Below are 55,731 nucleotides of genomic sequence, written 5' to 3' on the forward strand. Positions count from 1 at the left end.
GACAACATCGCCGTCGCGAACATCCCGACCGTGAGCACCGCGGGAATCGTGTCGGGCGCGAAGATCTCGACGATCACCAAGCGTGGCATCGCGGATCTGAAGATCAAGGCGCGGGGGCCGCGCCAGCACGTCGGCGAGCTGTCGGGCGGGAACCAGCAGAAGGTGGTCCTCGCGAAGATGCTCGCCCGCAAGCCGAAGGTTCTGCTCATGGACGAGCCGACCCGAGGCATCGATGTCGGCACCAAGGCAGAGATCTACCGGCTCATCCGGCAGCTCGCTGCCGAGGGCACCGCGATCATCGTGGTCAGCTCGGAGCTTCCCGAGCTGATCGGGATGAGCGATCGGATCATCATCCTCCACGAAGGCCAGATCAGCGGAACCGTGCCCGCCGAGAACGCCGACGACGAACTCCTCCTCTCTTACTGCTACGGGAAGCCACAGTCATGACCTCGACAGACAACCAGAAGTCACCGACGACCACATCGATCGTGGTCGGGCACGCCAGCAATGCGGGGCGATGGATGCTCCAGGGCGGCACCATCGTCGCTCTCGTGCTGCTCGTGCTCTTCTTCTTCCTCATGCGCCCCGACGTGTTCCTCACGTTCGTGAACGTGAAGAACATCCTCTATCAGGTCTCGATCCTCGCGATCATCGCGGGAGCCCAGACCGTGGTCATGGTCGTCGGTGACTTCGACCTGTCCGTGGGCGCGACGTCGGCGCTCGCCGGCGCAACGGCAGGCGCGGCAATGCTCGGCGGATGGCCCGTGCCCGCGGCCATCGCGCTCGCGCTGATCGTGGGCCTGCTGATCGGGCTCCTCAACGGGGTACTCGTCGCGTATCTGAACCTGTCCGCCTTCATCGCGACCCTGGCCATGATGACGTCGGTCGTCGGGTTGGCGTTCCTGGTGACCCAGGGGACGACACTGTTCAACTTCCCCGCGGAGTTCAACGAGCTCGGCCAGGGCAAGCTGCTCGAGATCCCGCTTCCGGTCTACTTCGCGATCGTCATCTCGGTGATCCTGTGGTTCGTGCTCCGCTACACGACTCTTGGTCGGCGGTGGCACGCGATCGGCGGCAGCGTCGAGGTGTCGCGGCTGTCGGGTGTCAACGTGCGCCGGGCGCGCTTGCTCGCCTTCACGATCGCCGGTTTCGTGTCGGCCATCGGAGGCATCCTGTTGGCGGCCCGACTCGGCAGCGCAAGCGCCGTCCAGGGCGAGGACAACATGATGTTCTCGGTCGCCGCGGTGTTCCTCGGCATGACGATCCTCCGCTCCGGCGCCGCGAACCTCGTCGGCACGATGGTGGGCGTCGCGATCATCGGCGTCATGAGCAACGGGCTCAACATCCTCGGCGTGAACGCCTACGTCCAGCAGGTCGTCACCGGCATCATCATCATCGCCGCCGTGACGCTGTCCTCCCTCAAGCATCGGGAGCGGTGACCCCGCCGCTCCCGTGACCCCGAGTCCCGACTCGGATCCCCATCCGGGGAAGCACACAGAGAAAACGCAATACACAACGCAATACACAAAGGAGTAGATAGTGCGTACTTCCATCAAGGCCTTTGCGGCCGCGACCGCGGTCGCTGCTCTCGCCCTCGCCGGGTGCTCGTCAGGTGGCGGCGACAACGGCGGCGGCGACAACACGGAGCCCACGAAGGTCGTGGCGTTCACCTCCGGAAACCAGACGCCGATCGGCGCATGGTGGGTCAAGGACATCGAGGCGAAGGCTGCCGAGTTCGGCTGGGACCTCACGATGATCCAGGGTGACTTCGACTTCCAGAAGATGAACCCCGCGGTCGAGAGCGCCATCGGACAGGGCGCCGACCTCGTCTACAACGGCTACACCGACGTCGCCTCCATCGGGTCGATCGTCACCGCCGCCAAGGACGCCGGCATCCCGATGTTCGCCATCGACTCTGGTGTCGAGCCGACCGATGCCTACGCCCTGAACATCACCACCGACCAGCAGGGCATCGTCGACCAGACGATGGGCGCCATCGCCGACGCTCTCGGCGGCAGCATCGAGGGCAAGAACATCATGGTGATCGGGCACGACCCGCACGCCGGCATCCGCACCCGTGCGGCGCTTGCCGCCGAGGCCGTCGAGGCCGGTGGAGCGACCCTCGCCGGTGGCGAGATCCAGCAGGTGGTCTCGCCCGCGACCGGCCGCACCGAGGCGCTCGCGCTGGTGGCCGACTACCTTTCGGCCAACCCCGGTGGCCTGGACGCTGTCTGGGTCGGATGGGATGACGCTGCTCTGGGTGCGGTCCAGGCCGTGACCGAAGCGGGCGCGACCGTTGCCGTCACCGGAGTCGACGCCACCAGCGAGGCGATCGCCGCCGTCAAGGCCGGCACCATGCTGGCGACGGTCGAGCAGCCGTGGCCGCTCATCAACGACGCGGTGCTCGAGGCGATCCAGGCCTGGATCGAGACCGGCACCATGCCGGCGAGCAACTTCGAGGAGGAAGCGACGACGCTCGTCACGAAGGCGAACGCCGACGACATCACTCCGTCCGACAAGCTCGGCTGATCCACTGAAACCCCGGTGGGGGCGGGAACGCTGCGGCCCCGCCCCCACCGGCACCACCCCCGTCTCCTGTGCGGCTCGCGCCGCTGAGATCGACTGACAGAAAGACATCACTATGCGTTTGGCAGGCAAGGTCGCCCTCATCACCGGCGGCGCGAGCGGAATCGGACTCGCCACCGTCAAGAAGTTCATCGCGGAGGGCGCGCGCGTCGCCGTCGCCGACATCAACGCGCAGCGCGCCCAGGAGGTCGTGGACACGCTGCCCGAGGGCTCGGCCATCGCTGTCGGTGTGGACGTCTCGGTCTACGACGAGGTCGAAGCGGCGGTCAACAGTGCCGTCGATGCATTCGGCAAGCTCGACGTCATCTTCAACAACGCCGGTATCGCCGGCGGCAAGCCGCTCCTCGACCACGATCCCGCTGTCGACTACCACCCCATGATCCGGATCGATCAGGACGGCGTGTACTACGGCATCCTCGCGGCAGGCCGCCAGTTCAAGAAGCAGGGCACCGGCGGCGTCATCATCTCCACCTCCTCGATCTACGGTGAGCAGGCTGCTGAGCTCGCGTTCAGCTACAGCGCGGCAAAGGCCGCCGTGATCTCGTTCACCCGGTCGGCCGCGTACGAACTCGCCGAGTACGGCGTGCGCGCCGTCGCGATCACCCCCGGCCGTGTCGGCACGCCGATGATCAACCAGTTCTCGGACGAGCTGAAGGCGCTCTTCGCATCCGAGCAGATGCGCAACAAGATGACGGAGCCGGAGGAGATCGCGAACGTCGTCGCATTCCTCGCCTCGGACGAGGCCAACGTCATCAACGGCACCGTTGTGCACGTCGACGACGGGTACTCGGCGTTCAAGCAGCGTTTCGACCTCCCGACGTTCTGAGCGATGGTCATGGATCTCGACGTCGCCTGCCACATCAACGTCTTGGTCGACGGACCGGACTCCTCGGCCACGCCCGACGCTCTTCGTCGCGTGGCCGAGGCGGGGTACCGGCGAATCGTGCTGGCTCCGTTCGACCCTGCCGCAACCGACCTTGCGAGCCTGCGTCGGGTCTTCGAGGATGCGGGCCTGACGCCGATCCCGATCGCCGGGCAGATGCCCGGAGCGGATGTGTCGTCGGCGGATGAGGACGAGCGCCGGGCAGGCGAGGCGGCGCTGTACGCCATGGTCGACGCGACAGCCGCCCTCGGCGGCGACCAGCTCAACGGCGTGCCCTACGGCGTCTTCGGACACCCGATGGCTCCGGTGGATCACGCTGCGCGGGAGCGCTCGGCGACCGCTGTGGGCCGTGTCGCGGACTACGCCCACGAGCACGGCATCACGATGACCTTCGAGGTCGTCAACCGGTATGAGACCGCGATGGTCAATACCGCGGCCCAGGCGATGGAGTACGCCGAGCTCAGTGGCTCGGAGCACCTTCGCATCCATCTCGACTCTTTCCACATGGGCGTCGAAGAGGCGGACGCGGCGCAGGCCATCCGTCTGGCGATGCCGCGGCTCGCGTACCTCGAGCTCGGTCAGTCCGGACGGGGGATGCTCTCTACCGGCGCAGTCGACATACCCAAGCTCGTTCAGGGCGCGCTCGACGACGGCTACCAAGGCCGGTGGGGCGTCGAGGCATTCTCGCGGTCGGTCATCCCCGAGTTCGTTGCCGACATGCTCGCGATATGGCGCGAGCCCTACACGGACGGCATCGCACTCGCCGAAGACGCCATGCGGGTCATCCGCGCGGGATGGTCGTCGAGCAGTGTCGGCCGACGGGCACAGCGTCTTGCGCGCGGTGCCGCAGACACGGGTACTATCGTCCGTCCCGCCTGATCCGGGAGCCCGGATCCGAGCGGTCACGACGTCAACGGAATCAAGGAGGAACCATGACGATCGCACAAGCCACCGATCTACTCATCGACCCCGCGACATTCGCAGGAAAGATCTACATCGACGGCGAATGGACCGCCGGTGAAGGAGGACAGATCGACTCGGTCGCTCCCGCGACCGGAGAGGTGCTGACCGCCGTCGGTATGGCCGGGCCCGGGGACGTGGCCCGCGCGGCGAAGTCGGCCGCCGCAGCGCAGAAGGAGTGGGCCGCGATGCCGCATCCAGCCCGCGCGGCTGTGCTTCGCAAGGCCGGGATGCTGTGGGAGCAGTACGCCGACGAGATCGGGAGCTGGAACGTGCGGGAAGTGGGCGCGATCCCGCCGTTGGCCGGCTTCGCCCTCCATGTCACCGCCGCCGAATGCTACGAGGCGTCGGCCTTGCCGTCGGCGCCCAAGGGTGCGGTCCTCTCGTCCGAGGAGCCGCGACTGTCGATGACCGAGCAGGTGCCGGTCGGTGTCGTGGGCGTCATCTCGCCGTTCAATGTTCCGCTGATCCTCGGCATCCGTGCCGTCGCACCGGCATTGGCGCTCGGAAACGCCGTGATCCTCAAGCCGGACCCCCGCACCGTTGTGACGGGCGGCGTGTCGTTCGTGCGCATCTTCGAGGAGGCGGGGCTTCCCAAGGGTCTGCTGCAGTTGCTGCCCGGCGGTGCCGATGTCGGTCAGGCGATGATCGAGGACCCGCACGTCCGGGTGATCGCGTTCACCGGGTCGACTCGGGCCGGGCGTGTCGTCGGGGAACAGGCCGGCCGCCACCTCAAGCGCGCTCACCTCGAGCTCGGGGGCAACTCGGCGTTCATCATCCGTGAGGATGCCGATGTCGACCAGGCCGTCAACCTCGCGACGTGGGGATCGTTCCTGCACCAGGGCCAGATCTGCATGACCGTGGGGCGGCACATCGTGCACGAGGCAGTCTTCGACGAGTACGTGGAAAAGCTCGCCGCCAAGGCCGAGTCGATGCACGTCGGTGACCCGGCCGCCGGACCCGTGCATCTGGGTCCCCTCATCGACGAGGTGCAGCGCGACCGCGTGCACGCCCTGGTGATGGACGCCGTCGCAGCGGGCGCCGAGCTGCGCGCGGGCGGCACGTACGAGGGGCTGTTCTATCGCCCGACCGTTCTCGCGAACACGCCAGCAGAGGCTCCCGCCTACTGCGAGGAGGTCTTCGGGCCCGTCGCGTCAGTCGTGAAGTTCTCGACCGACGAGGAGGCCGTCGCGCTTGCCTCGGCGACGGAGTACGGCCTCTCCCTGGGGATCGTCACCAAGGACGCCCTGGCGGGGTGGGACCTCGCGCAGCAGATCCCCACGGGGATCGTGCACATCAACGATCAGACCGTCAACGACGAGGCCAACACCCCCTTCGGCGGCACCGGATCCTCCGGCACGGGGTCCCGTCACGGTGGTGCTCAGGCCAACATCGATGCGTTCACCGAGACCCGGTGGATCACGATGCGGCGCGAGCCCGGTCAGTACCCGCTCTGACGCGACCGGTACGTCCTCGAGCCCCGGTCAGCGCGGCTCGAGGACGTACCGGTCTCTGCCCGCGAACAGACCCGACACGCTCTGACCGATGAGGATGGCTGCCACCAACAGCAGCGGCAGGGCCCAGGCATCTGTGGCATCATGCAGGGCGCCGAAGAGCACGGGCCCGGATGCTGCCATGAGATAGCCGACCGACTGCGCCATGCCCGACAGGGCAGCTGAAGCGTGGTGGTCGCGTGCGCGCTCGGCCATGAGTGTCAGGGATGTGCCGAGCGACGCGCCGGAGGCCGGCCCCAGTAACGCGATCCACAGGAGGATTGCCGACGGCGCGAGCATGAGCCCCACCGCACCGACCAGGGCCACGAGAGGAAGTGCGCCCGGAACCCAGCGCGCGGCGGGTCCACGGAACAGGAACGGGACGACGAGTGCGCCGACGACCGCTCCCACTTGGTAGAGCATGACGTCGATCCCCGCAGTCACCGGGGACAGTCCCGTCGAGACGGCGATCGTCGCGAGCCAGGTCACGAGGATGTAGAACACCGCCGATTGGAAGCCCATGTACGCGGCCACGAGCCACGCCATGGAGTCGCCCCAGATGCCGGTCGAGTGACGGATGCCGCCCGCGGCCCTGCGGGGTTCTCGCCGTCCCCGGTACGCGACGATCCACGCCACGATCGCGATCGGGAGCAGGATGCCGCCCGTGATCAGCAGTGACAGCCGCCAGCCCTCGGTGCCGGTCACCGCTGCGGCCCATTGCGAGGTCGGCACCGCGACCCCGGATGCGACGGCGCCCGCGCCGCCCAGAAGTGCGGTGTAGACGGCCATCATGGCGGGGACGCGGCCGGGGAAGTCGCGCTTGACTACGGCGGGCATCAGGACGTTCGCCACGGCCAGCGCGACGCCGATCAGCGCCGTGCCGATCCACACGCTCGCGAGTGGACCGGGGAGGGAGCGCACGAGCGTGCCGATCGTGAGGAGCAGCAGCGAACCGAGCACGACCCGGCTCATCCCGAACCGGTTGCTCAACTCGTGGGCGAACGGCGAAACGATCGCCCACGCCGCCAGTGGCACCGCCGCGAGGAGGCCGAGGATGCTGGTCGCCAGTCCGGTATCGCCAGCGATCTGCTCCAGCAACGGGCCGATCGAGGTGATCGTTGGGCGCATGTTGACGGCGACGAGACACACCGCGACGACGAGGGCGACGCGGGCGTGTGGCATCGTTGCGCGCTCATCGCCCATAGAGTTCGGACTATACCTCAGTCCATAGGTATCTGAGGCGGCATTGCCGCTGAGTCGAATCCGAGGCTCCGGCGACTGTACGCGGTGTCGCCGACGACAGTCGCCATGCTCCCTCGCCTCGCCGGAACGACAACGCCCGCGCACCGATGGTGGCGCGGGCGTTGTCTCGAGCAGAGTAGCGGTCAGCCGTTGCCGAACCGGGCGCGCAAATCGGCCTTTCGCACCTTCCCCGACGCGGTGCGGGGGAGTTCATCGACGATGACGACGTTCTTGGGCAGCTTGTAGCGCGCGAGCTTGCCATCGAGGTGCGCTCGCACGCTGGCGGTGTCGAGATCGACGCCTTCCTTGACGGTGATGATCGCCCACGGGACTTCGCCCCACTGATCATCGGGGATGCCGATCACCCCCACTCCGGTGACGCCCTCGATGCTCGAGATGTGGTTCTCCACTTCGGCAGGGTAGATGTTCTCCCCACCCGAGATGATCATGTCCTTCAGCCGGTCAGAGATGTAGAGGTACCCGTCGCGATCGAGGTAGCCGAGGTCGCCCGACCGAAACCAGCCGTCCGCGGTGAACGCGTTCGCCGTCGCCTCGGGCAGGTTCAGATACCCCGCGAAAACGTTCGGGCCGGATATCTCGATCTCGCCCACCGTGCCGCGGGGGACCATTGCGCCGTTCTCGTCCGCGATCCGCACCTCGGTGAAGAAGTGCGCAAGCCCGACGCTTCCCTGCTTAGCCCGGGTCATCGCCGGGGAGAGTGACGTCGCGCCCGGCGAGGTCTCGGTCATCCCGTAGCCCTGAGAGAACGACAGGCCCCGGGACTCGTAGGCGTCGAGGATGCGGGTCGGTACCGCCGAGCCGCCGCAGGTGAGCTTGGCCAGACTTGACAGGTCGGTGCTCGCCCAGTTCGGGTGGTCGGCCATCATCTGGTAGGTGGTCGGGACGCCGCTGAGCATGGTGACCCGGTACTCCTGAATCAGCTCGAGTGCGCGACCGGCCTCGAAGCCCTTCTCCAGCACCATCGTGCCGCCCTTGAGCAGGATGGGCAGTGCGCCCATCCCGAGTGAGGCGACGTGGAACAACGGCGAGATCATCAAGGCGATGTCGGTCGAGACCACGTCGTAGTCCACCACGCAGTTGATGGCGGTCCAGATGAGGTTGCCGTGCGTGAGGACCGCGCCCTTGGGCTTGCCTGTCGTCCCAGAGGTGTAGATGATGGCCGCCGGATCGTTGTGCCCGACCGCGGCGTCGGCGTGGCCGAACGGCGTGCCGCGCAGCAGCGGTGACAGGCCGGGGTGCTCGGGTGTGCCCTCGCCTGTCTGAATCACATGGCTGATGCGGGCCGCTGCCACCCCCTCCGCCGCGCGCTCGAGCAGGGCCGGGTCGACGATGAGCGCGCGCGCTCCAGAGTCGGTGAGCACGTGCGCGACCTCGGGTGGCGCTAGCCGCGTGTTGACCGGGACGAAGACGGCGCCCAGCTGCGCGCACGCGAACATCACCGAGAGGAACTCCGGACTGTTCTCCCCCAGGAACGCGACCGGGTCTCCGATACGTATCCCGCGATGCCACAGGACGGCCGAGATGCGATCAGTGTCGTCGGCCAGTGCGCGGTAGGTCATGGTCTGGCCGCCCTGGAAGATCAGCGCGGTCTTGTCGGGTGTCTTCTGGCGCCGGGTGGTCATCCAGGCGCCCAGTCCGTGGTTGTGCATCGGAGATCTCTTCTTCGAGGAGGTGGATTCGTCGGTGAATCACGCGATGCGGGTGAGGGAAGCGAGGTTCCCCCACCACGTCACGCGTACAGGCGCTGAAGGCTTCGCAGGACGACCGCGGGCTTCGTGCCGCCCTCGATCTCGATCGTTCCGTCGACGACGAGCTGGACTCCCCCGCCGACCTCGTTCGCTTCGGCGATCGTCGCCGTCAGCCGGACCCGGGATCCGGCGGCCACCGGAGAGACGAAGCGCACCTTGTCGAGGCCGTAGTTCACCTTCGTGCCTGCGCCCTGAACATCCAGCAGATCGACCCACATCGGAATGAACAGGGAGAGCGTGAGGAACCCGTGCGCGATCGGTGCTCCGAACGGTCCATCCTTCGCCCGCTCGGGGTCGACGTGGATCCACTGGTGGTCGTCGGTCGCGTCGGCAAACGTGTTAATACGGTCCTGCGTCACGTCGAACCACTCGGAATAACCGAGATCGGTGCCGACGAGGGTATGCAGGTCGGTGAACGCAACGGTTGTGGTCATGATGTCTCCTTGCGGGTGGTACCGGGCGGGGGGTCAGGCGGGCGTGGACAGTCCGAGCAGCCGAGCGGCGTTGTTCTTCAGGATGCCGGGCATGACCTCGGGCTTCAGAGCGGTCTTCTCGGCATCCGCGAGCCAGCGCTCCGGCGTCAGGAGCGGGAAATCGCTTCCGAACAGGACGCGGTTCTTCAGGTACGAGTTCGCGGCGCGCACCAGGGACTCGGGGAAGTACTTCGGACTCCAGCCGGACAGATCGATCCACGTGTTGTGCTTGTGGGTGGCCACCGAGAGCGCCTCGTCCTGCCACGGTACGGACGGGTGGGCCATGATGATCTGCAGCCGCGGGAAATCTGCGGCGACGCCATCCAGCAGCATCGGGTTGGACAGCGCGAGCCGGAAGCCGCGCCCTCCCGGCATCCCTGCCCCGATTCCCGTCTGGCCGGTATGGAACAGAGCGACGACCCCCGACTCCTCAAGGACGGAGTACAGCGGCGCGTAGGCGGGATCGCTCGGGTCGAAGCCCTGCACCGTCGGGTGGAACTTGAACCCGCGGACTCCGTGATCGTCGATCAGTCGCCGGGCCGTGTCGACGGCTGCCGTTCCCTTGCGGGGATCGACCGAGCCGAACGGGATCAGCACGTCGTTGTTGCGGGCCGCGCCCTCGGCGATCTCGACGCTGGAGATCGGAGCGTGCCCCAGCGCGGTCTCAGAATCCACGGTGAACACGACCGCCGCCATCGACCGCTCGCGGTAGTACTGCGCGATCGAGTCGAGGTCGGGACGGGGCCCGTCGGTGCGGAAGTACTTCGAGGCCGCCTCGGCGAGGTCGCTCGGAAGGGAGGAGTGGCCGTGCGCGTCGATCTCGATGTGCACATGCACATCGATTGCGGTGAGGGCGTCGAGGTCGATCGCCGGCTCGTAGCGGGTGCTCACCGCTGCAGCTCCTCCGGAAGCGGAGGGAAGGTCTCGCCGACGGACTGCAGCTTCGCATCGAACAGCTCGTGCGCTTCAGCCTGCAGGGTCTCGCTGCTCCAGCCGCCCTCGTGGTAGGCGGTGACGACGGGCTCGGGGTGCGACCACAACTGGATGCGGTCACCACCCACCCCGATCGCCTGACCGGTGATGTGCGCTGCCTCGTCGGAGGCGAGGTAGGCGATCACGCCGGCGACGTCTTCCGACGTTCCGAAGCCCAAGTCGTGCCGGAAGAACGCAGGCATCGATTCGCCGCGCTCGGTCGCCTCCACGGCGGCGGCGAAGTAGGGGATCGTCGCCGTCATGGCCGTGGCTGCCACGGGGATCACCGCGTTCGCCGTGATCCCTGCCTTCTTCAGTTCGAGGGCCCACGTGCGCACCATCCCGACGATGCCCGCCTTGGCTGCCGCGTAATTGGTCTGACCGAAGTTCCCTCGCTGACCGGTCGGGGAGCCGATGCAGATGATGCGCCCGGGCGTGCCGGTCTCGCGCAGATGGGTCGCCACCTCCCGAACACAGGTGAAGGTGCCGCGAAGGTGCACATTGATGACGGTGTCGAAGTCGTCGTCGGTCATCTTCCAGAGCGTCTTATCGCGCAGGACTCCGGCGTTGGTGACGAGGATGTCGACGCGCCCGAACGCATCGAGCGCGGCGGCGAGGAGCTTCTGCGCTGTCTCTGTGGGGCCCACGGGGGCGACGACGGCGGTCGCGCGTCCGCCTTCGGTCTCGATCGCCGTGACCGCGTCCTTGGCAGTCTGCTCATCGACGTCGTTGATCACGACGGCCGCTCCCTGCCTTGCCAACTCCTGCGCATAGGCGAGGCCGAGACCGCGGCCGGATCCGGTGACGATGGCGACTTTGCCCTGCAGCGACATGGGGGCTCCCTTACTCCTCGAGGCACACTCTCGGCCCTGGCCGAGTACACCTAGTCAAGCCGGTTCAATTGCAAATGTCAACGATTGACGTTTGCCAGGGTGGTGGAGGGAGGGTCAGTCCTCGCGCGTCAGCCGGCGCCCGATGATCTCCTTCATGATCTCCGTCGTGCCGCCGTAGATCGTCGCCACCCGGGAGTCCATGTAGTCGTGGGCGACCGGGTATTCGCGGGTGTACCCGTAGCCGCCGTGCAACTGGAGTGCGCGGTCGATGACCTTCTGATGCAACTCGGTGACCCACCACTTGGCCATGGCGGCGGTGACGGCGTCGAGCCGGCCCGTCGCGGCGTCCAGGATGCAGCGATCGACGAAGACCTGCGCCACCTCGATCTGCGTGGCCAGCTCGGCGAGATAGAAACGATTCGCCTGGAAGTCTGCGATTCGCTGCCCGAAGGCCGTGCGCTCCATCGAGTAGGACAGGGCTTGGTCGAAGGTCGCACGCATCCGCGCCATTGACGTTGTCGCGATGTGGAGACGTTCGATCGGCAGGTTCCGGCGGAGCTGTGTCCAGCCGTCGCCGGGGCTTCCGAGAACATTCGCACGCGGGACGCGCACATCGGCAAACGACAGCTCGGCGGTGTCCTGAGCGCCGAGGCCGATCTTCTTGACCGGGCCGCTGCGAGTGAACCCGGGCATCCCGTCCTCAACCACGAGAAGGCTGAAGCCGCCGCGGCCGGCGGCAGCATCCGTGCGTGCCACGACGATGACGACGTCGGCCAGCAGGCCGTTGGAGATGAAGGTCTTCGAGCCGTTGAGCACGAAGTCGTCGCCGTCCGGCCGAGCGGTCGTCGCGATCGCCGCAAGGTCAGACCCGGTCCCCGGTTCCGTCATAGCGATCGCGCCGATCCGCTCCCCGGCGACCATGGGAGCCAGCCATCGTCGATTCTGTTCGTCCGAACCGAAGTCGATGAAGTACGGCGCGATGAGGTCGTTGAATCCGCACAGCGACATCGAGACGGCCGTGGCGCCGGCGCGCGCGAGCTCCTCGATCACGATGGCGTTGTATCGAAAGTCGTCGACGTCGCCGCCGCCGTAGCGAGCCGGCGCCGATATCCCCAGGAGACCGGTCGCTCCCGCTCTCTCGAACAGCGACCGGTCGACCCGGCCCGCTTCCGTCCAGGCGTCGAGATGGGGCGTGACCTCGCGCTCGACGAATCGGCGCACGATGTCGCGGAAGTCGTTGTGGGACTCGTCGAAGATCGTGCGGGGGAGGGCGACACTGCTCATAGTGAGGATTGTGTCCATCTCGACGATAGTTGTCAAGTTCAACGATTGTGTTCCGCAGTGAATGACTACAATGGCCGGGTGTCCACCGCAAACGATCAGGCCCGGGCGACGGAAACCCCCGTTCGCGCCGAGCGACTCTGGCGCACGACGGTCGCAGACGACCTCGCGTTCCTGCTCGCACAGGCCAACGCGGTCTCAGTTGCCCGTGCTCACTCCGCTCTGCAGTCGGTGGGGCTGCGCGTTCGTCCCTACGCCGTGCTCGCCATCGCGGCCAGTGACGCGCGGCCGTCTCAGCGGGAGCTGTCGGAGTTCCTGCGCCTCGATCCGAGCCAGATCGTCGCGCTCATCGACGACCTGCAGTCACGCGGACTTGTCGAAAGAGAACCCGACCCGAACGACCGACGGGCTAACGTCGTGGTCGCGACGCCTGCGGGTCGTGAACTCTTTGCCCGCGCACTCGAACTGGCGAGGCAGGCGGAGGACGAGATGTTCGCCGCACTCGCTCCCTCGGAGCGCGAAGCTCTCGCGCACGCCCTGCGGGTGATGGCGGGCGCCGTCACTGGTCCCGACAAACGCTGAACCGCGTCTCACGCGATCCCGCGAGGGAAAGCCGCGCGGCGGCGAAGGCGACAGCTCAGGCGAAGGGCCACCCGGTGTACGCCTCGGCGAGGTAGGTCTGGCCTGCCTCGGACTCGACGACCGAGCGCAGCTCCCCGATCTGGCGGCGACGGTCGAATTCGGATGCCTCGGGAGTGAGGTGGAGCATGCTCGTCATCCACCAGGAGAAGTGCTGCGCCTTCCAGATGCGCTTCAGCGCCGTCTCGGCGTAGGCATCCAGCAGCCGCTCGTCGCCGTCGTTCAACAGCGCGCCCAGTGCCCGGTCCAGCAGCACGACATCCGCGACCGCGAGGTTCATTCCCTTCGCGCCGGTCGGGGGAACGGTGTGGGCGGCGTCCCCGACGAGGGCGGCGCGTCCGCGTCGCAGTTCGTAGGCCACGAAGCTGCGGAAGCGCAGGACGTCGCGCTGGAAGATCGGCCCCTCCTGCAGCGTGGTCCCGGGAACGCAGGACTGCAGCTTCTCCCAGATCTCCGCCTCGCTCAAGGCTTGGGGGTCGGTCTCGGGGTCGCACTGGAAGTACATGCGCTGCACGGTGGCGCTGCGCTGACTGATCAGGGCGAATCCGTGTGGCGAGTTGCTGTAGATGAGCTCATCGGAGCTGGGCGGCGCTTCGCACAGGATGCCGAACCAGGCGAACGGGTACTCGCGGAAATCGCCGCCTGTCGAGGAACCGGTGACGGCTGCGCGCACGAGACTGCGCGATCCGTCACCGCCGACGACGAAATCCGCCTCGATCTCGAGGGGGGAGCCATCGGGGTTGGTTGCGATGACCCGCGGCCGGTCCGTCTCGATGTCTTCGACACGGTCGACCGTGACGCCGAAGCGCAGGTCCTGGCCGGCCGCCAATCGCACCCCGATGAGGTCGATGAGGACCTCGTGCTGGGGGAAGAGCCACACACTCCGGCCGGTGAGAGCGGGGAAGTCGATGCGGTGTCCTTCGCCCTCGAAGCGCAGCTCGATTCCGTCGTGGCGCTGCCCGACGGTCTTCACGCGTGGCGAGGCCCCCGTCTGGTCGAGGAGCTCGACGGTGGGATGCTCGAGGATGCCGGCGCGGATCGTCTTCTCGATCTCCTCGCGGCTGCGCTGATCGAGCACGATCGACTCGATCCCCCGGGCGGCGAGCAGGTGGGACAGGAGCAGGCCGGCGGGGCCGGCTCCGACGATGGCTACCTGGGTGCGGACGGCGGACATGGCGTCTCCTTCGACGGATGCGGGTCTTCGCCGAGTCTGCAGCATCTCGACCATCCTCCCGTCAAGATTCCCATTGAATGGGCAGCGGCGAGGAGTGCGCCCGTTCGAGGCGGGCGTCAGTTCGGGTGGCTAGAGACGCTGTCGCCGCAGATCGCGCTCGGTCGCCGTGGCCGCGTCGCGCAGTGCGGCGACGGCCGCCGCCGGGTCGGTGTCCCGGGGCAGGACGACCGAGAGGGCGGCCACGACCTCACCCTCGTGGCGGAGGGGAACGGCGACGCCGGTCGAGACGGACTGAATCGACCCGGGGGCGATCGCGACCCCGTCGCGTCTGATCGTCGCGATCATGCGCTCGAGCGTCCGCGGGTCGGTCACCGTCTCGGCGGACACAGCGCGCAACGGCCGGCTGAGAATCCCGGCGCGGAGATTGGCGGGCGCGTAGGCGAGGAGGATGAGCCCCGACGAGGATGCGTGCAGGGGGAGCCGCCCGGCGATGCGCGTGATGTTGGCGCCGGCATCCGGGTGCGACAGGCGTTCGATGAACAGCGCCTCGTCCTTCTCTCGAACGGCAAGCTGCGTGTGCTCACGGATGACGGACTGCACGGTTTCCATGTGCGGCAGCGCCGCCGTGCGCAGGCGCAGCGCCGACGAACCCCGCAGCGCGAGCTCCCACAGTCGCATGCCGAGCCTGACCTGCGCGTCCTCGTCGCGATCGAGCAGCCCCGCCGAGACGAGATCGTCAACGATGCGGTGAGCGCTCGATGACGGCAGTGCGGCGCGTCGACCGATCTCGGATGCCGATTGCACGGTCCGCTCCGAGGTGAACGTCTCGAGAACGCGGACGATCCGCTCGGTCATCGAGTCACCCGTGGGCGAGTTCGCCATGCTGACAGCTTGGCATGCACGCACGACGGACGCTGTGCGCGGGTCGTGTCGGCGAGCACCGGCCGCGGCCCTCGGCCGGAAGGGCGTCGCTACGCTCGAGGTATGAGCCGCGCAGCGATGTACAACGAGACCGGGGGCCCCGATGTCCTGTTCGTGACGGAGGTCCAGGAGGCGTCACCGGGTGCCGGCAAGGTACTCGTCGCCGTCGAGGCGGCGGGACTGAACCCGTACGACGCCAAAGCCAGGAGCGGGTTCATCCCTTCCAGCGCTCCTTTCCCGCGTCGGATCGGTGGGGACTTCGCAGGGTCGGTCATCGCCGTCGGCGAGGGCGCCGCGTACACCGACGGCACCCCCGTGTCAGTCGGCGATGCCGTCATGGGCCGCGCGTCCGGCGCGGTGGCCGAGCAGGTCATCGCGAACGCCGCGGAGATCGCACTCCGCCCGGAGGCGCTCGCGGTCGAGGTCGCGGGTGGTCTCCACGTCGCCGGACTCACGGCGGTCTCGTGTCTTGCGACCGTCCCGGTAGGCGCGGATGACGTCGTGCTCGTCGGGGGCGCCAGTGGCGCGGTCGGGCTCGTCGCCGCTCAGCTGGCGATCGCGCGCGGGGCGCGGGTCATCGGTTCGGCATCCGTGACCAACCACGAGTTCCTCCGGTCCCTCGGTGTCGAGCCCGTCGCATACGGCGAGGGGCTTGCCGACCGCGTGCGCGAACACGGGGTCCCCACGGCTGTCATGGACTGCCACGGGCGCGAAGCGCTGGATGCGGGTATCGACCTCGGTGTGCCCGCCGACCGGATGGTCGCGATCGCCGCCTACGCGGCGCTGGACGAGCTTGGCGTGCACAACGTCGAGCGCGAGGCCCGCACTCCCGAGAACCTGCGCGCGCTCGCCGACGACATCGCCGCCGGACGGATCGTCTTCCCCATCGTGGCGACCTATCCGCTCGACGACGTCGTCGCGGCGTTCGAGGCCCTCGAGTCCACGCACGCGCCCGGCAAGATCGTGATCATGCCCTGACGCGCAGGCCGGGCGGCGGCTGTTCGGTTGCCGCAAACCGGGGCGCCAGCATCCGCGGCGCGGCGTGTTGCGGCAAACGAACGAGGACGCTCAGCCCCGCCAGACCGTCTTCAGGTTCATGAACTCCCGGATGCCGGCCGCTGCCAGTTCGCGACCGACGCCGGAGTTCTTGATGCCGCCGAACGGCAGCTCAGGGTGCGACACGGTCATGCCGTTGACGAACACGGCGCCGGCCTCGAGGCGGTCGATGAACCACTCGATCTCGTCGTCGTCGGTGCTCCACAGGGACGATGAGAGGCCGAAGGTCGTCGCGTTGGCGATCTCCACCGCCTCCTCGCGCGTCTCGACTCGGAACACCGTGGCCACGGGGCCGAACGCCTCCTCCTGGAACAGGCGCATGTCCCGCGTGATCCCGGCCAGCACCGTGGGCGGGTAGAACCACCCCGCGCCCTCGGGGACCGCTCCGCCCGCCAGCACCTCGGCGCCGCGCTCGATCGCGTCGTCGACCAGCTCGGCCAGTTCGTCGCGGCCGCTCTGGGTAGCCACGGGGCCCACGTCGGTCCCTTCCTCGAGCGGGTCGCCGACACGCAGCGCCTTGGTCTTGGCGACGAAACGCGACACGAAGTCGTCGTAGACGTCGGCGTGCACGATGAACCGCTTGGCCGCGATGCACGACTGGCCGTTGTTCTGATTGCGCGCGGTCACGGCCACGGATGCGGCGGCCTCGAGATCCGCCGTGGGCATCACGAGGAAGGGATCCGAGCCCCCCAGTTCCAGCACGACGTGCTTGACTTCGCTCCCGGCGATGGAGGCCAACGACCGTCCCGCGGGCTCGGAACCGGTCAGCGTCGCCGCGACGACCCGGGGGTCCCGCAGAACGCGCTCGACGCCGGAGGCCGGGATGAGCAGTGTGTGGAAGGAGCCGACCGGGAAGCCTGCCCGCTCGAAGAGTGTGTCGAGGTACAGCGCCGACCGGGGGACGTTGGATGCGTGCTTGAGCAGCCCGGTGTTGCCGGCCATGAGTGCGGGGGCAGCAAAGCGCATGACCTGCCACAGCGGGTAGTTCCACGGCATCACCGCGAGCACGATCCCCAGCGGCGCGTACCGGGTACCCGCCGCGGACGCCTTCACCGACGAGGGGTCGGCGAGGGTCTCATCGGCCAGGAAGTCGGCCGCGTGGTCGGCGTAGAACCGGCAGCCGCGGGCGCACTTGAGCACCTCTGCGCGCGACTGTGCGAGGGGACGACCCATCTCGATCGTGATCGTGCGGGCGAGTTCCTCGACGTCTGCTTCCAGCAGCTCGGCGGCTCGTCGCATCCACTCGGCTCGCTGAGCGAACGTCGTCTCGCGAAGCGCGGCGAACGCTGACTGAGCTGCCGCGATGCGGCGCTCGACTTCGGCCTCGTCGTGCGGCTCGAACGTCTCCACGACCTCGCCGGTCGCGGGGTTCGTCACTGCAATGGCCATGGCCTGCCTCTTCCTCGAGATGTCGGACTCCGCGAGCCTATCCGGCGCCGGCATGCGACGACAATCCAGCCGCTGTGACGGGACGGATCAGAAGACGATCGTGTGATTGCCGTGCCGAATGATGCGGTCCTGCGCATGCCACAGCACGGCGCGGGAGAGCACAGCGCGCTCGACATCGGCGCCGCGTCTTTCGAGGTCGAGTGCCGAGTCGGCATGGGTCGCTCGCACGATGTCCTGCTCGATGATCGGGCCCTCGTCGAGGTCCGTCGTCACGTAGTGCGAGGTCGCCCCGATGAGTTTCACGCCGCGGGCTTTCGCCTGACGATACGGCTGCGCGCCGATGAAGGCGGGCAGGAAGGAATGATGGATGTTGATCACCGGCACTGACACGCGTTCGAGGAAATCGGCACTGAGGATCTGCATGTAGCGGGCGAGCACGACGAAATCGACATCCGCCTCGGCGAGGATCTCCAGGATCCGCGCCTCGCTGACGCTCTTGTCAGGACCCACGATCGACGGCACGTGCACGAACGGGATGCCGAACCCCGCGACATCCGCTTCGGCATCCGTGTGATTCGACACGACGACCGGGATGTCGACCGGAAGCTCGCCCCGGCGGTGGCGCCACAGCAGGTCGAGCAGGCAGTGGTCCTGCCGCGACGCGAGGATCGCCATCCGCTTGGGTACTGACTGGTCCGTGATCGACCACTCGAGGTCGAAGCCGTCGCCGAGCGTCTGGGCAAGGTCTGCCTCGATCGCGGGGAGTGCGTCGCGCAGGCCCGGGCGGTGGAGCACGACGCGCTGGAAGTAGGCGCCTCCCTCCGGGTTGTCCGAGTACTGGTCGAACTGCACGATGTTCGCGCCCTGCCGCGTGATCAGAGCCGAGACGGCGGCCACGATGCCCGGTGAGTCCGTGCCGTGGACGATGAGACAGGCGTGATCCACGGGAAGGTGCGCGGCGGGCATGCATCGATTCTGCCGTGTCCGGCGGGCTCGCCAGGAATCCGAGACCGGCTAGCGAACACCCCTCATGAGGTTCAGGACGGGACGCGCAACCAGGAGGAGGAGGACGCCGAGTGCCATCGCAGCGATACCGAGGCTCGAGAAGTAGGGAACCTCGTTCTGCGGGTCGTAGAACTGGGCGAGCCAGCCCGCGATCGCGGTGCCCAGCGCAATGGAGAGAAAGAAGAGCGCGACCATCTGCGTGTGGAACGCCCGCGGCGCGAGCTTGGTCGTGATCGACAGGCCAATCCCCGGGACGTGGAGTAGGGGAGGGAGATCAGCAGGATCCCCTGCATCCCGTAGAAGCTGAAACGCTCCCACATCTCCACAGCGAAGATGTTGGCCAAGGCGGCCGGCTGACCGAAGAAGCGGGAGTCTCTCGGGCAGTCGGCCGCGACCGACCGCACCGCGCGCATCACCGGTGCGGCCGGGCCGAGGCGATCAGGCGTCGATCGTGTCGCGCAGGCCGGAGTGCACGGCATCCAGCCACGCGCCCACGTTGCGCCTCGCTTCGGGGGTGTCGGGGTACCGGCAGCGCAGGTGCAGCCCGGACTCGTTCGCGATGAACCAGATCATCACGCCGTCGGTCCGCACCACCGCCGAGACGTACTGGATGTCGCGCAACCGGTCAGGTTTGACCGGGAGTCTGCCGGTGTCCAGCCACGAAAAGGCGAACATGCCCGGCGTTGCCGGCATGCCGCCGTACGGAGCGAGGATCGGGCCCAACGGGTGCGATCCGAGGCCGATCGCCTCCTTCACGGCGCGTGCGCACGCGTGGGGCGAGGGGTCGGATGCCTCGATGACGGCGTTCGTGATGAACCACCCCACCGAGTCGTGCCACTGCGGGTCGTGCCGGCTGTGCACGGGGAACACCGCGCGAAGCGGTTGATCTCCCATCGCGAGGCTCACCCGCGTCATGACAGACACCGCCAGCGCGATGGCGCGCACGCCCATGGACGCCGCGCGTTCGCCGAACTCCTCGAACTCCGGTCCGTTCAAGACGTCTCGCACGTCGACGATCTCGGCCTGCGCGGCAGCGACGCTGCCCAGCGTCAGGGGAAACAGCGGCATCTGGCCGCCCTCGGCATCCAGGATCTCAGCCCATCGGGTCGTGATCGCCTCCGGTGCCGGGGGGCGGGCGGCAAGGTCCGCCGAGTGCTCGGCGAACGCTCTGGCTCGGGGCAGGGCCGCACCGGGGGCACGGGCCTCGCGCTCGTCGTCGATGATCTCGGCGAGGTCGCGCCCCAGCACCAGGAGAGACCACATGTCGACATGGGCGTGATCGGAGGCGATCACCACGGTCGGGTCAGCGCCGCCCTCCGGCTCGATCAGGCACAGCCGATGCGAGGGTGTGGCGAAGGGGCGGCATCCGTCGTCGAGCACGTCGCGCAGGACCTCGCGCGTGAGCCGTTCCGGCGCAGCAGGATGCGTCACCCATCGACCCACGCCCAGCCGTGCCGGCCGTACGCGCACCAGTCCCTCCTCGTCCCGATCGAACACGGTGCTGAGGGTGCCGTGCCTGTCGATGACGGTGGCCCAGGCGTCGGCGATCTCGTCGGGAGCCGCGGGGGTGCGCAGCCGGAACGACAGCGCCATCCACGAGCCGGGGCGATCCCCCGCCGAGACGTGGCGAGCCTGATCGAACGACAGCGTCAACGGCTCCGCGTCGGGCACGACCTCGGCGGGAAACACGAGGCTGCGGACCCGGCCCTGGGGCAGCGTCATTCGGGCGACGTTCGTCAAGCGCATCGCGCGTAGTCTAGGCGGCAACCGTTTCGCACAGAGGACGCCCGGGAGGGCACGTGAGCACGCTGCGGATTCGAGGCGCGACCCTCGACTTCGATGTGACCGGTGACGACGGCCCGCTGGTGGTCCAGTTGCACGGACTCATGTCCAGTCGCCGTCGCGACAGCCACCTCGGCCTCGACCTCGGTCGGGCGCTGCGGGATCATCGGATCCTGCGGATCGATGCGCGAGGTCACGGCGGCTCGACGGGCACGGATGATCCTGTCGACTACCGATGGGACAACCTCGCCGAGGACCTGCTGGCTGTCTTGGATGCCCTTGCCCCGGGCGAAGCGGTCCATGGAGTGGGCCCGTCGATGGGGACGGGCACGATGCTTCACGCGGCTCTGAAGGATCCGGCGCGTTTCGCGAGCCTCACGCTCATGGTTCCGCCGACGGCGTGGGGCACGAGGCGGGCCCAGGCCGAGGTGTACCGCACCAACGCCGACCTCATTGAGCGCCAGGGCGTGGAGGCGTTCGTGCAGCTCGGCTCCACGACCCCGGTTCCGCCCGCGCTCGCCGACGCTCCCGAGACCCTGCCCGCCGTTGACGAGGCGCTTCTGCCGATCGTGTTGCGCGGTGCTGCGACCGCCGATCTGCCCCCGAAGGAGGAGCTGTCCCGCATCGACGTGCCGACGCTCATCCTGGCGTGGACAGGTGACCCCACGCATCCGCTTCGCACCGCGACCCGCCTCAACGAGTTGATGCCCCACAGCCGCCTCGTCGTCGCGCGCACGCCCTACGGGGTCATGGCGTGGCCGGGTCTGTTCGCCGAGCACGTCATCACGGCCGGCATCGAGCTCACTCCGACCGGATCGATCCCGGTCGTTCCCGAATCGAGGGCGTCGTGAGCGAAACCGAGCCCGTCGGGCTCAGCATCCGTGAGCTCGACACCGTCGCCGATGTGTTCGCCGCCTCCGCGGTCCTCTCCGAGGTCTGGGGCGGGGATCGCACGGGCATGCCTCCGAACCTCCTGCGGGCACTCGCGCACTCGGGCAACTACGCCGTCGGGCTGTTCGAGGACGACCGCCTGGTCGGAGCATCCGTCGCCTTCTTCGCCGAGCCCGCTGCCCGGTCGATGCACTCGCACATCACCGGCGTGCTCCCCAGCGCCCAAGGCCGGGGGTTCGGCCGGCTGCTGAAGCAGCATCAGCGGGAGTGGGGACTGCGCCGGGGGATCGGGCACGTCACGTGGACGTTCGATCCGCTCGTGGCGCGCAACGCGCACTTCAATCTCGCCGTTCTCGGGGCGCGGGTGACCGAGTATCTCGTGGACCACTACGGGGCGATGGACGACGGGGTCAATCGCGGCGATGAGTCCGACCGGCTGATGGTGTCGTGGGCGCTCGCCGCTCCGCCGGTACCCACGCCGACGGATGACGAGGTGCGCGCATCCGTCTCGATCCCCCGCGACATCGAGTCGCTGCGTCGGCGGGAGCCCGAGGCCGCTGCCGTGGAGCGGCGCCGCGTCCGCGATGCTCTGCTGACGCACCTTTCGGCGGGCCGGCGCATCGGCGGGTTCGATCAGCGCCGCGGCTATCTGATCGTCGACGCCTGAGCCGCCAGTACTCGCTCCGGTCGCGGCTTCCCGCCGGTGGTGTGTCAGGTGACCCACGACACGGCGCGACTGAACGATCGGGCGTGCCGGCTGCGCCGACGGGGATTAGCCTGGCCGCATGCCGATCGCACAGCCCGCTGCCCCGGTGACTCTCGAGGGGATCGAGCTCCGGGTGCTCCACCTGCCGCTCGTGTCGCCGTTCACGACGTCGTTCGGGACGGAGACCGTCCGTGAGGTCATCGTCGTGCGCGCGCTGACCGCCGACGGCGACGGCTGGGGCGAGATCGTCACCCAGGATGCTCCGCTGTATTCGAGCGAGTACACGCAGGGCGCGTGGGATGTTGCCCTCCGATTCCTCATCCCTGCGCTGCTGGACCGCCACACGGTGGCTCCCGGGCACGTGGCCGAGACCCTCGCGCCGTTCGTCGGCCACCGGATGGCGAAAGCGGGTCTTGAACTCGCGGTTCTGGATGCCGCGCTCCGGTCCGTCGGGGTCCCGCTCGGCGCCCACCTCGGCGCCGTGCGCGACCGCGTCCCCTCGGGGGTATCGGTCGGCATCCAGACCGACCCGGCGGCCCTTGTCGAGGCGGTCGGCGGCTACCTGGATGACGGGTATGTGCGCATCAAGATCAAGATCAAGCCCGGCCGGGACATAGCCGACACCGCCGCGGTCCGGGATGCGTTCGGTGCGATCCCCCTGCAGGTCGACGCGAACTCCGCGTACACGCTCGCGGATGCCGACACTCTTGCCGAGCTCGACCGTTTCGACCTGCTGCTGATCGAGCAGCCGCTGCAAGAGGACGATCTGGTCGATCACGCGGCGCTGGCGGCACGGCTGCGCACCCCGGTGTGTCTGGATGAGTCCATCGTGTCGGCCAAGGCGGCCGCCGACGCCCTCGCACTGGCATCGGCATCCATCATCAACATCAAGGCGGGCCGGGTCGGCGGCTACCTGGAGGCGGTCCGTATCCATGACCTCTGTCGCGCCGCGGGTGTGCCCGTCTGGTGCGGCGGCATGCTCGAGACCGGGATCGGTCGCGCGGCCAATGCCGCACTGGCGGCCCTGCCCGGTTTCGCTCTGCCCGGCGATGTGTCGGCATCCTCCCGGTTCTATGAGCGCGACATCGTCACCGAACCCGCCGTACTCGAGGACGGTCACGTTCGGGTTCCGACCGGTCCGGGACTGGGTGTCGAGATTGATCCGGTCGCGCTGGAGGACATGACTGTTGCCCGCGAGGTGCTGCGGCGGTGACTGCGCTCCGCGATCGTGGCGGTCGCGCGCTCCGGTGCGTGGCGACCCTCGCGCTCGCGGGAGCGGCGTCAGCGATCCTCGCGGCCTGCACGCCGCCTCCTGGCCCGTCCGGCGCCGGGCTGCCCGAGGGGGTGAGTGTGCGCTTCATTCAGCAGCGCTCCGATGTCGCGCTGCGCCAGGCCCAGGTCGAGGTCACGAACGCGACCGACGAGGTTCTGGTCGTCGACGACCTCCTCGTGTCCGACGAACGCTTCGCCGCGGATGCAGAGCGGGTGCTGGACCGGCCCAGTCGGATCGCCCCGGGAGTCACTGTCGGCATCCGCATCCAGCTGCCGGACCCCGACTGCGGCGCGCCCGATGACGGCGAGTCACGCGTGAGCTTCGCCTACGAGACGGGCGATGGCCGCGGTGAGGCGGTCGCCCCGCTCCCCGACGTGCTCGATGTGGTCCCCGGTCTGCACGCCCGAGAGTGCCTCGAGGAGGCTCTCGGCGCCGTGGCGGCCGTCACGATCGCCGGTTTCGGCGCCGATGCCGAGACCGGCCCCGGGATGCTGCGGCTTCGGGTCGAGCCGACGGGCGCGGGTGGGGCAGCTCTTCGCGCGATCCGGCCGACGAATCTGCTCGGCTTCGGCAACGCAGACCCAGACGGTACCGCGGCGCTCGGGGTCGCCCTGACCCCGGGCGACCGGGCTGTCCGGGAGATTGCGATCCCGATCGAGCCGTTCCGCTGCGATGCCCATGCCGTGCAGGAGGACAAACGCGGGACGATCTTCACGCTCGACGTCGTCGTCGGTGAGCGATCGGGCCAGATCCAGCTCGCGGCCGACCCGGACCTGCGTGCCACGATGCTGAGCTGGGTCGCCCAACGGTGTGGGTTCGCCTGATCTCGCACTCTTGCGGCGCGCTCCCCGGGTCGCCAGACTCGAAGCGGGAGCCGATCACCGCCGATCACCGCGCCGTGGTGCTCCCGGGGAGAGGAAGAACAATGAAGACCCGAATCGCTGGCGCCGCGCTCATGCTCGGCGTCGGAGCCTTCGCTCTCACCGGGTGTGTGAACCCGGTCGAGCAGCTGATCAACAACACTGTCGAGGATGTCGTCGAAGGCGCCACCGGCGTCGACATCGATGCGGGCGGCGGGGCGAGTGTGCCCGAGGGCTTCCCCTCCGACATTCCCCTTCCGTCCGGTTCCCCCCTCGTTGCGCTCGCGGTGGACGGTGGCTACACGGTCACCTACACCGTGCCGAGCGTCGCCGACGGCGAGAGCATCATCGAGCAGTTGAAGTCCCAATACACAACAGACTCCGAGTCCGACTTCGGCGGGATGAAGATCTGGTCGTTCACGGGCCCGGACTACACCGTCGGAGTGACGCTGCTCGAGCAGGAGGATGGCACGGCGCAGCTGCTGTACGTGGTCGCACCGGTCGCTCAGTAGGCCGGCCGAGGGTCACCTTCCCGAGCGGGCGTCCACGCGGCGGCGGAGCGCGGCCGATAGAATGGCCGGATGTCGCGGCATCCGCGATATCCTCGCGCGCAGCGCATCCCCGACCCAGGAGTCTCTCTGTGGCCGAGCAGTCCCGTCTCGACAAAGTGATCGCCCTCGCCCGTCATCGCGGGTTCGTCTTCCAAGCGGGCGAGATCTACGGCGGATCCCGGTCGGCCTGGGACTACGGTCCGTTGGGCACCGAGCTCAAGGAGAACATCCGCCGGCAGTGGTGGCAGACCTTTGTGCGCGGCCGCGGCGACATGGTGGGGCTCGATTCGTCGATCATCCTGCCCAAGCGCGTGTGGGAGGCATCCGGTCACGTCGCGACCTTCACCGACCCACTCGTCGAGTGCCTGCAGTGCCACAAGCGCTTCCGCGCCGACAACCTCATCGAGGACTTCGAGGCACGCAAGGGTCGCGCAGCCGAGAACGGTCTCGCCGATATTCCGTGCCCGAACTGTGGCACGAAGGGGCAGTACACCGAGCCCAAGGCGTTCTCGGGTCTGGTGAAGACCTACCTCGGTGTCGTGGACGACGAGTCCGGCCTGCACTACTTACGTCCCGAGACCGCGCAGGGAATCTTCGTGAACTTCACGAACGTGCTCACCGCGAGCCGTAAGAAGCCCCCGTTCGGGATCGGTCAGGTCGGCAAGGCCTTCCGCAACGAGATCACGCCCGGCAACTTCATCTTCCGCACGCGCGAGTTCGAACAGATGGAGATCGAGTACTTCACCGCGCCCGCCGAGGCGCAGGAGTGGTTCGAGCACTGGGTCGAGGCGTGCTGGAACTGGTTCACCGACCTCGGGATCGATCCGGCGAACATGCGCCGCTACGACGTGCCCGAAGAGGATCGTGCTCACTACTCGGCGGGCACGATCGACGTCGAGTACCGGTTCGGGTTCCCGGGCAAGGAGTGGGGCGAGCTCATGGGCGTCGCCAACCGCACCGACTACGACCTGAAGAGCCACAGCGAGGCATCCGGCCAGAGCCTGACGTACTTCGACCAGGCTTCGGGTGAGAAGTACATCCCCTATGTCATCGAGCCTTCGTTCGGCTTGACCCGTTCGATGATGGCTTTCCTGGTCGATGCCTACCGCGAAGAAGAGGTGCCCAACGCCAAGGGCGGCACCGACACGCGCACGGTGCTGCGGCTCGATCCGCGCCTGGCCCCCGTCAAGGTCGCCGTGCTGCCGCTCTCACGCAACGAGGCCCTGTCGCCACTTGCCCGCGGGCTCGCCGACCGCCTGCGCGGGCACTGGGCCGTCGACTTCGACGACGCCGGCGCGATCGGGCGCCGTTACCGCCGTCAGGACGAGATCGGCACGCCCCTGTGCGTCACGGTCGACTTCGACTCCCTCGACGATGACGCCGTGACGGTGCGCGACCGCGACACGATGGCACAGGAGCGCGTGCCGCTGGAGAACCTCGACGCCTACCTCGGCGAGCGCCTGCGCGGCGCGTGACGACACCGCGGTGCGAGGGGATCACGCTCATCCCGTGACGGTGATCCGCACGTTCTCGTCGCCGCCGCCCATCGCGAACGCGTAGGTCTTCTCGAGGATGCCGCGCAGCACCGTTTCGTCCACCGTCGTGAGGTCAGAGATGTACAGGCATCCGACGCCCGTCTTGTGAGGACCCAGCCTTGCGAGCGCATCGGCGTGGGCCTGGGTCGAGGTCAGGTAGATCGTCGACGCGCTCCTGCGGGGTGCGAAAGCGAGGAGGGCCATATCGCCCTCGTTCCCGGTCGGGTAGCGATAGTGGCAGCTGCCGAACCCGATGATCGTTCCCCACAACTGAGGATCGTGCCCCGTGATCGCGCTCATGATGCCGATCAGAGTGTCGGCGTCGCGCTGGCGCCGCGCCGGCGTGACACCCGCGATGAACCCGGCGACGCTTCCTGCTGTCGGCTTCACGGTCAGCTCTTCTTCGCGGCGGCTTTCATCGCCTTCTTGTATTCGCGGACCTTCGCGAGGGACTCCGGACTGGTGATGTCGGCCACGCTCCGGAAGGAGCCCTCCTCCCCGTAGGGGGCCGAGGCCTCGCGCCATCCGTCGCCGGTGAAGCCGTACTGCTTGCCCAGCAGTGCGAGGAAGATCTTCGCTTTCTGCTCCCCGAACCCGGGCAGCTTCTTCAGGCGGGCCAGGACCTCGGCCCCGTCGGGGTCACCCTTGGTCCAGATCGCGGCGGCATCGTCATCCCAGTCGGTCGCGACGGTCTCGCACAGCGTCTGCACCCGCCCCGCCATCGACCCCGGGAAACGGTGGACCGCAGGAGTCTCGCGGAACACGTCGACGAGCGCCTCCGGATCGTACGCGGCGAGGGCGGATGCCGACAGCGACCCCGTGCGCTCCTGGATCTTCTTTGGACCGGTGAACGCGGTTTCCATCGCGATCTGCTGATCCAGCAGCATCCCGATCAACAGAGCCAGCGGATCGTCGCTGAGCAGACGATCGGCGGCGTCATCACGCGTGATGTGCAGCTCCATGTCCACAGTCTTCCATGCCACGCCCGCGGGCCCGAGACACGGGGATTCGCTCGAGCCGAGGATGCGTCGTCCCCGGATGCCCTCGCGCGGGCCGCGGCTCCTCGCCTCGGTGCGCGAGGAGCTGGTGCGCGGGAGGCTGGTGCGCGGGAGGCCGCTGCGCCGGCGTGGGATACCCACGGATGCGGGAGGATGGGGGAATGGCCGAATCCGCGTTCGAGAAGCTCGTTGCCCGCGCGAGATCGGAGCAGGTGGTCGTGGTCGGCGGCGGCGTCGCGGGCCTGGTCGCGGCGCTCGAGTGCGCGAAGGTCGGGTTGCGGGTCACGCTGTTGGAGGCATCCGGCCGAATCGGGGGCGCCGTCGCCGAGGGGGAGGTCGCGGGCCGGCGCGTCGCTCTCGGAGCGACCGGGTGGGCAACGCGCGGCGGCGCCGTAGACGCTCTCGTCACCGAGCTGGGCCTCGGCGGTGAGATCGTCGAACCGGCCAACGCGGATGTCTGGGTCGCGACACCCGCGGGAGTGCTGCCCTTCCCGTCGGACACCGTCGCCGGCATCCCTGCCAACCCGTGGCACCCTGCGGTGCGCCGCATCATCGGGTGGGCAGGCACATGGCGTGCCTACCTCGACAGGCTGCGGCCCCCACTGACCATCGGACAGGAGCACGACCTCGGGGCGCTGGTGCGCCGTCGCATGGGCGCTCTTGTGCACGATCGGCTTGTTGCCCCGTTGACGCGGGGCCGGTACGGGCTTGCGCCGAGCGCGGTGGATGTCAGCGCGATCGCCCCCGGTCTGAGCGCTGCCCTCACGCGCACCGGTTCGCTCGCCGGGGCGGCGGGGGAGCTGACCTCGGTGGCCGCCGAACGTGATGACCCACCCATCCGGGGACTTGCCGGAGGTGTCCCGCGCCTCGTGGATGGGCTTGCCGCTCGTCTGCACGATTACGAGGTCACGGTGAGCACCGGCTCCCGTGTCTCGGACGTCGCGCACGCCGGCCACACCTGGACGGTGACGGTGGAGACGGACGGTGGCGTGCAGCGGATGCCCGCGGATGCCGTCATCCTCGCGACCGGAGCCGCTGAGGCTGCGCGCCTCGCGCCGTTCGAGATCCCGGAGGTGCTGCGGACAGAACTCGTGCAGGATGTCGTCACCCTCGTGGCGGCAGTCCCGCCATCCGTGCCGCCTCGTACGACCGTGTTCGCACTGGACCCCGAGACCGCGCCGGTCGCCGTATCCGACGAGACGGCGCGCTGGGAGCCGGCAGGGACCGCGCCGCGCACAGTTCGCCTCACCTACGGAGCCCTGGATGTCGCGGGTCCCGTTGCTGCGCTGTCGGACGATGCGGCCCTCGCGCGGGCAGCCGAGGATGCCCAGACACTGCTCGGCATTCCTGCCAGCGCAGTGGTCGGCGCCCGACGCGACCGGTGGACGCAGCCGCCGAGCGCCCTCCTGCGGGGGCGCAGCGACGCCGTGGAGACGCTGCGCCGTCGGGGTGAGAGCGCCCGCGGGCTTGCGTTGGTCGGGGCGTGGGTCGCTGGACCCGGCCTCGCGCGCGTCGTCGCGCACGCGCGCGAGGAGGCCGAACGGCTTCGTGTCAACCTCCTGTGGGAGACGCATGCCGATGGCGTTACGCTGGGAACGGACCACCCGCTCGACAAGCGTGAGGAGACCCCATGAGGGGCAAAGCAGGACTCGTCGTCGGACTCGCCGTGGGCTACGTGCTCGGATCGCGTGCCGGTCGCGAGAGGTACGAGCAGATCAAGGCGCAAGCGCTGAAGGTGTGGAACCTCGACCCGGTACAGAAGCAGGTCGGCAAGGCGAAGGAGTTCGCCAAGACCAGTGCGATGGCGCTGCCGAGCACGCTGTGGGATTCGGCGGTCAAGGTCACGAAGGCCGCCACCTCGAAGGGAACACCCGGCGAGCGCCTGGATGCTGCCGTGAAGGCGGGCAAGGATTCTGTCGACGCTGTCAGCAGTGCGGCCGATACGTCGGCCGAGGCGGTCAAGCAGGCCGCCGACGAGGCGATCGATGACATCGCCAAGGCTGCCGGCAAGGAGTGACATGACGGCCCCTCGAGAGTTCCGTGACCGGGCGAACGACTCGCTGCTCACACTTCTCGGAGAGCTTCCCGAGCTCATCCGGAACCTGATCGTCGCCGAGGTCGATGCGGCCAAGGCGTGGGCGCGCCAAGCGGGAAAGGATGCCGGCGTCGGCGTCGCGCTGTTCCTTGTCGCCCTGTTCCTGCTGTTCTGGTCGCTTCCCGTATTCGGCACGTTCCTCATCGCAGGACTCTCGTCCTGGTGGCCTGTGTGGCTGTCAGCGCTCGTGGTGTTCGGCGTCCTGCTGGTGGTCACGATGCTGTTCGCGCTGCTCGGGGTGCTCCGGTTCCGCAAGCTCACCCGTCGACGCAACCCCGCCCAAGCCGTCGCCCACGACATCAAGGAGATCCGCGATGAGCTCTGAGATCGGTGTCCCCCGCACCGCGGTTGACCTCTCGCTGACCGACCCGGTCGAGAAGGCGCGCGCCGAGTTGAAGGCCGCGCTGGCCGCGATCGAAGATAAGACGAACGTGCCGCGGCAGCTGTCGAAGGCCACCGACACCGCGATCCTGAGACTGCGTCGATTCTCGCGGGAGCACCCGGTCGCAACGGTCGGTCTCGCCGTTGTCAAAGCGGCCGCGGTGGGCGCACTGGTGTGGTGGGGCGTCAACTCCTACGTCAACAAGTAGCGCCGCGGTCACCACGAGGTGACCATCTCGTGACCTTCTGCCCGCGACATTGCGTGAGCCAGGGGGCTATGCTCGGACAACAGGCAGCGCGATGATGCGGAGGCTGCCGACGACGTGGATGTACCCGCACCGTGACCCGAGGTGCCACGTCGATCGGCTGCCCGAACGTCGGGCGGTCGATTCCGCATCGACGAGTCGATCATGAACCGAGCAGCGACAGATACCGCCACGAAGCCACTCTCCGGGTGGCGCGTTCTGGTCCCCCGCGGGGGACCCTGGGGGGACTCCGTGGCCGCCACGCTGCGCCGTCAGGGCGCCGTGCCGGTTATCGCGCCACTGATCAACTTCGCACCGACGACCGACCACACGGAACTGGAGTCTGCCCTCGCGGCGCTCGCCGACGGTGCGTTCGACTGGGTCACGCTCACGAGCGCGACGACGGTCGATGTGCTCTACGCGTACCGTGCCGTCATCCCCCCGCGCACCAAAGTCGCCGCTGTCGGCGAGACGACTGCCGCAGCGCTGCAGGCTGTCGGATATCGGGTCGATCTGGTACCCGACCTCGACAACTCCGCTGCCGGGCTCGCCGAACAGATGATTGCGCTCGAACCCGAGCCGCGCGACATCCTGACCCTGCGCAGCGAGACCGCCAAGCCCGTGCTGACCGGGAGGCTTACCGAGGCCGGTCATCGGGTGCGCAGCGTCGTGGCCTATCGCACCGTGGGCGTCCCGGTCACCGATCGCATCGCCAACGACGTGCGCAGCGGACGCATCAACGCCATCCTCATCACGAGTGGTTCGGTCGCCGAGCAAGTGCGAGAGCAGTTCCCGGAGATCCCCCCGTCAACCGTGATGGCCGCTATCGGCCCGCGGACGGCCACCGACGCTCAGGCCGCCGGACTCACGGTCGACGGTGTTGCAGACCGGCAGACCGTCGACGCTCTCATCGAGGTCGTCGCCCGGTTCCCGCTCCTCTACGCGACCGACGAAGCGGCTCCCTGACCCGCTGTCGCGACCTGCCAGAGGGCAGCGGTGCGGATGCCGAGCCCGAGCCGAGCGGCCGCACGCAACTGCTCGATCGTGTCCACGTCGCGGCGGGCGGTCCACGCTCCGGGGCGCCCGTCGTCGGTGACCAGTGCGGGGGCGAGATCCGAGAACCCGGCGGCCAGATGCCGCGCGAAAGAGCCGGCGCCGAACGCGGGCGACAGCGTCCCGGCAGCGGTCCGCGTGATCAGCGTCGTGCCCGTGCCCTCCGCGTCTGCCAGGGCACCGGCATCCTCACCGCGCGCCGCGTCCAGCACCATCGAGAGGTGATCGGAGCGAAGCGCAGGAAGGTCCCCGAGCATCGCCGCTCTCGGCCTTGCCGGGTCCGTCGCGGCAAGGCCCGCTGTCACGGCGCCGTTCAGTCCGGTCCCCGGGTCGGTGACGACCTCGCAGTGCTCAGGAAGAGCCTCGGCGATCAGGGTGTCCGACGTCACGACAATGACGCGCGCGACAGCGCGGCACTCTCGCGCTGCGACGATCGTGTCGATCCCGATCGATCGTGCGAGCTCTGCACGATCGACGCCGGGCACCACGAGTCGGCTCTTGCCGGCACCGCCCCGGACCGGGACGACGATGCTCCAGTCGTTCATGTCCCTAGACGCTCGCGCAGGCGGGGGAGGATGTCGCGCCGGTAGCGCTCGATGAACTCTGCCTGATCGTGCCCCGGATCGTGGAACACGAGGTGGCGGAAGCCGCGCTGGGCGACCTCGACGATGCGCTCGACGTGCTCGTCGGGGTCGGACGAGACGATGAACCGCTTCGCGACCCGCTCGATGGGCAGCTCCGCTGCCCGGCGCTGCATCTCGATCGGGTCGTGGATGCCGACCTTCTCGTCCGGGCTCAGTGCGAGCGGTGCCCAGAACCTGGTGCGCTCCAGCGCCTCGTCGGGATCGGGGTGGTACGAGACCTTCACCTCGATGAGCGTGTCGATGTCCTCGCGCGTGCGTCCCGACTTCTCCAGTCCCTCATCCAGGGCCGGGAGGAGGGTGTCGGTGTACAGTGCCGGGTCCTTGCCGCTGGTGGTGATGAATCCGTCGGCGACACGGCCTGCCAGGCGGGTGGCAGCGGGGCCGGCGGCACCGATGTACACCGGCACCGGGGTATCGGGACGGTCGTAGATGGTTGCATCGCGCACCTGCCAGAACTCACCCTCATAGCTGACACGCTCGCCGGTCCACAGCTTCTCGAGGAGCGCCAGGGACTCCTTGAGGCGCCGGAAGCGCTCCGGCGGCTCGGGCCAGGGGATGCCGAGGGTCACCTCGTTCAGGGACTCTCCCGTGCCCACCCCCAGGATGATGCGCCCCGGGTACATCACCCCGAGCGTCGCGAACGCTTGCGCGATCACACCCGGGTGATAGCGGAACGTCGGCGTCAGCACCGAGGTTCCGAGGAGGACGCGGGAGGTGCGGGCGCCGACCGCTCCCAGCCACGGGATCGCTGCCGGGGCGTGCCCGCCCTCGTGCATCCAGGGCTGCAGGTGATCGGACACGAACACCGAGTCGAAGCCTGCGTTCTCGGCATCCACCGCGAAGTCGGCGAGCTCGTTCGGACCGAACTGCTCCGCGGATGCCTTGTATCCCAGGCGCAGGGGGATCGTCATGGCGTGGTGCTCCTCTCGGTGGCGGGTTCGCGCAGGAATTCCGTTCCGTCGGCGGCGCGTAGCTGGGCGCGGAACTCGGTGACGGTACCGGGCCACAGCAATGTGAGGCGGCCGGATCTCTCATCGACGTACCAGCTGCGGCATCCGCCGGTGACCCAGGCCGTCGTTCTGGATCGCCGCACGATCATGTCGGTGTACGCCTGCTCGGCGACCGGATCGGGCCGAAGAATCGCGCCGGTCGGCCGCGCGGCGATGGTGCGCGCGGCATAGGCGGCCTGTTCCTCCAGCATGAGGAGCGAGGAGTTGTGGCCGAGGGAGGCGTTGGGTCCGTTGAGGATGAACAGGTTGGGGAAGCCGCTGACGATGGTCGACAGCGCGGAAGACATGCCGGTCGCCCAGTGCTCGTCGAGGGAGATTCCGTCTTCTCCCGTGATGAGGTCGGCATACGGTTGGCGGGTCGCGCGGAACCCCGTGGCAAGGACGACGGCGTCGACCGTGTGCCGTCGACCGCTCGCCGCGACCAGCGTGTCGGCGTCGGCGCGCGCCAGTGCCGACGGTTCGAGGGTCACGGCATCCGAGGCCACGGCCGGGTAGAAGTCGTCGGAGAGCAGCACCCGCTTGCAGCCGAACGCGTAGTTCGGAGTCAGCGACGCGCGCAACGCCGGGTCCGTCACGTGCGCGCGCAGGTGTGCGAGCGCCTGGTCGGATGCCGCGGCCGCCGCTGCGGCATCCCCTGCTCGCGACGCGTGCCGTGCTTCGCCCTCCTGAAAGAGGTCCTCGCGCAGCGCGGCAAGCACATCGGGGCGTGATGCGAACCGGCGACGCTCCGCATCCGTGTAGGTTCTGCCGCCGCGGGGAAGCACCCAGGGGGCCGAGCGTTGGAACAGTGTCACCGCCGCGCCACGGCGCACGAGCTCGGGCACCATCTGCACTCCGCTTGCGCCGGTGCCGACGACGGCGATCCGCGTGCCGGCGACCGCCAGCGTCGGATCCCAGCGGGCTGAGTGCACGACGGGCCCGGGAAAGGCCGCGAGCCCGTGCACCTGCGGAATCGACGGCTCCGTGAGCCTGCCGCACGCGAGGATCAGCATCCGTGCTCGACGCGCACCTCTCGTGGTCTGCAAAGCCCACGCGTCGCCGTCCCAGTGGGCTTCCACGAGCGCGGTGTCGAAACGGATGCGACCGTCGATGCCGGTCGAGGCGGCGACGCGGCGCAGATAGGCCTGGATCTCGGCTCCGGGCGCGAACTCACGCGACCAGTGCGGCCACGGGTGGCGCGCGAGCGTATAGAGGTGCGCCGGCACGTCACACGCCACACCCGGGTAGGTATTGTCGCGCCACGTGCCGCCCAGGTCTCCCGCGCGCTCCAGGATGACCACGTCGGCGATCCCCGCCGCCTCCAGCTCCAGCGCCGCGGCGATTCCGGCAAAGCCGGCTCCGACGACGACGACCTCGTGCTCGGCGGTCACTGCGGCACCCCGTTGCGCGCGGGGCCGCTGCGCGACTCGGCATCCCGGTAGTCCGTCGTCCGGCGCCGCAGCGGGCGCATGAGGCGCTGGGCGATGCGCTGAGCCTGCGCGACGGGCAGCTCCCGCCCATACTCGACGCCGGCACGCGGAAGCACGCGGCCGTCCAGAAGCGTTCCGCCGAGGTCGTCGGCGCCCGAACGCAGGAGGACCGGGAGGGTCTCGGGATCCAGGCGAGGCCATGGCGCCTGGATGTGGGAGATCACCCCCGACAGCAGCAGGCGCGAGACCGCGACCATCGCGCGATGCTCGTCGACCGGGGACCTACCCTCCGCGAGGGGAACGCCGTACCCGGGCAGCGGAATCGGCACGAACTCCGTGAACCCGCCCGTTTCGTGCTGGAGACGGCGAAGGGCCTGAAGGTGCGCTATGCGGTCCGCCGCCGATTCCACATGGCCGTAGAACAGCACGGATGTCGACCGCAGCCCCGCGCCGTGCGCGGCGCGGATCGCGGCGATCCATCGCTCGATGGGGATGTCGGTCGGAGCGACGCGGGCGCGGATGTCGTCGTCGAGGACCTTCACGCCGGTGCCGGGAACCGTGTCGACGCCCGCGGCCTTGAGCGCGCGGTACGCCTCGTCGATCGACAGTCCGCTGCGATCGGCGAGATCCCACACATCCTGCGGACGGAACGCGTGCAGGTGCAGTGTCGGCGCCGCATCCGCGAGAGTCCGGATGAGCTCGGTGTACGACTCCGGGTCGCCCGGGATCATGCCCTGGACGCACAGTTCGGTCACGCCGAGATCCGCGGCATCTCGTGCGATCGTCGCGGTGTCCGCGAGCGTGAACGTCTCGCGGTCCGGGTCGTCGCTGTCGAGAACGCTTCGCAGTCCCGTCGTGGTGAGGTTGCGGTTGACGACGACGCTGATCGCCTCCCCCACCGTGTACCGCCGCACATCGTCCGCCGCGCGAACGACGGCGTCGAGATCTGCGCCGGTTGCGGTGAGCAACCGCTCCCACTCCGCCGGGGCGAGGGACGCGGGATCGGTGGCGGCCTCCGTGATGAGCCCGTCGAGCGACGCGCGCCGAGGATGGCCCGCCGTTCGTGCCGTGGCGGGCCTGACCTCGCCGGATCGTGCGAGGCCTGTCACCGGGTCGGCGAGTGCGGCGACCTCGGCATGAAGCTCGGGGGCGATCCAGGTCTGGGGGTCCCGCACGTACTCAGGATGCGCGGTGAGACGCTCCCGCAGGTCGAAGCCGAGCTCTGCCGTGTGCGCGGCCAGGTCGTCCAGGTGCGGCCACGGGCGCTCGGGATTCACATGGTCGGCGGTGACGGGGGAGACGCCGCCCCAGTCATCCGCCCCCGCACGTACGAGCAGAGCGAACTCGGCCGGGTCGCTCAGGTTGGGGGGTACCTGGATGCGGGCGCGAGCGCCCATCGCGAGACGCGCGGCCGCGACCGCGGCGACGTACTCCTCCAGCTCCGCGTCCGCCGCATCCCGCATCGCCGTTCCCGGCTTGGCGCGGAAGTTCTGCACGATGATCTCCTGCAGATGTCCGTGCCGGCGGTGCGCGTCCCGGAGGGCAAGCAGGGACTCGGCCCGGTCGGCGATCGTCTCGCCGATCCCGACCAGGATGCCGGTCGTGAACGGGATGCGGTGGATGCCGGCATCCTCGATCACCCGGAGACGGGTCGCGGGATCCTTGTCGGGGGAGCCGTAGTGCACCTGGCCGGGCGTCTCGAAAAGATGCCGGGACGTCGTCTCGAGCATCATGCCCATCGACGGTCCGACCGGGCGCAGTCGCTCAAGCTCGTCGGCGCTCATGACGCCGGGATTGAGGTGCGCGAGCATTCCGGTCTCGGCCGTGATGAGCGCCGCCACGTGTCCGACGTAGTCGAGCGTCGAGGCGAACCCGTGGTCGTCGAGCCATCGGCGGGCTTCGGGCCATCGGTGCTCGGGGCGATCGCCGAGCGTCAGGAGGGCCTCCTTGCACCCGTGACGCTGACCCGCGCGGGCCACCGCGAGGACCTGCTCTGGACTCATGAACACGGGCTTGCCCGCCCGCTGCAGCTGTCCAGGGGTGTCCACGAACACGCAGTAATGGCACCGGTCCCGGCAGAGCGTGGTCACGGGGATGAACACCTTGCGGGAGTATGTGACGACTCCCGGGCGACCCGCCTCACGCAGGCCGCGGTCGCGCAGCTCACCGGCAACATCGAGCACGGCATCCAGGTCCGACCCTCGCGCGGAGAGCACCGCGATCACGTCCTCGCGGGTGAGGTCCTCATCTACCTCGGCTCGTGAGAGGGCGTCGGCGAGGCTCGCGGCAGGGGGGCGAGTCGGTGTCCGATTGAGCGTGCCCACCACCCCAGTGTTGCACCGTCGCCGGGGTGGGTGGCCAGCCGGGTCACGCGCTCCCCTTGGAGGCAGCATGCAGATGGATCGTTGCGGGCTTGTAAGCAAACTCCCCGCGTCGCGTCGAAGGGCGCTGGCAAACTAGCCTCATGGTCACGCTCCTGCTCGACTCCTCCCAGCTGGAGGTGGCGCTGTCGGGCTCGGAACGGCTTCTTACATTCCGTCGTCAGAATGTAGACGTCCCTCGAGACACGATCGCGAAGGTCCAGCTGACCGACGACGTGTGGACCTGGCTTCGGGGAGTCCCCAGTCCCGGGACTCACGTGCGCGGCGTCATCGCGATGGGCACGTGGAAGTCGGCGGGCAACGACGACTTCGTCGTCGTGCGGGGGCGGCGTCCGGGTGTTGTCATCGATCTTGACGGCCACCCCGAATACCAGCGGATCGTCCTCACGACCCGCCACGGCCTCGCGCTCGTGCAGGCGCTACGCCTCGACGTCGACGGACCCGCCGAAGACGTGGCCGACATCGTCAGCTGACGTCGCGCCGCCAGCTGACGACATAGCCGAGTACGAGGAGCACTGCCGCGTAGGCGAGCAGAACGGCACCGCCGGCCCACCAGTCGAGCCCGCCTGATGCGCCTGCTCCCGCGACCTGGAAGATGCTCGACCCGACGAGGGCATCGCTGGCCGCGCCGGGAAGGTAGTTCGTGACAGTGTCGAGTCCGTCGACGAACGCGCCGGCGGTGCGCGCGATCGGCTCGAGGAACTGCGTGAACACGAGCACGCCGACGACAGCCGCGACCTGATTGCGCACGAGCACGCCGACGCCGATCCCGACGATCACCCAGATCGTCAGTGCCAGGACGAGACGGCCGATGAGCGCCCAGGTTGCCGCCGCGCCGAGGTCGGTCTCGAGCCCGAACACCGCGAGCACGCCCGCCGAGGGAGCCACCGATGACAGCGCGCCGACGATTCCGAACGCGACGCCGATCAGGAGGCCCGCGACAACCTTCGCCCACAGGACGGTTCCTCGTCGAGGTGTCGTCAGGAACGTCGCGGTGAGGGTCTTGTGGCGAAACTCGGCGGTCACCATGAGGGTGCCGAGGATGAGCGGGACAACGTACCCGATGCTTGCCGCCAGCGAGTACAGCACCGACGCGAGGCCCTCGGAGGGAACCGGCGCGCCGTCATTGGGTAGAGTCCCGCTGCTCACGGCGCCGAAGACGAACGCGAGCGAACCCGCCGTCGCGGCGACGTAGAGGACGAGGACGAGTCCGAGTATCCACCACATCGAGGTGGAGAAGAGCTTCGTGAACTCCGAGCGGGTCACCGCGGCGACGGTCATCGGGCTCCCCCTTCCAGGGCGTCGTCGGATCTCGCTTCGCTGATGCCCGCCGACACCGCAGGCTCCGTGTCGCGGATCAGCGGAGGCCGCACGCCGTTGACGTAGTCGAGGAAGATCTCCTCGAGCGCGGGGCCGCGGTCGGTGAGCGCCGACAGGGCGATCCCCGCGGAGGCGGCGATCGCTCCGACGCCGGCGGCGTCAAGACCCCGCACCTGGATGCCGGTGCGCAGCTGTTCACACGGCAGTGCAGCTGCCTCCAGGGCAGCGAGGAGCGCGTCGCGGTCCGGGGCGTCGACCAGCGTGACCGGCTCGTCCTGATGGGCGAGATCGGCAAGTGAGCCCTCGAAGACGAGGCGCCCGCCGGAGACGATGAGCGCGGCATCGACCGTCTGCTGTACTTCGCCGAGCAGGTGGGACGACACCAGGATCGTCCGTCCCTCGGCGGCGAGCGTCCGCAAGAAGACCCGCATCCATCGGATGCCCTCGGGGTCCAGTCCGTTCGTCGGTTCGTCCAGCACGAGCACGCCGGGATCACCGAGCAGGGCGAACGCGAGCCCGAGTCGCTGGCGCATGCCGAGGGAGTAGCCGCCCACCTTGCGGCCGGCCGCGTCGGCCAGGCCCACCAGCCCCAGAACCTCGTCGACGCGCGCGCGAGGGATGCCCGCGGCGTGCGCGTAGACCGCCAGGTGGGAGGCGCCCGTTCGGCCGGGGTGGAACCCTGTCGCCTCGAGCACGGCACCGACGGTGCGCAGCGGGTCGGCGAGTTCGTCGTAGCGGCGTCCGCCGATCGTCGCGGAGCCTGCGGTCGGGCGGATCAGCCCCAGCAGCATCCGCAGCGTCGTCGTCTTGCCGGCCCCGTTGGGCCCGAGAAACGCGGTGATGCGTCCGGGGTGGATGCGGCAGGTGAGATCGGCAACCGCCGGGATCGCCCCGAAGCGCTTGGTGAGCCCCGAGAACTCCAGAACCTGTCCGTCGGGCATGAAGAGCGGCCTCTCTACGAGTGGATTGCGCACCAGTCTGGCCGACAGGTCCACCGGCGATGCGGCACCACGCCCGAGCGTCGCCCAAGCCGGCTCCCGGCTGCAGATTCGTGTCGCTAACGTGGACCCGTGGAGACGGCGCCGACGAAGGTGGATTCCGAGCGGCGTGGCCGGATCGGCATCCTGACCCTGCAACGTCCGCGTGCCCTGAACGCCCTCGACCTCGAGATGGTGCGGGATCTGACCGCCGCGCTGGATCGGTGGGACCGGGATGACCGCATCGACGCGGTTGTGCTCCGCGGCGCGGGTGATCGCGGGTTCTGCGCGGGGGGCGATGTCCGAGGACTGTACGACACCCTCACGGGCGAGCACCCGGAGCAGGTCGACACGTTCTTCCGCGCCGAGTACGCCCTCAACGCGCGCATCGCGGAGTATCGGCATCCGATCGTCGCGTTCGCGGACGGGATCACGATGGGCGGTGGCATCGGCCTCGCCGGGCACGCGTCGCACCGCGTGGTCACAGAGCGCTCGGTGCTCGCGATGCCCGAGACGCGGATCGGGTTCACGCCCGACGTCGGCGGATCGTGGCTCCTGGCTCGCACGCCTGGCCGCATCGGAGAGTACCTGGCGCTGACGGGCCAGTCGGTGGGGGCAGCCGACGCGATCGCGGCAGGCCTCGCCGATCACCACGTCCCGAGCGGTCGGCTCGACGGGCTGCTGTCGGACCTGGCCGGCGGCGTCGACCTCGAACGGGCAATAGGTGCGGTAGCCATCGATCCGGCTCCCGGGCGCCTGCACGTGGACCGCCCGTGGATCGATGTCGCGTTCGCGCAGCACACGGTCGCCGACATCGTCGATGCCCTCCGAGAGCGACCCGAGGATGCCGCACAGGACACCGCCGCCCAGCTGGAGTCGCTTCCTCCGACGGCGCTCGCGGTCACGCTGGAGGCCGTCCGGCGGGCGCGGGAGCTTCCCGACATCCGGTCAGCGCTGACGCAGGAGTTCGGCCTCGTCATGTGGTTCGCTATGACGCAGCCGGACCTCATCGAGGGAATCCGCGCGCAGCTGGTCGACAAGGATCGCTCGCCGCGCTGGAGTCCCGGGACGCGTGAGGAGCTCGACGATGACCTTCTCGACCAGGCTTTCGCGTTCACACCGCCCGTGCCGCTGGGGCTCTGACGGCGCGGCCACGTCGGCGGGGGAGCTTCAGTCGATCAGGCCGAACAGCTCCAGCGGATGCGTCAGCCTCCACCACGGCGAGGGCTGCTCGATCTCGCTCGTCAGTGCGGCCTCAACAGTCGTGGAACCGAGTGGACCGCTGAGAGTGAACGTTCCCGCGGGTGACCCGGCATCCCACTCGCCGACGGTGAGTGCGGCAGTGGAGCTGGACGCAGCCCCGTTCCAGAGCACGACGGTCGCGTCGGTTGCGGTACGGATCTCCGGTGCTGACCCCCACGCCGTCTGGATGGTTCCGACGACGGTTCCGGCGGGGACGACGTAGGGCGTTGTCAGCTCCGCCTCGAGCTGCGCGAGCAGGGATCGTGCCGCGCTGTCGCGCTCCTCATCCGTCGGCTGCGCGAGCACCGTGGCGTACATCCGCACCGTCGTGTCGCCGAGCATGACGTCCTTCGCGGTGGCCAGGTCGTCAACCTCGCGGCCGTTCACGAACAGGGTTCCCGTCTTGATCCCGACAACGCCCGGATCGGCCAGCAGATCATTCGTGTTCTCGACCTCGCCGGCGCCCGGGAGTGTGACGACGGGTGTCGCAACGATCTCGGCGATGACCGGGTTCGCCATGGCTTTGCGGCTGAGCGCGATGACTCCCGCGGGGGTGCCCACGTTGTCGGCGTCGATGCCCGTGGGTTCCACGACGGTGATGCCGCTGATGCCGTGGGTTCTGAGCCAGTCAGCGGCGGCGCTCTCGAAGACGGCGTCAGTGGGCCAGAACTGGTCGGCCAATCGCGACGCGTAGTTGTTCGCCGACCCGATCAGCATCCCCTGGAGCATCTGGTACTCGGTGAGCGATTCGCCGACCGGGACGTCGAGAGCTGATTCGCCGCGTGCTCGGTAGTTCCAGTACGTCGATCTGTCTCGCGAGCCGAAGGCGTACTCCGGGCCGCTCTCGCCGATCGCGAGAGGCTGTCGATCGAGCACCATGAGCGCCGTGACGAGCTTCGTGATGCTCGCGAGAGGCGCCTCCTCGCTCGTCGAGGCGATCGTGCCGTCGGGTGCCGTCGACTCGAACCCGTCGACGGCGACCGCTGCAGATCCTTCGGCAGGCCATGCCGGTGCGGCGAGAGAGGCGGTCATCGGCGCCACCTCGGCGGACTGCGCGGTCGGCATCACCGCGGTCAGTGGCCACAGCAGCGTGACCCCCGCGTATGCCGCGACGACGGCGAGGACGATGAGCGTCGGCCCGATGACGGTCCCGCGAAGCAGTGAGCGGCGCGGCATCCCCTCCAGCAGATCGCCGGGGTCCGAGTCGCTCACCGGTCGACGTGGGCCGGCGGGGCTCGCAGGCCGAGCCCACTGCAGGGCCGCGGTGTCCGAGCGCTGCACGGCGGCGCTCGCGGCCGCACCTGAGACCGCATCGGTGTCGGTCGGGCCGGGAGCGGTGGGCGCTTCCGTGTCAGTCATCCCGCCCAGGTTATCCGCACCGGACCCGTATAATCGGCATCACGTACCACGGGAGTCCGGTGTTCCGGGCTGAGAGGAAGCGAATCCACGCTTCGACCGTCGAACCTGATCTGGGTCATGCCAGCGCAGGAAGGAGAACAATGTCTGTTTCGTCGTCCCCCGCAACCACCAAGGCTCCGCGCAGCTTCCGTTGGCGGATCGTCGACATCGTCGTCGCCAGCGTCATCGGTGTCGCTTCCGGTCTGATCTTCCTGGCGTGGAATGTCGGCTATGTCGGACCGAGCACGCTGCTCGAACCGCTCCTGCCCGGGCTGCAGGGCCTGCTGGACGGACCGTGGCTGTTCGCCGGAGTCCTCGGGGCTCTCGTGATCCGAAAGCCCGGCGCCGCGATCTACACCGAACTGCTCGCCGCCGTCGTCTCGGCGCTCGTGGGCAACCAATGGGGAGGATTCCTGACCCTGGAAGCCGGCTTCGTTCAGGGGCTCGGCGCTGAGATCGTCTTCCTGATCTTCGCCTATCGGGTGTGGTCACTCCCGGTCGCGATCCTCGCGGGAGCCGGGGCGGCTCTTGCGGGCGGGATCAACAACCTGATCCTCTGGTTCGCCGGAGCCGACGTGACCTTCACGATCATCTACCTGATCAGCACCGTCATCTCCGGTGCCGTGATCGCCGGACTGCTGTCGTGGCTGCTGGTGCGAGCGCTCGCCGCGACGGGTGCCCTGGATGCGTTCCCCGCCGGGCGCGAGGTCCGGCAGCGCGTCTGACGTGACGTCGCAGCCTCCTCTCACCTCACCCGTCGCCGTTCACCTCTCCGGCTGGGGGTGGCGTCACGGAAGTCGACGCGCATGGGCTCTGCGCGATCTCGACCTGCGCATCGAACCCGGTGAACGCGTGCTGCTGCTCGGGGCGTCGGGGTCGGGAAAGTCCACGCTCGCACGAGGCATGGCCGGCGTGCTCGGCGGCGACGAGGGCGAGAGCGCAGGCTCGCTTCGGCTGGATGGCGCGCTGCCGACAGCCGCGCGCGGCCGCGCGGGCCTGGTGCTGCAGGACCCGGACTCACAGGTCGTGCTGGCCCGCGTCGGCGACGAGGTCGCCTTCGGTTGTGAGAACCTCGGTGTGCCTCGCGACGAGATCTGGGGGCGGGTGCGTGAAGCCCTCGAACTCGTCGGGCTGGATGTGCCGCTGACCCACTCCACGAGCGCGCTCTCAGGTGGGCAGAAGCAACGGCTCGCGCTCGCCGCGATCGTGGCGATGCGGCCGGGCCTGATCATCCTCGACGAACCGACCGCGAACCTCGACCCCGACGGTGTCTCGCAGGTGCGTGACGCCGTGGCCCGCGTCGTGAGCGCCACCGGTGCGACGCTCGTGGTCGTCGAGCACCGGGTGGCGGCCTGGGTGCCGCTGGCCGATCGGGTCATCGTGCTCGCCGAGGGTCGGGTCGTTGCCGATGGAGCTCCCGATGCGGTGCTGGAGGGCCGCGGCGACGAGCTCGCCGCGGCGGGCGTGTGGGTGCCGGGACACCGCCCCGCGTGGCCGCCGCGAGCTGCGCGAGCCCCCGGCGACGTGCTCATATCGGCGAGGGACCTCGCTGTCCAGCGCCGGCCCGGCCAGGTCGTCGCCGAGGTGACCGGGCTCGAGGTCCGGGCGGGGGCGGCCACCGCGATCACGGGGCCCAACGGCGCCGGCAAATCGACGTTGGGCCTCACGCTCGCGGGGCTGATTCCGCCGGCCCGGGGCACCGTGACCGCGTCCCCGGAGCTTGCGGCCGGCGAGCGGGGGCATCCCCATGAGTGGGCCTCCCGTGCTCTGCTGACGCGCCTGGGCATGGTGTTCCAGGACCCGGAGCACCAGCTGCTCGCGGGCACGGTGCGCGCAGAACTCGAGGTGGGACCGCGTGCCCTGGGTATCTCGGACTCCGAGATCGCGGCCCGCGTCGACGAGCTGCTGCATCGGCTGCGACTGGATCGCCTGGCCGACGCCAACCCGTACACGTTGTCGGGAGGCGAGAAGCGACGGCTCACCGTGGCGGCGGCGCTGGCTACCCGACCGAGAGTCCTCGTCCTGGACGAGCCGACCTTCGGGCAGGACGCGCGCACGTGGGCGGAGCTTGTCGCGCTGCTGGCGCGGGTGCGTGACGAGGGCTCCGCGGTCGTTGCCATCACGCACGACCTCGACGTCGCGACGGCGCTGGATGCGGAGCGCATCGTGCTGGGCGTAACGCCATGATCGGCATCCAGACCGCGGCGCCCTCGCGGATGGCGCGACGCAATCCCGTCGCGAAGCTGCTCGCGATCATGGCGCTCACCATCCCCCTCGTGCTGACGCTCGATGCCGTGTCGGCGGGTGTGGCTCTCGCGATCGAACTCGCCCTGTTCCCCGGTGCCGGGCTCGGGTGGCGCCAGTTCTGGCGACGCACGTGGATCGTGTGGCTGCTGGCCCCGCTGACGGGGCTCACCATCGCCCTCTACGGGCAGGAGAGCGGGCAGGTGTACGCGGAGTGGTTCGTCGTGCGCATCAGCGAGGGCTCGCTCGAGCTCGCCGTCGCCACGACGCTGCGCGTGCTTGCCATCGCGCTGCCCTCTGTCGTCTTGTTCGCCACTGTCGATCCGACGGACCTGGCAGACGGGCTCGCGCAGGTGCTGCGGGTACCCTCGCGCTTCGTTCTCGGCGCGCTCGCCGGGCTGCGGATGATCGGGCTGTTCATGGACGATTGGCGCGCCCTCGAACTCGCGCGCAGATCCCGTGGCGTCGCAGACCGAGGGCGCATCCGGCGATTCCTCGGGATGGCCTTTGCGCTGCTGGTCCTCTCCATCCGGCGCGGCACGAAGCTCGCGGTCGCGATGGAGGCGCGGGGCTTCGGGGCGCCGGTCGCGCGCACCTGGGCGCGGGAATCCCGGTTCGGCGGCGCCGACTGGATGCTGGTCCTGCTCGGTGCAGCCGTCGCGGCGGTGGCTGTGGGTGCAGCCGTCGTCACCGGCAGCTGGAACTTCATCCTCGGCCCGCGCTGAGGGGCGGGTCCGCCGCGTAGGGTGGGCGCGGGGAGGATCTGCTCGAAGGAGAGACGGATGAGAATCAGCGCAGCGGCGGCCCTTGTCACCGGTGGTGCGAGCGGCCTGGGTGCGGCGACGGCCGAGCGGCTCGCCGACGGCGGAGCGCTCGTCACGATTGTCGACCTGCCCGGTTCGCCCGGCGCGGACGTCGCGGCGCGTGTGGGGGGCACCTTCGTTCCGGCGGATGTCACTGACGCGCGACAGGTGCGAGACGCCGTGGCGACGGCCGCGGCGTCCGGTCCGCTGCGGGTCGTGGTGAACTGTGCGGGAATCGGTACCCCGGCCAAGGTGCTGGACCGGGACGGTGAGCCGGCGTCGATCGACCTCTTCGAGAGGATCGTGCGCGTGAATCTCGTCGGCACGTACACCGTCGTCGCCCATGCTGCCGCCGCGATGGCGCGAACCGATCCGGATGCCGAGTCCGGCGATCGGGGCGTGATCGTCAACACCGCCAGTGTCGCCGCCTTCGATGGTCAGATCGGGCAGCCGGGGTACGCCGCGAGCAAGGGCGGCGTGCACGCCATGACGCTCCCGATCGCGCGGGAGCTGGCCCGTCACGCCATCCGTGTCGCGACGATCGCGCCAGGCATCATGGAGACGCCCATGCTCGCGGGGTTGCCGCAGGCGGCACAGGATTCCCTCGGGCAGCAGGTCCCCTATCCGGCTCGTCTAGGGCGGCCCGAGGAGTACGCCGCACTCGTGATGGCCATCGTCGAAAACGGCTACCTCAACGGCGAGACCATTCGGCTCGACGGCGCGATCCGCATGGCACCGCGCTGAGCAGGCGGAGCGTCCGCGCCGAGCAGGACTAGCTCCGGTGTCTGCGTTCGCGGCGGCGTGAGTAGGCGGCGGCGCTGCGGCTGGAAAGAGCCAGAAGGATCAGCACATCGAGGCCGACCGCGAGGAGCGATGTCTGGAGGGTGATCTCCTGCTCGCGAAGGAACCAGGTCGTGAACGCCGTGGAGATCGAGATGACGGCGAAGACCATGACGGTCAGACGCGCCCAGTTGCGACCCCACCACAGTGAGAGCAGCACGCCCAGCTGCACGGCAAGGCTCACCGCCATCAGGGCCACGACGAGCCAGAGGGCGAACTGCTCTTCCTCAGCCGTGAGCATGTCGTCGCCCAGCGCGAGCTCGGCACTGTCCATGAGGTCCGGCCACTCAAGCCACAGCCCCGCGATCATGATCACGCCCGCGAGGACTCGCAGCAGGAGCAGCAAGGTTCCCGTCGTGATCGTGGCGGGTCGGCGCATGTGAGGGTCCCGGTTCAGGGGAGCGAACAGCGACGTCGGCGGTTCGAACGCCGCGCGCTTTCGCGGCGCGACCGGAGGCGCCTCGGTGGCCGTCGCCGCCGCGCTTGCTGCAACACGGCGCACCGCGGGCTCCGCACGGCGGTCCTCTACCGTGACTGCCCCGTCGGTCACCGCCATCGCCGCGGCAGGTCGGAGGTCGAGGATGGGGAGGTCTCCGTCGGTGCGGATCGAGTCGCCGCCGCCGTTGCGGGAGTGGTAGCTCGTCGAGAAGTCCTCGATGACCTCGACACGGATCGTCGGATCGGCGGCCAGGAGCGAACTGACGATGTGATCGCGTTCCACGTCGGTGTCTGCGTCGATGCGATGGGTGACCTGGAGCGTGAACAGCGAGAGCCCGACGGCGCTGTCGAAGGTGCCGGCCGCGAGCCACTCCACGCGGCGACCTCCGGGGAGCGGCCAGTCGTCAGGGCAGCGCCAGAACCGGACATGGTGGCGCTGCGCGGGGTTTCCGGCGACTTCCTGCTGGTACGCGAAGTCCTGCATCCGTCCGAACAGGAACAGCGGACTGACAGGTGCTTCGTGGTAGCTGCGGCGGCGCAGGGTCGAGGTCACGATCCGGATGGACGAGCGCAGCGTCACGGGGTCGGCCAGAGTCCAGCCCGCTTTTCGCATCGCCTCATGGATGGCGGCCTCATCGCCCATGAACGCGAGGTTGACCGGATCTCCGAGGAGACCGTCGCTGGTGCGCGTGCGCCCGATGAAGTAGCCGGGCACATAGATCGTCGTGAGGATGCGGTGGATGCGCGGCAGAACGAGATAGGCCAGCAGCACCCAGAACACGATCGCGCCGAGCAGTCCCCACCAGCCGACGCGGAAAGACTCGGTGAAGCTCAGATACGCCAGCCAGAGCGCCGCGATGCCGGCGAAGACGAAGAAGAACCAGTCCAGCGCCACTCCGATCGAGTAGCTGCGGCGCCGTTCGTCCGTCACGCCGCCACCCTACAACCGCCGGTCGAGCCGATGAGCGCGCCGCCGCGGTCGACATCCGACCGTGAGACTCCGTGTCGCCGGCGTTGGGACTGCGGATCCCGGCTCAGATCACGCAGAGTAGAGTGACGGGAGGTTTCGAAGGGGAACGCCGTCAGGCCGCACCCTCGTGTGGAGCAAGGAGGCCGAGATGAGCGAGTCCATCCTGGTCGAGGTCGAGGACGGCCTCGCGCACGTGACGCTGAACCGTCCGGCACGCTTGAACGCCGTCGACTTCGAGATGGGGCAGCGGTGGCGGGATATCGCCGTGCAACTGGCTGGTGACCCGACCGTGACGGCGATCCTGCTCGATGCCGCCGGACCCGCGTTCTGCGCCGGCGGCGATGTCGTCGCGATGTCGGAGGCCGACCCCGGTGATGGCTCGGCAGGTGACGCGGTGACCGCGATGGCCCGGACCATCCACGAGGGGATCCTCACCCTGGTGTGCTCGTCCACGCCCATCGTCGCGGCGGTGCAGGGCGCGGTAGCCGGAGGCGGGCTCGGGATCATGCTCTGCGCGGACTACATCGTCGCGTCTGACGCCGCGCGCTTCGTCAGCAAGTACGCCAACATCGGTCTCACGCCCGATCTCGGGGTCTCGACGCTGCTTCCCGCGGCGGTTGGCCAGCGCCGGGCGCTGACCCTGCTCCTGCAGGACCGCAGCCTCTCGGCGGACGAGGCGCTCGACTGGGGCCTCGTGAACGAGGTGGTTCCCGCCGCGGATGTGGCAGCCCGCGCCCGAGGTGTCGCCGAGTTCTGGCAGTCCGGGGCCGTTGCCGCGTTCGGAGAGGCGAAGCGGCTCGTGCGTCTGGGACCAGGCCGCGCGTTCGCGCAGAACCTCGAAGACGAGGCGCACACGATCGGCGAGCAGTTCGCGACGCACGAGGCACGCACTCGCATCGCCGCGTTCGTGGCGGCATCCCGCAGCCCGAAGCACGGTGCCGGCTCCCGAAAGGACGCAGAATGACCGAGAAGAAGCTCGCCGGAAAGACCGTCCTCCTGTCGGGTGGGAGCCGGGGGATCGGGCTCGCCATCGCCTTGCGCTGCGCCGCAGACGGGGCGAACGTCGCGATCCTCGCGAAGACCGACGCGCCGCACCCCAAGCTCGAGGGGACTGTGCACACGGCAGCGGAGGCGATTGAGGCTGCCGGCGGGCGGGCGCTTCCCCTCGTCGGAGACGTGCGCAACGACGACGACATCACCGAGGCCGTGCTGAAGACCCAGGGCGAGTTCGGCGGCATCGACGTCGTGGTCAACAACGCGAGCGTGATCGACCTGTCGGGATCGGTGGATCTTTCCGCCAAGAAGTACGACCTCATGCAGGACGTCAATACGCGCGGCACCTTCATGCTCTCGCGTGCGGCAGTTCCGATTCTGCGTGAGGCGCACAACCCTCACATCCTGTCGTTGTCCCCGCCGCTGAACCTGTCGCCGCGGTGGCTGGGTGGTCACACGGGCTACACGCTCGCGAAGTATGGGATGACGATGGCGACGCTCGGCATCGGAGCCGAGTTCGCCCGGGACGGGATCGCCGCGAACACGCTGTGGCCGCGCACGACGATCGCCACGGCTGCTGTGCAGTTCGCGCTCGGCGGTGACCAGATGATGAAGGCCAGTCGCACTCCGCAGATCTATGCGGATGCCGCCTACGAGGTGATCACGAAGCCCTCGCGGGAGTACACGGGCCAGACGCTGATCGTCGAGGATGTCCTGGAACAGGCCGGTGTCACAGACTTCTCTCGTTACGCGGCAGTTCCCGGAACCCCCGACGATCAGCTGTTCCCCGACATCTTTCTCGACTGATCGCCGACGTGGCAGTGACCGGTGTCAGTGTGTACTTCCGGTCAGCAGCAGGATGCCGCCCAGCACGATCATGAGCGAGCCGCCGACCGCCGAAAGTGTCGCCATGCGCCGCGGTGAGCGGCCGAACCACGCGCGGGCAGCGGCGGCGATCAGTGCCCAGGCGCCGTCGGAGACCAGCGCGATCGCGAAGAAGATGAGGCCGAGCTCGATCATCTGCAACGGCACGGCACCCGCGCCGACGTCGACGAACTGGGGGAGTACGGCGACGAAGAACGCGATCGTCTTCGGGTTGGTGACTCCGACGACGAAGCCCTCGGCCAGTTGGCGCCAGGGGGAGCTGGCCGCGGCGCCCTCGAGCGCGAGAGCCGCCGCCCGGCCCCGATGCCGGATCGCCTGGATCCCGAGGAAGACGAGGTAACCCGCCCCCGCGATCTTCACGATCGTGAACAGCACGACCGACTGGGCGATGAAGCCCCCGACGCCGATCGCGACGAGCGCGACGATCGGCAGCAGGCCGAGAGCGTTTCCCAGCACGCTGAGCAATCCGCCCATGCGTCCCAGCGCGAGACTGCGGCCGATCGTGAAGAGCACGCTGGGCCCTGGGATGACGATGAGAACGAGCGCCGCGAGGGTGAAAGCGAGCAGGTTCTCGAGGGGGACCACCACCACACGATAGTCGCCGGCGTCCCACGGATGACGACTCGGTCAGCGAAGCGGTTTGCGCAAGAACACTTGCTCGATGCCGCCATCGCCGGGTACGCGCTCGCTCTCGGCGTATCCCTGTCGCTGGTACAGGCGCAGGTTCGCCTCCGACAACGAACCGGTGAACAACTCGGCGACGGTGGCTCCCGCATCCATGCCCCGTCGTTCGACGGCATCCAGCAGCGCCGTGCCGATCCCCCCGCCCTGCTGGTCGGGAGCGATCGCGAGCCTGCCGATGAGCAGGAGCGATCCGTCCTGCCGAGCGCGCACGGCACCGACGATGCGGGATCCGCGCAGCGCGACGCAGCCGAGATTCTCTCCCAGCTCGGCCGTGATCTCGTCGAGGGTCTGCGTCAGCGGTGGCATGTGGGGAGTGCCGTAGATGAGCGCCTCCTGCACGAAAGCCGCGCGCTGAAGGGTGAGAACCTCGCCCGCGTCGTCGGGTGCGATCGGGCGGATGTCGAGGTCGTCGCGGGGCACGAGTTCACGGTAGCGGCCGGGGGTCGAGGGTGGGCAAGGGGTTGACGCTGCGCGCGAGACAGACCCGGGCCCGGGGGCGTCGGCTGTCAGCTCGCCTACTCTGGAGGCATGGCTCGCGCACTTCCTCCCACCTCATCCGGTGCGCCGCACGTGCGCCCGAAGACAGCGCCCGCGGATCCCGGTGCCCCGCGGGTGCGCCCGAAGACAGCGCCCGCGGCCTCCGGCGTACCGCAGGTGCGCCCGAAGACAGAAGGATGGCAGCAGAAGAAGGATGCCGAGGGCCGCCCGCTCCTGCAGTTCGCGAGCCCCAAGCGCGGCAAGCCTCCCGTGCACCTTGCCGACCTCACTCCCGAGCAGCGCGTCGAGAAGGCGAAGGAGCTCGGCCTGCCGGGCTTTCGCGCGGGGCAGATCGAGCGCCACTACTTCACCCGATGGACGAGCGACCCCGCCGAGATGACCGATCTGCCGGCGGCAGGTCGAGACGAGCTCGTCTCGGGGCTGCTGCCGCCCCTGCTGACCGAAGTGCGGCGCCTGGACACCGACAAGGGGGACACGATCAAGTTCCTCTGGAAGCTGCACGACGGTGCGCTCGTGGAGTCCGTGCTGATGCGATACCCGGGCCGCATCACGCTCTGCGTGTCCAGCCAGGCAGGATGCGGTATGAATTGCCCGTTCTGCGCCACCGGCCAGGCGGGACTGACCCGCAACATGTCGGCGGCCGAGATCGTGGATCAGGTCGTGCGCGCCAACCAGGTCATCGCCCGCGGTGAACTGGGCGGCAAGCGACGCACCGATCTCTCTCTGGAGCGCGTGTCGAACATCGTCTTCATGGGGATGGGTGAGCCCCTCGCCAACTACGCGCGCGTCATGCAGGCGGTGCGGGTGATGACGGACAAGAAGCACGGCATGGGAATGAGTGCCCGGGGCATCACCGTGTCCACGGTCGGCCTCGTCCCCGCCATCACCAAGCTCGCGGCAGAGGACATCCCCGTCACCTTCGCTCTTTCGCTGCACGCGCCCGACGATGAACTGCGCGACGAGCTCATCCCCGTGAACTCCCGCTGGAAGGTCGACGAGGCGCTCGACGCGGCGCGGGGCTACTTCGAACGGACCGGGCGCCGGGTCTCGATCGAATACGCCCTCATCAAGGACATGAACGATCACGCGTGGCGGGCGGACCTTCTCGCGCAGAAGCTCAACGAACGCGGACGCGGGTGGGTGCACGTCAACCCGATTCCCCTCAATCCGACGCCCGGTTCGATCTGGACGGCATCCGAGGTGGCTGTGCAGAACGAGTTCGTCCGCCGCCTGAACGCGGCAGGCATTCCCACCACCCTCCGCGATACCCGCGGCAGTGAGATCGACGGTGCCTGCGGTCAGCTGGTCGCGACCGAGGACGACGAGGCAGCCGCCGCGCAGGCGTAGACCGGTCAGGATCCGGGGTACGCGTCCACCGCGTCGGCGCGGGGGAGCACAGCTGTGCGCGATGGCGCATCGAACACGCGGACGAGCCGGTCGTGCCCGAATGCCGGCCACCCGGGGTTCCCGTCGCGGATCATGCGCATCCACGCATCGTGCATGTCGTCGGCGAGCGACTGCGGAGCCGCCTCGCCGGCGAGCGCTTGACTGTCGTCACCGTCGAGGCCGTCGAACACGAAGCCGAGTTCGACGGCGTGCGCGGCGCGGAGGTCTCGCACGGGGCTCGACCATGCGAACTCGTACACGAATGTGGGCGCGCTGCGGCGAGATGCCGCCTGCACCATCGGCACGCGCAGCATGGCGTCGGTGAGGGCCTGGCCCAGCCGCTCGCCCTCGTTCTGGTCCGGAAAGAGGCGCCGGTAGGCGCGGGCAGCTGCGCGGGGCACCCGCAGGGCGAGGCGGGCGAGCCGGGCCTGCCAGGTCGTGATCGTCGCGAGGGAGGCGGGACTGAACCACAGGCGGTACTCGTCGGTGTTGGTTCCGATCACCAGCGGCACGTCGACGGACGTCAGCGCATCGCGCGGCGCTCGGGGAAGGCTCGCGTCATCTCGCGCGAGGACGAATCCCGGGGCGCCCCGCAGCGGCGAGCTCCCCGCAGCCTGCGCTGCGCGGGCGGCGAGGAGCTCGGCGGGCGGTACTGCCGCGAACGCGTCACGGGTGGCGGAGATACCGAGTCGCTTCGCGATCGCCCGGGTGACGCGCCCGGCGCGCTCGGGCTCAGCGGCGGTGAGGGGACCGGACTGGACGATCCCCCCGGCGATGAGTGGCCGGGTGTCGTCGCGACACAGGAGCGCGGCGGCCAGTGCTCCACCCGCGGACTCGCCCATCACGGTGATGCGGTCAGGATCGCCCCCGAACGCGGCGATCTCGGCGTGCGTCCACCGCAGGGCGGCTGCCACATCCTCCAGGCCGAGATTTCGGGGGGCATCCTCGAGCACGGAGAATCCCTCGGAGCCGAGCCGGTAGTTGACCGACACGAACACGACGTCGTCACGGGCGAAGGTCGTGCCGTCGTATCCTTCGAGCGCGGATCCGCCGCGCTCGAAGGCGCCGCCGTGGATCCACACGACCACGGGGAGTGCGCGGGCATCCTCTGGCGACCACACGTTGAGGGTCAGGATGTCCTGGGCGCGGCCATCGGCGACAAGACTCGGGAGGAGCTCGCCGATCGGCCCGCGATAGGGATCCTGCGGTGCGGGCGGGCCGAACGTCTCTGCGTCGCGGACCCCCTCCCAGGCGGTCACGGGCTGCGGCAGGTGGAACCGGCGCGGACCGAAGGGCGGCTGGGCGTACGGCACCCCGGCGAAGCGACGGATGCCGTCCGTCGTCGTACCGCGCAGCCTGCCCGTGCCGACCGTGACCTCGCATGCCTCCGTGCCCACGGGAATCAGCCTACGGCGAGAGCCTCGACATGGATCTGCGCGCCCGTGCCACGCGACGGGAGCTAGCGTGGAGCAATGGTCAACTATCGCTACCTCGGCAACAGCGGCTTCAAGGTCACGGAGATCACCTACGGAAACTGGATCACCCACGGGTCCCAGGTCGAGAACGACGCCGCGATCGCCACCGTCCACCGCGCACTGGATCTCGGCATCACGAGCTTCGACACCGCAGACGTGTACGCCAACACGGTCGCCGAAGAGGTCCTGGGCGAGGCGCTGAAGGGTCAGCGTCGGGAGTCCCTGGAGATCTTCACGAAGGTGTACTGGCCCATCGGGCCCGCCGGCGCCAACGACTCCGGGCTCTCGCGCAAGCACATCATGGACGGCATCAACGGGTCGCTCCGCCGACTCGGTACCGACTACGTCGACCTCTACCAAGCCCACCGGTACGACTACGAGACGCCGTTGGAGGAGACGATGCAGGCCTTCGCCGACGTCGTACGCCACGGCAAGGCGCTCTACATCGGCGTCAGCGAGTGGACGGCCGAGCAGTTGCGCGCCGGGCACGAGCTGGCCACCGAGCTGGGCATCCAGCTCGTCTCGAACCAGCCGCAGTACTCCGCCCTGTGGCGGGTCATCGAGGGGAAGGTGATCCCGACCTCTCACGAGCTCGGGATTTCGCAGATCGTCTGGTCGCCGATGGCGCAGGGAGTGCTCAGCGGCAAGTACCGTCCCGGCCAGCCGGCGCCTGCCGGTTCCCGGGCGACGGATGAGAAGAGCGGCGCCGGGTTCATCAAGCGCTTCATGACCGATGACGTCCTCGAGGCCGTGCAGAAGCTGCATCCGATCGCCGAGCAGGCCGGGCTCACTCTGCCGCAGCTCGCGATCGCGTGGGTGCTGCAGAACCCCAATGTCTCGGCAGCCCTCGTCGGAGCATCGCGACCGGAGCAGCTCGAGGACACCGTCAAGGCTTCGGGTGTGGTGCTGGATGCCGACACCATGGCAGCCATCGACCAGGCCCTGGGCTCGGTCGCCGTGACCGACCCGGCACTGACCGAGGAGTCCTCGCCGAAGACCCGCTCGTAGTCCCGGCTCAGGGGAAGGCGAGGACCTCGTCACCCCAGCCTGCACGCAGCTCCAGATCGAGGTCGGCGACCACACGGTCCTCGGCCTCGATCACGAGCGTCGCCCGACCGTTCCTGTCGAACGGGGGCCACGCCACGCCGCCGTCGGCGTTCGGAGCCTCCCCTCTGGCGAATGCGGTCCAGCGCTGTTGCATCCGGGCTGAGATCCGTTCGGCCTCGTGGCGACCGCCCAGCCGGAAGGTGAGGTCGTGCGCGCGGCGCCCGAACGTCCCCCACACGTACGGGAGCTCGGTCGCGTGCGTCGCGCCGATCCGCAGGAGGTGCAGCATGGGAGTCGCGTGGTCGAACCGGTACAGCCACACCGGCGCGGCGTCCGAGTGGCCTTCGGCGGCCCACAGGGTCGGCATCCGAAATCCGATGTCGCGCGCGATGCCCAGCCCGACGGCGTGGTGACGAACTCCCTCGTAGGCCGTGAGTACCTGCGCCATCGACGGCAGGTCGACCCCCGGTCGCTCGGTCCCGAGCTCGGCGAGCATCTGCTCGATCTGCTCCTCCCGGATCGGCATGAGGGGCGATTTCATCATCCGGAACAGCGAAGCCTCGTCCTTGTTGGTGCCGATCAGCAGCGGTACCGGCAGCCCGCGACCCTCGGCCAGGACCGTCGCGGGAGCCTCGGGGAGGAGCTCGCCGTCGATGACAGGACCGAACGCGATGGTACCCGGATGCTGCGCGGGCACCTGAGCGAACACCGTCATACCCGCCTCGACGATCGCGTCGGCCGGCAGGGATCGCAGCGTCGCGGCATCCGTTTGCCCCACGGCCGCGAGGAACAGTTCCGTGACGCTCGCGGCCCGCGCCGCGTCGTACACACTCGAGACCGGCGAGGATTCCGCGATCGCCCGCGAGAACAGGCCCTCCGCGCTGGGGACTGCCAGAAGCGTGGTGACCAGTCCCGCGCCGGCGGACTCGCCGAAGACGGTGACCCGCTCCGGGTCGCCTCCGAACGCGGCGATGTTGCGCTGCACCCAGCGCAGCGCGAGCAGCACGTCCTTGAGAGCCAGGTTGCCGTCGAACGGATGGTCCGGGCCGGACACGCTCGACAGGTCGAGGAACCCGAGGGCTCCGATCCGGTAGTTGATCGTCACCACCACGACGCCGTGCGCGGCAAGAGATTCGCCGTCGTAGACGGGCTGGCTGCTGGAGCCGAAGGTATATGCGCCGCCATGCAACCACACCATGACCGGCGCCGGACTGTCGGCATCCGCTGCGCTCCAGATGTTGAGGAACAGGCAGTCCTCCGACATCTGGGGATCGGGTCCGAGATCCATGGCGGGGTTCGCCTTCTGCGGCGCAATCGCGCCGAACCGGGTGGCCTCGACCACCGTGTCGGCGGGCGCTGGTGGGGCAGCGACCGGGTCCCGCCATCGCGCATCGCCCGTGGGGGCCTGCGCGTACCGGATGCCGCGCCAGACCCGCATCCGGTCGTTCAGTGCTTCGCCGGCGAAGCGCCCCGCGGGCGCTGCAGCAACGGTCGTCTCTTCCATCGGTCTCTCCCGGGCCGGTCAGAACCGCCGCGGCGGCACGGCGTCGCGACACAGCGTAGACGGTCGAGGTGGACACCCCAGGGCTCGCGGCATCGGACCATGCGCGCCGGAGCCCCGCCTGACACAATCGGGGCATGCCGGTATGGCTCGCTGTTCTTCTGCTCACGGTCGCCTTCGCCATGCTCTCGGCATGGGTCAGCAGACGGCTCCTTGACGCGCAGATCGGGTGGATCCGAGCGCTCGTGACCTCCGCGGTCGTCTTTCTCGGGTCGCTTCCGCTGACCGGCTGGGTGTTCGAGCAGACCGACGTCATCGACGGGGACCGGGTGCTCGTCGACAGCCCGATCGTGCTCGCGTTCGTCGCTCTCGTTCTGGGCTGGATCTTCGCCGTGGTCGTGATCGTGTTGGTCACGCTGGAGTTCCTGTGGCCCAGTCGCCCCCTCGGGAATCCCGTCACGATGGTGCGCGACGCGTTCCGGCGGCGCGATCGCGCGCGGCGTTATGCGCAGATCGTTGCGATCGCCTCCCGTCACGGTC

Annotated in this window: 56 protein-coding genes and 1 riboswitch (1 of these 57 only partly in view); of the genes, 30 read left to right on the top strand and 26 right to left on the bottom strand. The window is 69.0% G+C overall.

The genetic code is table 11. The features are described 5' to 3' along the window. The 6 genes from ACSGC5_RS00005 to ACSGC5_RS00030 form a co-directional block, all read left to right on the top strand. Positions 1-447 (top strand): ATP-binding cassette domain-containing protein (locus ACSGC5_RS00005; protein WP_434968573.1); only part of this gene is annotated, 447 nt, incomplete at its 5' end. Beyond that, positions 444-1,439, top strand: coding sequence for an ABC transporter permease (locus ACSGC5_RS00010; RefSeq protein ID WP_434968574.1), 996 nt, complete (start codon positions 444-446; stop codon positions 1,437-1,439). The genes ACSGC5_RS00005 and ACSGC5_RS00010, both read left to right, overlap by 4 nt. A gap of 100 nt (positions 1,440-1,539) precedes the next feature. Beyond that, a complete protein-coding gene (locus ACSGC5_RS00015; protein ID WP_434968575.1) occupies positions 1,540-2,529 on the top strand; it encodes a sugar ABC transporter substrate-binding protein in 990 nt (329 codons plus the stop codon). 112 nt (positions 2,530-2,641) lie between these two features. Further along, on the top strand, positions 2,642-3,412 hold the full coding sequence (locus ACSGC5_RS00020; protein ID WP_434968576.1) for an SDR family NAD(P)-dependent oxidoreductase: 771 nt from the start codon (positions 2,642-2,644) through the stop codon (positions 3,410-3,412). Positions 3,413-3,421: 9 nt separating this feature from the next. Then, entirely contained in the window at positions 3,422-4,348 is a 927-nt protein-coding gene (locus tag ACSGC5_RS00025; protein WP_434968578.1) for a sugar phosphate isomerase/epimerase family protein, read from the top strand. Between the two features lie 53 nt (positions 4,349-4,401). Next, positions 4,402-5,886: an aldehyde dehydrogenase family protein gene (locus ACSGC5_RS00030; protein ID WP_434968579.1), complete on the top strand. Its 1,485-nt coding sequence runs from the start codon at positions 4,402-4,404 to the stop codon at positions 5,884-5,886. Between the two features lie 27 nt (positions 5,887-5,913). Here the strand turns inward: ACSGC5_RS00030 and ACSGC5_RS00035 are convergent, their stop codons facing one another. The 6 genes from ACSGC5_RS00035 to ACSGC5_RS00060 all read right to left on the bottom strand — a co-directional run bounded on the left by ACSGC5_RS00035 (position 5,914) and on the right by ACSGC5_RS00060 (position 12,495). Next, positions 5,914-7,125: an MFS transporter gene (locus tag ACSGC5_RS00035; RefSeq protein WP_434968580.1), complete on the bottom strand. Its 1,212-nt coding sequence runs from the start codon at positions 7,123-7,125 to the stop codon at positions 5,914-5,916. A 182-nt stretch (positions 7,126-7,307) separates the two neighbouring features. Then, a complete protein-coding gene (gene menE / locus ACSGC5_RS00040; RefSeq protein WP_434968581.1) occupies positions 7,308-8,834 on the bottom strand; it encodes an o-succinylbenzoate--CoA ligase in 1,527 nt (508 codons plus the stop codon). Between the two features lie 80 nt (positions 8,835-8,914). Continuing rightward, a complete protein-coding gene (locus ACSGC5_RS00045; RefSeq protein WP_434968856.1) occupies positions 8,915-9,370 on the bottom strand; it encodes a MaoC family dehydratase in 456 nt (151 codons plus the stop codon). A gap of 30 nt (positions 9,371-9,400) precedes the next feature. Next, positions 9,401-10,297 carry an amidohydrolase family protein gene (locus ACSGC5_RS00050; RefSeq protein WP_434968582.1) on the bottom strand — a complete coding sequence of 299 codons (897 nt, stop codon included), beginning with the start codon at positions 10,295-10,297 and terminating at the stop codon, positions 9,401-9,403. Continuing rightward, positions 10,294-11,211: an SDR family NAD(P)-dependent oxidoreductase gene (locus tag ACSGC5_RS00055; protein ID WP_434968583.1), complete on the bottom strand. Its 918-nt coding sequence runs from the start codon at positions 11,209-11,211 to the stop codon at positions 10,294-10,296. The genes ACSGC5_RS00050 and ACSGC5_RS00055 overlap by 4 nt, the downstream gene beginning before the upstream one ends. Positions 11,212-11,325: 114 nt before the next feature. Next, positions 11,326-12,495 (bottom strand): acyl-CoA dehydrogenase family protein, encoded by a 1,170-nt coding sequence (locus tag ACSGC5_RS00060; RefSeq protein ID WP_434968584.1) that lies wholly within the window; start codon positions 12,493-12,495, stop codon positions 11,326-11,328. Between the two features lie 78 nt (positions 12,496-12,573). Between ACSGC5_RS00060 and ACSGC5_RS00065 the strand changes: the two genes are divergently transcribed. After that, positions 12,574-13,074, top strand: a complete 501-nt coding sequence (locus ACSGC5_RS00065; RefSeq protein ID WP_434968585.1) for a MarR family winged helix-turn-helix transcriptional regulator — start codon at positions 12,574-12,576, stop codon at positions 13,072-13,074. Between the two features lie 55 nt (positions 13,075-13,129). On the opposite strand, the gene ACSGC5_RS00070 is transcribed toward ACSGC5_RS00065, so the two are convergent. Next, entirely contained in the window at positions 13,130-14,305 is a 1,176-nt protein-coding gene (locus tag ACSGC5_RS00070) for a 4-hydroxybenzoate 3-monooxygenase (RefSeq protein ID WP_434968586.1), read from the bottom strand. Between the two features lie 129 nt (positions 14,306-14,434). Then, positions 14,435-15,187 (bottom strand): IclR family transcriptional regulator, encoded by a 753-nt coding sequence (locus ACSGC5_RS00075; RefSeq protein WP_434968587.1) that lies wholly within the window; start codon positions 15,185-15,187, stop codon positions 14,435-14,437. A 102-nt stretch (positions 15,188-15,289) separates the two neighbouring features. On the opposite strand from ACSGC5_RS00075, the gene ACSGC5_RS00080 reads away from it, so the two are divergent. Beyond that, positions 15,290-16,204 carry an NADP-dependent oxidoreductase gene (locus tag ACSGC5_RS00080; RefSeq protein ID WP_434968588.1) on the top strand — a complete coding sequence of 305 codons (915 nt, stop codon included), beginning with the start codon at positions 15,290-15,292 and terminating at the stop codon, positions 16,202-16,204. 90 nt (positions 16,205-16,294) lie between these two features. On the opposite strand, the gene ACSGC5_RS00085 is transcribed toward ACSGC5_RS00080, so the two are convergent. The 4 genes from ACSGC5_RS00085 to ACSGC5_RS00100 all read right to left on the bottom strand — a co-directional run bounded on the left by ACSGC5_RS00085 (position 16,295) and on the right by ACSGC5_RS00100 (position 20,422). Further along, the gene (locus tag ACSGC5_RS00085) at positions 16,295-17,671 is read right to left on the bottom strand and encodes an NADP-dependent succinic semialdehyde dehydrogenase (RefSeq protein ID WP_434968589.1); all 1,377 of its coding nucleotides are present in this window, start codon (positions 17,669-17,671) and stop codon (positions 16,295-16,297) included. An 87-nt stretch (positions 17,672-17,758) separates the two neighbouring features. After that, the gene (gene purU / locus ACSGC5_RS00090; RefSeq protein ID WP_434968590.1) at positions 17,759-18,637 is read right to left on the bottom strand and encodes a formyltetrahydrofolate deformylase; all 879 of its coding nucleotides are present in this window, start codon (positions 18,635-18,637) and stop codon (positions 17,759-17,761) included. Positions 18,638-18,685: 48 nt separating this feature from the next. Beyond that, positions 18,686-18,871 carry a hypothetical protein gene (locus ACSGC5_RS00095; RefSeq protein WP_434968591.1) on the bottom strand — a complete coding sequence of 62 codons (186 nt, stop codon included), beginning with the start codon at positions 18,869-18,871 and terminating at the stop codon, positions 18,686-18,688. Between the two features lie 243 nt (positions 18,872-19,114). Continuing rightward, a complete protein-coding gene (locus tag ACSGC5_RS00100) occupies positions 19,115-20,422 on the bottom strand; it encodes a peptide synthetase (protein ID WP_434968592.1) in 1,308 nt (435 codons plus the stop codon). Positions 20,423-20,475: 53 nt separating this feature from the next. On the opposite strand from ACSGC5_RS00100, the gene ACSGC5_RS00105 reads away from it, so the two are divergent. The 6 genes from ACSGC5_RS00105 (at position 20,476) to ACSGC5_RS00130 (ending at position 26,214) form a co-directional block, all read left to right on the top strand. Next, the gene (locus tag ACSGC5_RS00105) at positions 20,476-21,309 is read left to right on the top strand and encodes an alpha/beta fold hydrolase (RefSeq protein WP_434968593.1); all 834 of its coding nucleotides are present in this window, start codon (positions 20,476-20,478) and stop codon (positions 21,307-21,309) included. Continuing rightward, positions 21,306-22,016: a GNAT family N-acetyltransferase gene (locus tag ACSGC5_RS00110; protein ID WP_434968595.1), complete on the top strand. Its 711-nt coding sequence runs from the start codon at positions 21,306-21,308 to the stop codon at positions 22,014-22,016. Before ACSGC5_RS00105 ends, ACSGC5_RS00110 begins: the two co-directional genes overlap by 4 nt. Before the next feature lie 118 nt (positions 22,017-22,134). Continuing rightward, entirely contained in the window at positions 22,135-23,268 is a 1,134-nt protein-coding gene (menC, locus tag ACSGC5_RS00115; protein ID WP_434968596.1) for an o-succinylbenzoate synthase, read from the top strand. Positions 23,269-23,306: 38 nt separating this feature from the next. Then, positions 23,307-24,152 carry a hypothetical protein gene (locus tag ACSGC5_RS00120; RefSeq protein WP_434968597.1) on the top strand — a complete coding sequence of 282 codons (846 nt, stop codon included), beginning with the start codon at positions 23,307-23,309 and terminating at the stop codon, positions 24,150-24,152. Positions 24,153-24,253: 101 nt separating this feature from the next. Beyond that, entirely contained in the window at positions 24,254-24,700 is a 447-nt protein-coding gene (locus tag ACSGC5_RS00125) for a hypothetical protein (protein ID WP_434968598.1), read from the top strand. A gap of 128 nt (positions 24,701-24,828) precedes the next feature. Then, positions 24,829-26,214 carry a glycine--tRNA ligase gene (locus ACSGC5_RS00130; RefSeq protein WP_434968599.1) on the top strand — a complete coding sequence of 462 codons (1,386 nt, stop codon included), beginning with the start codon at positions 24,829-24,831 and terminating at the stop codon, positions 26,212-26,214. Between the two features lie 27 nt (positions 26,215-26,241). On the opposite strand, the gene ACSGC5_RS00135 is transcribed toward ACSGC5_RS00130, so the two are convergent. Continuing rightward, positions 26,242-26,664: a DUF1801 domain-containing protein gene (locus ACSGC5_RS00135; protein WP_434968600.1), complete on the bottom strand. Its 423-nt coding sequence runs from the start codon at positions 26,662-26,664 to the stop codon at positions 26,242-26,244. A 2-nt stretch (positions 26,665-26,666) separates the two neighbouring features. Further along, positions 26,667-27,236 (bottom strand): HhH-GPD-type base excision DNA repair protein, encoded by a 570-nt coding sequence (locus ACSGC5_RS00140; RefSeq protein WP_434968601.1) that lies wholly within the window; start codon positions 27,234-27,236, stop codon positions 26,667-26,669. Positions 27,237-27,433: 197 nt separating this feature from the next. Between ACSGC5_RS00140 and ACSGC5_RS00145 the strand changes: the two genes are divergently transcribed. The 5 genes from ACSGC5_RS00145 to ACSGC5_RS00165 all read left to right on the top strand — a co-directional run bounded on the left by ACSGC5_RS00145 (position 27,434) and on the right by ACSGC5_RS00165 (position 30,959). Further along, on the top strand, positions 27,434-28,906 hold the full coding sequence (locus ACSGC5_RS00145; RefSeq protein WP_434968602.1) for a protoporphyrinogen/coproporphyrinogen oxidase: 1,473 nt from the start codon (positions 27,434-27,436) through the stop codon (positions 28,904-28,906). Continuing rightward, positions 28,903-29,289, top strand: coding sequence for a hypothetical protein (locus ACSGC5_RS00150; protein ID WP_434968603.1), 387 nt, complete (start codon positions 28,903-28,905; stop codon positions 29,287-29,289). Before ACSGC5_RS00145 ends, ACSGC5_RS00150 begins: the two co-directional genes overlap by 4 nt. A 1-nt stretch (position 29,290) precedes the next feature. Beyond that, positions 29,291-29,692, top strand: a complete 402-nt coding sequence (locus tag ACSGC5_RS00155) for a phage holin family protein (protein ID WP_434968605.1) — start codon at positions 29,291-29,293, stop codon at positions 29,690-29,692. Next, a complete protein-coding gene (locus ACSGC5_RS00160; RefSeq protein WP_434968606.1) occupies positions 29,682-29,957 on the top strand; it encodes a hypothetical protein in 276 nt (91 codons plus the stop codon). The genes ACSGC5_RS00155 and ACSGC5_RS00160 overlap by 11 nt, the downstream gene beginning before the upstream one ends. Positions 29,958-30,158: 201 nt before the next feature. Then, on the top strand, positions 30,159-30,959 hold the full coding sequence (locus tag ACSGC5_RS00165; protein ID WP_434968607.1) for a uroporphyrinogen-III synthase: 801 nt from the start codon (positions 30,159-30,161) through the stop codon (positions 30,957-30,959). Here ACSGC5_RS00165 and cofC read toward each other — a convergent pair. Genes cofC through cofG form a run of 4 tightly spaced genes read right to left on the bottom strand, consistent with a single transcriptional unit; the run spans position 30,932 to position 36,433 of the window. Continuing rightward, positions 30,932-31,591 carry a 2-phospho-L-lactate guanylyltransferase gene (gene cofC, locus ACSGC5_RS00170; protein WP_434968608.1) on the bottom strand — a complete coding sequence of 220 codons (660 nt, stop codon included), beginning with the start codon at positions 31,589-31,591 and terminating at the stop codon, positions 30,932-30,934. The two genes, ACSGC5_RS00165 and cofC, sit on opposite strands and share 28 nt — an antisense overlap. After that, complete coding sequence (gene fgd, locus ACSGC5_RS00175; protein ID WP_434968609.1) at positions 31,588-32,601, bottom strand: glucose-6-phosphate dehydrogenase (coenzyme-F420); 1,014 nt, start codon at positions 32,599-32,601, stop codon at positions 31,588-31,590. Before fgd ends, cofC begins: the two co-directional genes overlap by 4 nt. Next, positions 32,598-34,070 (bottom strand): flavin-containing monooxygenase, encoded by a 1,473-nt coding sequence (locus ACSGC5_RS00180; protein ID WP_434968610.1) that lies wholly within the window; start codon positions 34,068-34,070, stop codon positions 32,598-32,600. The genes fgd and ACSGC5_RS00180 overlap by 4 nt, the downstream gene beginning before the upstream one ends. After that, complete coding sequence (cofG, locus tag ACSGC5_RS00185; RefSeq protein WP_434968611.1) at positions 34,067-36,433, bottom strand: 7,8-didemethyl-8-hydroxy-5-deazariboflavin synthase CofG; 2,367 nt, start codon at positions 36,431-36,433, stop codon at positions 34,067-34,069. The genes ACSGC5_RS00180 and cofG overlap by 4 nt, the downstream gene beginning before the upstream one ends. Positions 36,434-36,573: 140 nt before the next feature. On the opposite strand from cofG, the gene ACSGC5_RS00190 reads away from it, so the two are divergent. After that, entirely contained in the window at positions 36,574-36,963 is a 390-nt protein-coding gene (locus ACSGC5_RS00190; RefSeq protein ID WP_434968612.1) for a hypothetical protein, read from the top strand. On the opposite strand, the gene ACSGC5_RS00195 is transcribed toward ACSGC5_RS00190, so the two are convergent. Both ACSGC5_RS00195 and ACSGC5_RS00200 read right to left on the bottom strand, forming a co-directional pair. Then, a complete protein-coding gene (locus tag ACSGC5_RS00195) occupies positions 36,956-37,771 on the bottom strand; it encodes an ABC transporter permease (protein WP_434968613.1) in 816 nt (271 codons plus the stop codon). The genes ACSGC5_RS00190 and ACSGC5_RS00195 overlap by 8 nt on opposite strands. After that, a complete protein-coding gene (locus tag ACSGC5_RS00200; RefSeq protein WP_434968614.1) occupies positions 37,768-38,751 on the bottom strand; it encodes an ABC transporter ATP-binding protein in 984 nt (327 codons plus the stop codon). Before ACSGC5_RS00200 ends, ACSGC5_RS00195 begins: the two co-directional genes overlap by 4 nt. Before the next feature lie 129 nt (positions 38,752-38,880). Here ACSGC5_RS00200 and ACSGC5_RS00205 point away from each other — a divergent pair, with 129 nt between their 5' ends. Then, positions 38,881-39,930, top strand: a complete 1,050-nt coding sequence (locus ACSGC5_RS00205) for an enoyl-CoA hydratase/isomerase family protein (protein WP_434968615.1) — start codon at positions 38,881-38,883, stop codon at positions 39,928-39,930. Between the two features lie 27 nt (positions 39,931-39,957). On the opposite strand, the gene ACSGC5_RS00210 is transcribed toward ACSGC5_RS00205, so the two are convergent. Then, complete coding sequence (locus tag ACSGC5_RS00210) at positions 39,958-41,388, bottom strand: D-alanyl-D-alanine carboxypeptidase family protein (protein ID WP_434968616.1); 1,431 nt, start codon at positions 41,386-41,388, stop codon at positions 39,958-39,960. A gap of 38 nt (positions 41,389-41,426) precedes the next feature. Further along, positions 41,427-41,537: riboswitch (TPP riboswitch) on the top strand. Between ACSGC5_RS00210 and ACSGC5_RS00215 the strand changes: the two genes are divergently transcribed. The 4 genes from ACSGC5_RS00215 (at position 41,529) to ACSGC5_RS00230 (ending at position 45,218) form a co-directional block, all read left to right on the top strand. Then, positions 41,529-42,152, top strand: a complete 624-nt coding sequence (locus tag ACSGC5_RS00215; RefSeq protein WP_434968617.1) for an ECF transporter S component — start codon at positions 41,529-41,531, stop codon at positions 42,150-42,152. (Overlaps the previous riboswitch by 9 nt.) Beyond that, the gene (locus ACSGC5_RS00220; RefSeq protein WP_434968618.1) at positions 42,112-43,614 is read left to right on the top strand and encodes an ABC transporter ATP-binding protein; all 1,503 of its coding nucleotides are present in this window, start codon (positions 42,112-42,114) and stop codon (positions 43,612-43,614) included. Before ACSGC5_RS00215 ends, ACSGC5_RS00220 begins: the two co-directional genes overlap by 41 nt. Continuing rightward, positions 43,611-44,396, top strand: coding sequence for an energy-coupling factor transporter transmembrane component T family protein (locus ACSGC5_RS00225; protein WP_434968619.1), 786 nt, complete (start codon positions 43,611-43,613; stop codon positions 44,394-44,396). Before ACSGC5_RS00220 ends, ACSGC5_RS00225 begins: the two co-directional genes overlap by 4 nt. A gap of 57 nt (positions 44,397-44,453) precedes the next feature. Next, the gene (locus tag ACSGC5_RS00230; protein ID WP_434968620.1) at positions 44,454-45,218 is read left to right on the top strand and encodes an SDR family NAD(P)-dependent oxidoreductase; all 765 of its coding nucleotides are present in this window, start codon (positions 44,454-44,456) and stop codon (positions 45,216-45,218) included. A 28-nt stretch (positions 45,219-45,246) separates the two neighbouring features. Here the strand turns inward: ACSGC5_RS00230 and ACSGC5_RS00235 are convergent, their stop codons facing one another. Next, a complete protein-coding gene (locus ACSGC5_RS00235; protein WP_434968621.1) occupies positions 45,247-46,683 on the bottom strand; it encodes an LssY C-terminal domain-containing protein in 1,437 nt (478 codons plus the stop codon). Between the two features lie 187 nt (positions 46,684-46,870). On the opposite strand from ACSGC5_RS00235, the gene ACSGC5_RS00240 reads away from it, so the two are divergent. After that, entirely contained in the window at positions 46,871-47,686 is an 816-nt protein-coding gene (locus ACSGC5_RS00240; RefSeq protein ID WP_434968622.1) for an enoyl-CoA hydratase/isomerase family protein, read from the top strand. Continuing rightward, entirely contained in the window at positions 47,683-48,522 is an 840-nt protein-coding gene (locus tag ACSGC5_RS00245; protein WP_434968623.1) for an SDR family oxidoreductase, read from the top strand. Before ACSGC5_RS00240 ends, ACSGC5_RS00245 begins: the two co-directional genes overlap by 4 nt. A gap of 24 nt (positions 48,523-48,546) precedes the next feature. Here the strand turns inward: ACSGC5_RS00245 and ACSGC5_RS00250 are convergent, their stop codons facing one another. After that, on the bottom strand, positions 48,547-49,185 hold the full coding sequence (locus ACSGC5_RS00250; RefSeq protein WP_434968624.1) for a LysE family translocator: 639 nt from the start codon (positions 49,183-49,185) through the stop codon (positions 48,547-48,549). Between the two features lie 42 nt (positions 49,186-49,227). After that, positions 49,228-49,704: a GNAT family N-acetyltransferase gene (locus tag ACSGC5_RS00255; protein ID WP_434968625.1), complete on the bottom strand. Its 477-nt coding sequence runs from the start codon at positions 49,702-49,704 to the stop codon at positions 49,228-49,230. Between the two features lie 108 nt (positions 49,705-49,812). Here ACSGC5_RS00255 and rlmN point away from each other — a divergent pair, with 108 nt between their 5' ends. Then, positions 49,813-51,129 carry a 23S rRNA (adenine(2503)-C(2))-methyltransferase RlmN gene (rlmN, locus tag ACSGC5_RS00260; RefSeq protein ID WP_434968626.1) on the top strand — a complete coding sequence of 439 codons (1,317 nt, stop codon included), beginning with the start codon at positions 49,813-49,815 and terminating at the stop codon, positions 51,127-51,129. A 5-nt stretch (positions 51,130-51,134) separates the two neighbouring features. Here rlmN and ACSGC5_RS00265 read toward each other — a convergent pair whose 3' ends face one another. Further along, positions 51,135-52,565 carry a carboxylesterase/lipase family protein gene (locus ACSGC5_RS00265; RefSeq protein WP_434968627.1) on the bottom strand — a complete coding sequence of 477 codons (1,431 nt, stop codon included), beginning with the start codon at positions 52,563-52,565 and terminating at the stop codon, positions 51,135-51,137. 75 nt (positions 52,566-52,640) lie between these two features. On the opposite strand from ACSGC5_RS00265, the gene ACSGC5_RS00270 reads away from it, so the two are divergent. Then, positions 52,641-53,651 carry an aldo/keto reductase family protein gene (locus tag ACSGC5_RS00270; RefSeq protein WP_434968628.1) on the top strand — a complete coding sequence of 337 codons (1,011 nt, stop codon included), beginning with the start codon at positions 52,641-52,643 and terminating at the stop codon, positions 53,649-53,651. 7 nt (positions 53,652-53,658) lie between these two features. On the opposite strand, the gene ACSGC5_RS00275 is transcribed toward ACSGC5_RS00270, so the two are convergent. Next, on the bottom strand, positions 53,659-55,194 hold the full coding sequence (locus tag ACSGC5_RS00275) for a carboxylesterase/lipase family protein (RefSeq protein WP_434968629.1): 1,536 nt from the start codon (positions 55,192-55,194) through the stop codon (positions 53,659-53,661). Between the two features lie 134 nt (positions 55,195-55,328). Here ACSGC5_RS00275 and ACSGC5_RS00280 point away from each other — a divergent pair, with 134 nt between their 5' ends. Further along, positions 55,329-55,731 carry the 5' end (the start) of an ABC1 kinase family protein gene (locus ACSGC5_RS00280; protein WP_434968630.1) on the top strand. 1,574 nt of this gene lie beyond the right edge of the window, so 403 of the gene's 1,977 nt are visible here — the first part of the coding sequence; it begins with the start codon at positions 55,329-55,331; the stop codon falls past the right edge of the window.

Source organism: Microbacterium sp. bgisy207 (genome assembly GCF_965345035.1).
Classification (GTDB): domain Bacteria; phylum Actinomycetota; class Actinomycetes; order Actinomycetales; family Microbacteriaceae; genus Microbacterium.

Bases quoted from the DNA above. Each gene is read 5' to 3' on its own strand.
- ACSGC5_RS00055 (WP_434968583.1), bottom strand. From the start codon at position 11,211: ATGTCGCTGCAGGGCAAAGTCGCCATCGTCACCGGATCCGGCCGCGGT.
- menE (WP_434968581.1), bottom strand. From the start codon at position 8,834: ATGCACAACCACGGACTGGGCGCCTGGATGACCACCCGGCGCCAGAAG.
- ACSGC5_RS00240 (WP_434968622.1), top strand. From the start codon at position 46,871: ATGAGCGAGTCCATCCTGGTCGAGGTCGAGGACGGCCTCGCGCACGTG.
- ACSGC5_RS00020 (WP_434968576.1), top strand. From the start codon at position 2,642: ATGCGTTTGGCAGGCAAGGTCGCCCTCATCACCGGCGGCGCGAGCGGA.
- ACSGC5_RS00100 (WP_434968592.1), bottom strand. From the start codon at position 20,422: ATGCGCTTGACGAACGTCGCCCGAATGACGCTGCCCCAGGGCCGGGTC.
- ACSGC5_RS00270 (WP_434968628.1), top strand. From the start codon at position 52,641: ATGGTCAACTATCGCTACCTCGGCAACAGCGGCTTCAAGGTCACGGAG.
- ACSGC5_RS00160 (WP_434968606.1), top strand. From the start codon at position 29,682: ATGAGCTCTGAGATCGGTGTCCCCCGCACCGCGGTTGACCTCTCGCTG.
- ACSGC5_RS00190 (WP_434968612.1), top strand. From the start codon at position 36,574: ATGGTCACGCTCCTGCTCGACTCCTCCCAGCTGGAGGTGGCGCTGTCG.
- ACSGC5_RS00165 (WP_434968607.1), top strand. From the start codon at position 30,159: ATGAACCGAGCAGCGACAGATACCGCCACGAAGCCACTCTCCGGGTGG.
- ACSGC5_RS00200 (WP_434968614.1), bottom strand. From the start codon at position 38,751: ATGCCCGACGGACAGGTTCTGGAGTTCTCGGGGCTCACCAAGCGCTTC.
- ACSGC5_RS00275 (WP_434968629.1), bottom strand. From the start codon at position 55,194: ATGGAAGAGACGACCGTTGCTGCAGCGCCCGCGGGGCGCTTCGCCGGC.
- ACSGC5_RS00140 (WP_434968601.1), bottom strand. From the start codon at position 27,236: ATGGAGCTGCACATCACGCGTGATGACGCCGCCGATCGTCTGCTCAGC.
- ACSGC5_RS00070 (WP_434968586.1), bottom strand. From the start codon at position 14,305: ATGTCCGCCGTCCGCACCCAGGTAGCCATCGTCGGAGCCGGCCCCGCC.
- ACSGC5_RS00030 (WP_434968579.1), top strand. From the start codon at position 4,402: ATGACGATCGCACAAGCCACCGATCTACTCATCGACCCCGCGACATTC.
- ACSGC5_RS00150 (WP_434968603.1), top strand. From the start codon at position 28,903: ATGAGGGGCAAAGCAGGACTCGTCGTCGGACTCGCCGTGGGCTACGTG.
- ACSGC5_RS00155 (WP_434968605.1), top strand. From the start codon at position 29,291: ATGACGGCCCCTCGAGAGTTCCGTGACCGGGCGAACGACTCGCTGCTC.
- ACSGC5_RS00125 (WP_434968598.1), top strand. From the start codon at position 24,254: ATGAAGACCCGAATCGCTGGCGCCGCGCTCATGCTCGGCGTCGGAGCC.
- ACSGC5_RS00060 (WP_434968584.1), bottom strand. From the start codon at position 12,495: ATGAGCAGTGTCGCCCTCCCCCGCACGATCTTCGACGAGTCCCACAAC.
- cofC (WP_434968608.1), bottom strand. From the start codon at position 31,591: ATGAACGACTGGAGCATCGTCGTCCCGGTCCGGGGCGGTGCCGGCAAG.
- ACSGC5_RS00220 (WP_434968618.1), top strand. From the start codon at position 42,112: ATGCGTTCCCCGCCGGGCGCGAGGTCCGGCAGCGCGTCTGACGTGACG.
- ACSGC5_RS00095 (WP_434968591.1), bottom strand. From the start codon at position 18,871: ATGGTCGCGCTCTTCTTTCTCTCCATTGCGCTGGGCACCGCGATCGCG.
- ACSGC5_RS00010 (WP_434968574.1), top strand. From the start codon at position 444: ATGACCTCGACAGACAACCAGAAGTCACCGACGACCACATCGATCGTG.
- ACSGC5_RS00145 (WP_434968602.1), top strand. From the start codon at position 27,434: ATGGCCGAATCCGCGTTCGAGAAGCTCGTTGCCCGCGCGAGATCGGAG.
- ACSGC5_RS00025 (WP_434968578.1), top strand. From the start codon at position 3,422: ATGGATCTCGACGTCGCCTGCCACATCAACGTCTTGGTCGACGGACCG.
- ACSGC5_RS00035 (WP_434968580.1), bottom strand. From the start codon at position 7,125: ATGGGCGATGAGCGCGCAACGATGCCACACGCCCGCGTCGCCCTCGTC.
- ACSGC5_RS00080 (WP_434968588.1), top strand. From the start codon at position 15,290: ATGAGCCGCGCAGCGATGTACAACGAGACCGGGGGCCCCGATGTCCTG.
- menC (WP_434968596.1), top strand. From the start codon at position 22,135: ATGCCGATCGCACAGCCCGCTGCCCCGGTGACTCTCGAGGGGATCGAG.
- purU (WP_434968590.1), bottom strand. From the start codon at position 18,637: ATGCCCGCCGCGCACCTTCCCGTGGATCACGCCTGTCTCATCGTCCAC.
- ACSGC5_RS00210 (WP_434968616.1), bottom strand. From the start codon at position 41,388: ATGACTGACACGGAAGCGCCCACCGCTCCCGGCCCGACCGACACCGAT.
- ACSGC5_RS00085 (WP_434968589.1), bottom strand. From the start codon at position 17,671: ATGGCCATTGCAGTGACGAACCCCGCGACCGGCGAGGTCGTGGAGACG.
- fgd (WP_434968609.1), bottom strand. From the start codon at position 32,601: ATGACGATCCCCCTGCGCCTGGGATACAAGGCATCCGCGGAGCAGTTC.
- ACSGC5_RS00075 (WP_434968587.1), bottom strand. From the start codon at position 15,187: ATGGCGAACTCGCCCACGGGTGACTCGATGACCGAGCGGATCGTCCGC.
- ACSGC5_RS00195 (WP_434968613.1), bottom strand. From the start codon at position 37,771: ATGACCGTCGCCGCGGTGACCCGCTCGGAGTTCACGAAGCTCTTCTCC.
- ACSGC5_RS00230 (WP_434968620.1), top strand. From the start codon at position 44,454: ATGAGAATCAGCGCAGCGGCGGCCCTTGTCACCGGTGGTGCGAGCGGC.
- rlmN (WP_434968626.1), top strand. From the start codon at position 49,813: ATGGCTCGCGCACTTCCTCCCACCTCATCCGGTGCGCCGCACGTGCGC.
- ACSGC5_RS00225 (WP_434968619.1), top strand. From the start codon at position 43,611: ATGATCGGCATCCAGACCGCGGCGCCCTCGCGGATGGCGCGACGCAAT.
- ACSGC5_RS00245 (WP_434968623.1), top strand. From the start codon at position 47,683: ATGACCGAGAAGAAGCTCGCCGGAAAGACCGTCCTCCTGTCGGGTGGG.
- ACSGC5_RS00215 (WP_434968617.1), top strand. From the start codon at position 41,529: ATGTCTGTTTCGTCGTCCCCCGCAACCACCAAGGCTCCGCGCAGCTTC.